Origin of the sequence: Verrucosispora sp. WMMA2044 (assembly GCF_027497155.1) — a bacterium.
Taxonomy (GTDB): Bacteria; Actinomycetota; Actinomycetes; order Mycobacteriales; family Micromonosporaceae; genus Micromonospora; species Micromonospora palythoicola.
Window position 1 is genome coordinate 1318128 of the sequence record NZ_CP114913.1, and the last position, 57671, is coordinate 1375798.

47 protein-coding genes (2 of these 47 cut by a window edge) are annotated in these 57671 nt (G+C 71.7%); 26 read left to right on the plus strand and 21 right to left on the minus strand.

The window, feature by feature from the left end; all coding sequences use genetic code 11:
* On the plus strand, window positions 1-1446 hold the 3' portion of the coding sequence (gene polA / locus O3597_RS06055) for a DNA polymerase I (protein WP_281603470.1). Its footprint begins 1254 nt before the window's first position; 1446 of the gene's 2700 nt are visible here — the last part of the coding sequence; the start codon falls outside the window, past its left edge; it ends in the stop codon at window positions 1444-1446.
* Window positions 1447-1808: 362 nt separating this feature from the next.
* On the opposite strand, the gene O3597_RS06060 is transcribed toward polA, so the two are convergent.
* The 5 genes from O3597_RS06060 to O3597_RS06080 all read right to left on the minus strand — a co-directional run bounded on the left by O3597_RS06060 (window position 1809) and on the right by O3597_RS06080 (window position 5417).
* A complete protein-coding gene (locus O3597_RS06060; protein ID WP_281603471.1) occupies window positions 1809-2246 on the minus strand; it encodes a DUF3140 domain-containing protein in 438 nt (145 codons plus the stop codon).
* Window positions 2233-2451, minus strand: coding sequence for a DUF2945 domain-containing protein (locus tag O3597_RS06065; protein ID WP_164448318.1), 219 nt, complete (start codon window positions 2449-2451; stop codon window positions 2233-2235). Before O3597_RS06065 ends, O3597_RS06060 begins: the two co-directional genes overlap by 14 nt.
* A 93-nt stretch (window positions 2452-2544) precedes the next feature.
* A complete protein-coding gene (locus O3597_RS06070) occupies window positions 2545-3756 on the minus strand; it encodes an esterase-like activity of phytase family protein (protein ID WP_281603472.1) in 1212 nt (403 codons plus the stop codon).
* Window positions 3757-3847: 91 nt separating this feature from the next.
* Entirely contained in the window at window positions 3848-4399 is a 552-nt protein-coding gene (locus O3597_RS06075; RefSeq protein ID WP_281603473.1) for a Uma2 family endonuclease, read from the minus strand.
* A gap of 211 nt (window positions 4400-4610) precedes the next feature.
* Window positions 4611-5417 carry a class I SAM-dependent methyltransferase gene (locus O3597_RS06080; protein ID WP_281603474.1) on the minus strand — a complete coding sequence of 269 codons (807 nt, stop codon included), beginning with the start codon at window positions 5415-5417 and terminating at the stop codon, window positions 4611-4613.
* A 317-nt stretch (window positions 5418-5734) separates the two neighbouring features.
* On the opposite strand from O3597_RS06080, the gene rpsA reads away from it, so the two are divergent.
* On the plus strand, window positions 5735-7228 hold the full coding sequence (gene rpsA / locus O3597_RS06085; RefSeq protein WP_099844791.1) for a 30S ribosomal protein S1: 1494 nt from the start codon (window positions 5735-5737) through the stop codon (window positions 7226-7228).
* Between the two features lie 240 nt (window positions 7229-7468).
* A complete protein-coding gene (gene coaE / locus O3597_RS06090) occupies window positions 7469-8650 on the plus strand; it encodes a dephospho-CoA kinase (RefSeq protein ID WP_281603475.1) in 1182 nt (393 codons plus the stop codon).
* A 46-nt stretch (window positions 8651-8696) separates the two neighbouring features.
* Here coaE and O3597_RS06095 read toward each other — a convergent pair whose 3' ends face one another.
* Window positions 8697-10394: a hypothetical protein gene (locus tag O3597_RS06095; RefSeq protein ID WP_281603476.1), complete on the minus strand. Its 1698-nt coding sequence runs from the start codon at window positions 10392-10394 to the stop codon at window positions 8697-8699.
* Window positions 10395-10706: 312 nt separating this feature from the next.
* On the opposite strand from O3597_RS06095, the gene uvrB reads away from it, so the two are divergent.
* Both uvrB and O3597_RS06105 read left to right on the plus strand, forming a co-directional pair.
* Window positions 10707-12815 (plus strand): excinuclease ABC subunit UvrB, encoded by a 2109-nt coding sequence (uvrB, locus tag O3597_RS06100; RefSeq protein WP_164448311.1) that lies wholly within the window; start codon window positions 10707-10709, stop codon window positions 12813-12815.
* A 109-nt stretch (window positions 12816-12924) separates the two neighbouring features.
* Window positions 12925-13779, plus strand: a complete 855-nt coding sequence (locus O3597_RS06105; RefSeq protein WP_164448310.1) for a helix-turn-helix transcriptional regulator — start codon at window positions 12925-12927, stop codon at window positions 13777-13779.
* A gap of 163 nt (window positions 13780-13942) precedes the next feature.
* Here the strand turns inward: O3597_RS06105 and O3597_RS06110 are convergent, their stop codons facing one another.
* Window positions 13943-14236, minus strand: coding sequence for an antibiotic biosynthesis monooxygenase family protein (locus O3597_RS06110; RefSeq protein ID WP_164448396.1), 294 nt, complete (start codon window positions 14234-14236; stop codon window positions 13943-13945).
* 193 nt (window positions 14237-14429) lie between these two features.
* Here O3597_RS06110 and O3597_RS06115 point away from each other — a divergent pair, with 193 nt between their 5' ends.
* Entirely contained in the window at window positions 14430-15428 is a 999-nt protein-coding gene (locus tag O3597_RS06115; RefSeq protein ID WP_164448309.1) for a TerC family protein, read from the plus strand.
* A 140-nt stretch (window positions 15429-15568) separates the two neighbouring features.
* Window positions 15569-16381, plus strand: coding sequence for a tyrosine-protein phosphatase (locus O3597_RS06120; protein WP_281603477.1), 813 nt, complete (start codon window positions 15569-15571; stop codon window positions 16379-16381).
* Here the strand turns inward: O3597_RS06120 and O3597_RS06125 are convergent.
* Both O3597_RS06125 and typA read right to left on the minus strand, forming a co-directional pair.
* Window positions 16335-17237 (minus strand): serine hydrolase, encoded by a 903-nt coding sequence (locus O3597_RS06125; protein WP_281603478.1) that lies wholly within the window; start codon window positions 17235-17237, stop codon window positions 16335-16337. The genes O3597_RS06120 and O3597_RS06125 overlap by 47 nt on opposite strands.
* A gap of 8 nt (window positions 17238-17245) precedes the next feature.
* A complete protein-coding gene (gene typA, locus O3597_RS06130; protein ID WP_164448306.1) occupies window positions 17246-19114 on the minus strand; it encodes a translational GTPase TypA in 1869 nt (622 codons plus the stop codon).
* Between the two features lie 124 nt (window positions 19115-19238).
* On the opposite strand from typA, the gene O3597_RS06135 reads away from it, so the two are divergent.
* Together O3597_RS06135 and O3597_RS06140 are read left to right on the plus strand one after the other, a co-directional pair.
* The gene (locus tag O3597_RS06135; RefSeq protein ID WP_281603479.1) at window positions 19239-20591 is read left to right on the plus strand and encodes a DedA family protein; all 1353 of its coding nucleotides are present in this window, start codon (window positions 19239-19241) and stop codon (window positions 20589-20591) included.
* A 162-nt stretch (window positions 20592-20753) separates the two neighbouring features.
* Complete coding sequence (locus tag O3597_RS06140; RefSeq protein ID WP_281603480.1) at window positions 20754-21656, plus strand: transglycosylase SLT domain-containing protein; 903 nt, start codon at window positions 20754-20756, stop codon at window positions 21654-21656.
* Here O3597_RS06140 and O3597_RS06145 read toward each other — a convergent pair.
* Window positions 21602-23731, minus strand: a complete 2130-nt coding sequence (locus O3597_RS06145) for an MMPL family transporter (RefSeq protein WP_281603481.1) — start codon at window positions 23729-23731, stop codon at window positions 21602-21604. The genes O3597_RS06140 and O3597_RS06145 overlap by 55 nt on opposite strands.
* Before the next feature lie 164 nt (window positions 23732-23895).
* Here O3597_RS06145 and O3597_RS06150 point away from each other — a divergent pair, with 164 nt between their 5' ends.
* The 3 genes from O3597_RS06150 to O3597_RS06160 all read left to right on the plus strand — a co-directional run bounded on the left by O3597_RS06150 (window position 23896) and on the right by O3597_RS06160 (window position 27151).
* The gene (locus O3597_RS06150; RefSeq protein ID WP_164448395.1) at window positions 23896-24411 is read left to right on the plus strand and encodes a MarR family transcriptional regulator; all 516 of its coding nucleotides are present in this window, start codon (window positions 23896-23898) and stop codon (window positions 24409-24411) included.
* A gap of 3 nt (window positions 24412-24414) precedes the next feature.
* Entirely contained in the window at window positions 24415-26091 is a 1677-nt protein-coding gene (locus O3597_RS06155; RefSeq protein WP_164448303.1) for a CocE/NonD family hydrolase, read from the plus strand.
* 163 nt (window positions 26092-26254) lie between these two features.
* The gene (locus tag O3597_RS06160; protein WP_164448302.1) at window positions 26255-27151 is read left to right on the plus strand and encodes a hypothetical protein; all 897 of its coding nucleotides are present in this window, start codon (window positions 26255-26257) and stop codon (window positions 27149-27151) included.
* A gap of 78 nt (window positions 27152-27229) precedes the next feature.
* Here O3597_RS06160 and O3597_RS06165 read toward each other — a convergent pair whose 3' ends face one another.
* Window positions 27230-27433 carry a cold-shock protein gene (locus O3597_RS06165; RefSeq protein WP_164448301.1) on the minus strand — a complete coding sequence of 68 codons (204 nt, stop codon included), beginning with the start codon at window positions 27431-27433 and terminating at the stop codon, window positions 27230-27232.
* Window positions 27434-27668: 235 nt separating this feature from the next.
* Here O3597_RS06165 and O3597_RS06170 point away from each other — a divergent pair, with 235 nt between their 5' ends.
* The gene (locus O3597_RS06170; RefSeq protein ID WP_281603482.1) at window positions 27669-28277 is read left to right on the plus strand and encodes a VTT domain-containing protein; all 609 of its coding nucleotides are present in this window, start codon (window positions 27669-27671) and stop codon (window positions 28275-28277) included.
* A 135-nt stretch (window positions 28278-28412) separates the two neighbouring features.
* Window positions 28413-28736 carry a nuclear transport factor 2 family protein gene (locus tag O3597_RS06175; RefSeq protein ID WP_164448299.1) on the plus strand — a complete coding sequence of 108 codons (324 nt, stop codon included), beginning with the start codon at window positions 28413-28415 and terminating at the stop codon, window positions 28734-28736.
* Between the two features lie 12 nt (window positions 28737-28748).
* Here the strand turns inward: O3597_RS06175 and O3597_RS06180 are convergent, their stop codons facing one another.
* Together O3597_RS06180 and O3597_RS06185 are read right to left on the minus strand one after the other, a co-directional pair.
* Complete coding sequence (locus tag O3597_RS06180; protein WP_281603483.1) at window positions 28749-29402, minus strand: MBL fold metallo-hydrolase; 654 nt, start codon at window positions 29400-29402, stop codon at window positions 28749-28751.
* A 6-nt stretch (window positions 29403-29408) separates the two neighbouring features.
* Window positions 29409-30125, minus strand: coding sequence for a maleylpyruvate isomerase family mycothiol-dependent enzyme (locus O3597_RS06185; protein WP_281603484.1), 717 nt, complete (start codon window positions 30123-30125; stop codon window positions 29409-29411).
* A gap of 212 nt (window positions 30126-30337) precedes the next feature.
* Between O3597_RS06185 and rsgA the strand changes: the two genes are divergently transcribed.
* The 3 genes from rsgA to O3597_RS06200 all read left to right on the plus strand — a co-directional run bounded on the left by rsgA (window position 30338) and on the right by O3597_RS06200 (window position 35226).
* Complete coding sequence (rsgA, locus tag O3597_RS06190; protein ID WP_281603485.1) at window positions 30338-31381, plus strand: ribosome small subunit-dependent GTPase A; 1044 nt, start codon at window positions 30338-30340, stop codon at window positions 31379-31381.
* A 262-nt stretch (window positions 31382-31643) separates the two neighbouring features.
* The gene (gene uvrA / locus O3597_RS06195; protein WP_164448296.1) at window positions 31644-34586 is read left to right on the plus strand and encodes an excinuclease ABC subunit UvrA; all 2943 of its coding nucleotides are present in this window, start codon (window positions 31644-31646) and stop codon (window positions 34584-34586) included.
* Window positions 34587-34749: 163 nt separating this feature from the next.
* Window positions 34750-35226, plus strand: coding sequence for a Rieske (2Fe-2S) protein (locus tag O3597_RS06200; protein WP_281603486.1), 477 nt, complete (start codon window positions 34750-34752; stop codon window positions 35224-35226).
* A gap of 55 nt (window positions 35227-35281) precedes the next feature.
* On the opposite strand, the gene O3597_RS06205 is transcribed toward O3597_RS06200, so the two are convergent.
* A complete protein-coding gene (locus O3597_RS06205; RefSeq protein ID WP_281603487.1) occupies window positions 35282-38524 on the minus strand; it encodes a penicillin acylase family protein in 3243 nt (1080 codons plus the stop codon).
* A gap of 179 nt (window positions 38525-38703) precedes the next feature.
* On the opposite strand from O3597_RS06205, the gene uvrC reads away from it, so the two are divergent.
* A complete protein-coding gene (gene uvrC / locus O3597_RS06210; RefSeq protein ID WP_164448293.1) occupies window positions 38704-40686 on the plus strand; it encodes an excinuclease ABC subunit UvrC in 1983 nt (660 codons plus the stop codon).
* Between the two features lie 185 nt (window positions 40687-40871).
* On the opposite strand, the gene recQ is transcribed toward uvrC, so the two are convergent.
* Together recQ and O3597_RS06220 are read right to left on the minus strand one after the other, a co-directional pair.
* Complete coding sequence (recQ, locus tag O3597_RS06215) at window positions 40872-42752, minus strand: DNA helicase RecQ (RefSeq protein ID WP_281603488.1); 1881 nt, start codon at window positions 42750-42752, stop codon at window positions 40872-40874.
* Window positions 42753-42859: 107 nt separating this feature from the next.
* The gene (locus O3597_RS06220; RefSeq protein WP_281603489.1) at window positions 42860-43513 is read right to left on the minus strand and encodes a hypothetical protein; all 654 of its coding nucleotides are present in this window, start codon (window positions 43511-43513) and stop codon (window positions 42860-42862) included.
* Window positions 43514-43780: 267 nt separating this feature from the next.
* Between O3597_RS06220 and rapZ the strand changes: the two genes are divergently transcribed.
* From rapZ to O3597_RS06260, 8 genes are all read left to right on the plus strand, one after another.
* Window positions 43781-44629 carry an RNase adapter RapZ gene (gene rapZ / locus O3597_RS06225; protein WP_164448394.1) on the plus strand — a complete coding sequence of 283 codons (849 nt, stop codon included), beginning with the start codon at window positions 43781-43783 and terminating at the stop codon, window positions 44627-44629.
* Window positions 44626-45597 carry a uridine diphosphate-N-acetylglucosamine-binding protein YvcK gene (gene yvcK, locus O3597_RS06230; protein WP_281603490.1) on the plus strand — a complete coding sequence of 324 codons (972 nt, stop codon included), beginning with the start codon at window positions 44626-44628 and terminating at the stop codon, window positions 45595-45597. The genes rapZ and yvcK overlap by 4 nt, the downstream gene beginning before the upstream one ends.
* Before the next feature lie 54 nt (window positions 45598-45651).
* On the plus strand, window positions 45652-46632 hold the full coding sequence (gene whiA / locus O3597_RS06235; protein ID WP_093401454.1) for a DNA-binding protein WhiA: 981 nt from the start codon (window positions 45652-45654) through the stop codon (window positions 46630-46632).
* A 248-nt stretch (window positions 46633-46880) separates the two neighbouring features.
* Entirely contained in the window at window positions 46881-47885 is a 1005-nt protein-coding gene (gap, locus tag O3597_RS06240) for a type I glyceraldehyde-3-phosphate dehydrogenase (RefSeq protein ID WP_093401453.1), read from the plus strand.
* Window positions 47882-49081: a phosphoglycerate kinase gene (locus tag O3597_RS06245; RefSeq protein WP_281603491.1), complete on the plus strand. Its 1200-nt coding sequence runs from the start codon at window positions 47882-47884 to the stop codon at window positions 49079-49081. Before gap ends, O3597_RS06245 begins: the two co-directional genes overlap by 4 nt.
* Window positions 49081-49872, plus strand: a complete 792-nt coding sequence (gene tpiA / locus O3597_RS06250; protein WP_164448290.1) for a triose-phosphate isomerase — start codon at window positions 49081-49083, stop codon at window positions 49870-49872. Before O3597_RS06245 ends, tpiA begins: the two co-directional genes overlap by 1 nt.
* 95 nt (window positions 49873-49967) lie before the next feature.
* On the plus strand, window positions 49968-50228 hold the full coding sequence (secG, locus tag O3597_RS06255) for a preprotein translocase subunit SecG (RefSeq protein ID WP_093401450.1): 261 nt from the start codon (window positions 49968-49970) through the stop codon (window positions 50226-50228).
* Between the two features lie 136 nt (window positions 50229-50364).
* Entirely contained in the window at window positions 50365-50709 is a 345-nt protein-coding gene (locus O3597_RS06260) for an RNA polymerase-binding protein RbpA (protein ID WP_281603492.1), read from the plus strand.
* A gap of 17 nt (window positions 50710-50726) precedes the next feature.
* On the opposite strand, the gene pgl is transcribed toward O3597_RS06260, so the two are convergent.
* The 5 genes from pgl to tkt form a co-directional block, all read right to left on the minus strand.
* The gene (gene pgl / locus O3597_RS06265) at window positions 50727-51491 is read right to left on the minus strand and encodes a 6-phosphogluconolactonase (protein WP_281603493.1); all 765 of its coding nucleotides are present in this window, start codon (window positions 51489-51491) and stop codon (window positions 50727-50729) included.
* A gap of 57 nt (window positions 51492-51548) precedes the next feature.
* A complete protein-coding gene (locus O3597_RS06270) occupies window positions 51549-52565 on the minus strand; it encodes a glucose-6-phosphate dehydrogenase assembly protein OpcA (protein WP_216592185.1) in 1017 nt (338 codons plus the stop codon).
* A 103-nt stretch (window positions 52566-52668) separates the two neighbouring features.
* On the minus strand, window positions 52669-54183 hold the full coding sequence (gene zwf / locus O3597_RS06275; protein ID WP_281603494.1) for a glucose-6-phosphate dehydrogenase: 1515 nt from the start codon (window positions 54181-54183) through the stop codon (window positions 52669-52671).
* 315 nt (window positions 54184-54498) lie between these two features.
* Window positions 54499-55680 carry a transaldolase gene (gene tal, locus O3597_RS06280; protein ID WP_164448288.1) on the minus strand — a complete coding sequence of 394 codons (1182 nt, stop codon included), beginning with the start codon at window positions 55678-55680 and terminating at the stop codon, window positions 54499-54501.
* A gap of 17 nt (window positions 55681-55697) precedes the next feature.
* Window positions 55698-57671: the 3' portion of a transketolase gene (gene tkt / locus O3597_RS06285; RefSeq protein WP_164448287.1), read on the minus strand. 165 nt of this gene lie beyond the right edge of the window; 1974 of the gene's 2139 nt are visible here — the last part of the coding sequence; its start codon lies off the right edge, out of view; the stop codon is at window positions 55698-55700.

Here is a 57671-nt window from a genome sequence, read left to right on the forward strand (position 1 = left end):
TACCTTGCCCGCCCCGACCAGCGCTCCTACGACCTGACCGACCTGGCACTGCGCTACCTGCATCGGGAGCTGCGGGTCGACGCACCGGAGTCCGGCCAGCTGACCCTCGACGGTCTTGGCGGCGACGGCGCGGCCGAGCAGAACCTCATGCTGCACGCCCGCGCCACCCTCGACCTGGCCGACGCGATCGACGCGGAGCTGTCCCGCGACGGGGAGCAGTCGGCCCGGCTGATGGCCGGGGTGGAGCTGCCGCTGATGCGGGTGCTGGCGCAGTTGGAGCGCACCGGCATCGCCGCGGACACCGACTACCTGACGGAGTTGGAGGCGCACTTCGCCGCCGAGGTGAAGGCGGCCGCGCAGGGCGCGTACGAGGCGGTGGGGCGGGAGTTCAACCTCGGCTCGCCCAAGCAGTTGCAGGAGATCCTCTTCGGTGAGCTGAATCTGCCCAAGACCAAGCGGATCAAGACGGGTTACACCACCGACGCCGACGCGTTGCAGTGGCTCTACGCGCAGAACCCGCATCCGGTGCTGGCCCACCTGCTGCGGCACCGCGACGTGGCCAAACTCAAGTCGACGGTGGACGGGCTGCTCAAGTCGGTCTCCGACGACGGGCGCATCCACACCACGTTCAACCAGACGGTGGCCGCCACCGGACGGCTCTCCTCCACCGAGCCCAACCTGCAGAACATCCCCATCCGTACCGAGGAGGGGCGCCGGATCCGCCGCGCCTTCGTGGTTGGTGAGGGCTTCGAGTGCCTGCTGACCGCCGACTACAGCCAGATCGAAATGCGGATCATGGCGCACCTGTCGGCCGACGACGCGTTGATCCAGGCGTTCAACTCCGGCGCCGACTTCCACGCCGCGACGGCCTCGTCGGTCTTCACGGTGCCGCTGGCGGAGGTCACCCCGGACCAGCGGCGCAAGATCAAGGCGATGAACTACGGCCTGGCGTACGGGCTCAGCGCCTTCGGTCTGTCCCAGCAGCTCGGCATCAGCGCCGAGGAGGCGCGCGGGTTGATGGAGAACTACTTCGCCGGGTTCGGCGGCGTGCGGGACTACCTCCAGGAGGTGGTCGCCCGGGCCCGCCAGGACGGCTACACCTCCACCATTCTCGGCCGCCGGCGTTACCTGCCCGACCTGGTCAGCGACAACCGGCAGCGGCGGGAGATGGCCGAGCGGATGGCGCTCAACGCCCCCATCCAGGGTTCCGCGGCGGACATCATCAAGGTCGCCATGCTGCACGTCGACACCGCCCTGCGCGACGCCGGGCTGCGCTCCCGGATGCTGCTGCAGGTGCACGACGAGCTGGTCTTCGAGGTGGCACCCGGCGAACGGGCGGCGCTCGAGGAACTGGTCCGACGTGAGATGGGTGGGGCGTACCCGCTGTCGGTGCCGCTGGAGGTGTCGGTGGGTGACGGCCGCGACTGGAACAGCGCCGACCACTGAGCCGGTCTCGGAGGGGTTTCGGGGCCGCCCTGGAGGGGCTTCGGGGTACCCGTGGAAGGGGTTTCGGGGCAGCCCGACCCGCTCCGGGCGGTCAGGCTTGATCCCTGCGCGGGTCGGGCTGCCCCGAAACCCTGACGTGGTCGCGGAACGCGGGTCGGTCACGGGCATGTGGACGAACCGTGCGTTGATGGCAGGCAGTTTCGGGGAAGTTGCTGTTTCCAGGGCCGGCTGACACATCGACTTCGCCGGAGTTGTCGCCTGCTGGTGCTGGTGCTGGTGCTGGTGCTGGTGCTGGTGCTGGTGCTGGTGCTGGTGCTGGTGCTGGTGTGGTGGTGGGTGGGTGGGGTGCGCGGGTTGTGGGTTCAGCGGGCGGGGCCGCGGCGGGACTTGGGTGGGGTGCCGTGGCGGTCGAGGGCCTTGCGGGAGGGGCCGCCGGGCGGTGGCAGCGGTGCCTTGACCGGGTCGTGGCCCCAGTTCATCAGCGAGTACCGCCACCGGGTGTCGCGCACGTCGCCGCTGGGCCGCTGGGCCATGTGCCGCCGCACGTACCCGACGACCTTGCGCATGTGCTTGTAGTCGGCCTCGGTCAGTTGGCCACGCTTGCGGCGCAACAGGTCGATGATCTTTCGGCCGGACTCGTGGCCGACCGTCTCGCCGCCGCCGCCGCCGCTGCCCTTCCGCCGCCAGCCGACATGCTTGGACTCGTCGGTGTCCAGCCACGTGGACAGCTCGCCGGGCTTCATGTTCACCGCCTCGGTGAACTCCCGGTAGGTCTGGTCGGGGTCGTCACGACTGCTCACGGCGCAACACCTCCGGGCGGTGGGCCACATCCCGGCCCGAGTCGTCGTTGCGGATGCGGTACTGCGGCTGCTCCGGTGTCGCGTTCACGGCGTGCCCGCGTACGTGGGTGCGTTCGGTCAGCTTCTCCTTGACCACACCGTGGGCCCGGCCGCTGTGGCTGGCCCAGGAGACGTGGTCGCCGGTGCGGAACTCCTCGTCGGCCATGCCGCCCGGGTACCCGGGCACCTTCGGGGAAAACGCCGCCGCCCTGCCCCGGCCGTGCCGAAGGCCGGCGGACGGGTAGGGCGGCGGCGCCGGTCACCTCAGGACGCGTCGGTCCGGGTCGAGCGAGCGGGGCAGCGTGATGACGATCCACTCGTTGTCCTCGGCCACCCCGGCGGTACGACCGGTCGAGAACGGGAAGTTGTTGTCGTTGAGCACCGCCACCCGCCGCTTGTCCAGGATCACCACGTTCTCGATGGTCTGGAAGGGGAACGTGAAGGTGGTGTCGAAGCCACCCAGCCGCTTCGGGTTGGCGACGTTCATCAGATCGACGAGCAGGGTCTTGTCCAGCAGGCCGTCCCGGTCCCGGTCGCGGGCGTCGGCGACGTAGAGCCGCTTGACCACTGCGGTGGGGCCCTGACCGCCGTCCCGCTCGATGATCAGGAAGCGGTGCCGGTCGATCGCGATCGCGTCGCCGATCGCGAGGTTCGGCGCTTCGAGTCGGTAGGTGAGACGCTTGCCGGTGTAGCGGCCGGTGCGCCTGTCGAACTCGTTGAGCCGCAACTGGCCGGGAGCGTCACCGGCGACGGTGCCCTCCAGCAGCGCGTAGAGATGGCGGCCGTCGGGGGAGGCGGCCAGGCCCTCGAAGCCCCGGCTGCTGGCGAGGGTGGCGGGGACGCCGGTGCGCGCGGCGGTTTCCGGGGCGACCACACCGTCGAGCGGGATCGGCGCCCGCAGCAGTCGGCCGGCCCGGTCGAAGTGCAGCAGGTACGGTCCGAACTCGTCGCCGATCCAGTAGCTGCCGTCGGCCGCCTTGACGATCGACTCGATGTCGAAGTCGGCGCCGGTGAGCACCCGGTCGGTGCGGGTCAACTGCCACGGTACGTGCCCGTCGGGGTCGGTGAGGTTGATCCCGCCGACCACGTCGACGTCGCCGGTGGCGAACACCGGGGCGAGTCGCTGGATGCGCAGCAGGAAGTCCGCCGAGTTCGACTGGTTGCCGTAGCCGTTGTCGGACAGCACGTCGAAGGTGCCGTCGCCGTTGTCGGCGATACCGGAGAAGCCCTGGATCGGCTGGTCGGCGAAGGGTGTGGGGTAGCCGTTGGTGTTGCCGGTGACGAGGCTGCCGGAGGGCTCGCTGCCGGGTACGAAGGTGGCGGCCGGCAGCGACGCGAAACCCGTGAGTGTCGGCCTGGCGGTCGTCGGCGCACCGGCGAAGGACGCGGTGCCGCCCAGGGTGAGGGCGAGGGTGAGGACGCCGGCACCGGCGAGTGCCCGCCCCAGGCGGGTGGCGGTGATCTGTCTCATGCGCCCGGACGTTAGGGAGCGCGGGTGAACTGGGGGAAACCTGGCGATGGCCATCGTCGGGCGTCCGGTGACCGGTTTGTCCGGCGGTCGGCTATCCGGTGAGGTCGCGGACCGGAAGTTTGATCTCGAACGGTTCGGTCAGCTCGATCAGCTCGGCGCTGTCGGCGACGAGTTCGTACTGTCGCTCCCCGCCCGGCCCGATCCGGTCGCCGAGGCGGTACGCGTACACGTGCACCGGGTTCTGCTCGATGCGCCAGTAGAAGGGGATGCCGGCGGCGGCGTACTCGCCCGGCTTGGCGAACCGGTCGACCCGGCTGGTGCCCGGCGAGACGACCTCGACGGCCAGCACGACGTCCGCCGGCCGCAGCCGGGACCGGTCGGATGGCAGCCCGGCGCGGCAGAGCAGCACGTCCGGTTGCCGGCTGGTGTTGTGGCTGAGCCCGACGCCGACCGCCTGGGCGGCGCGCAGGTGTGCCGGCGCGTGGGCTCGCAACCACGACGTCAGCAGGAATGAGATGTCCTGATGGCCCAGGGTGGGGGAAGGTGTCACGTGGATGACTCCGTCGACGAGTTCGACGCGGGGGGCGTCGTCCGGCAGAGCGAGCAGGTCCTCCAGCGTGTAGTCCGCACGCTGCTGCCGCATCGGGTCCGGACACCAGGGGCCAGGTGATGTCGGGACGGGCTCGGCGCTCATGCCGGCCCTCCGCCGAGCTGCGGGCCGGCATGAGGCACCACGGCACCGCGTCGATGATTCGCTCGCTGGCGCACGCTCATGACGTGAGCGTAACGCCACCCCGGGACGGCGGCGTCGCACTCGCTGTCCGCGACGGCGCCGGACCGGACAGCCGGCAGGCTCACTCGGCCGGTTTCTCGGTGACGAAGATGGCGGTGCCGGGGAAGAGTCGGCCGCGCAGCGGGCTCCACTGCCCCCAGATCCCCTCGTGTCCCTCCGGCCACCGCGGTTCCACCAGGTCCAGCAGCCGGAACCCGGCACCCACCAGCTCGCGGACCCGGTCGCCGAGGGTGCGGTGCTGTTCGACGTAGCTGGCCCGGCCGTGTTCGTCCAGCTCTACGTACGGCCGGGTGTCGAAGTACGAGTGCACCGCGGTCAACCCGCCCTCCCCGGGATCGTCCAGGAAGATCCACCGCATCGGGTGGGTGACCGAGAAGACCCACCGGCCGCCGGGACGCAGCACCCGGTGCACCTGGCCCATCAGCGCCGCCGAGTCCTCGACGAACGGGACCGCGCCGAACGCCGTGCAGGCGATGTCGAAGCTCTGGTCGGCGAAGGGCAACGCGAGCGCGTCGGCCTGCGCCAGCGGTACGCGTACCCCGCTGCGGGTGTTGGCCTGGGCCGCGTGCCGCAACATGCCGGCGGAGAGGTCCACCGCGACCGGCCGGGCGCCCTGGGTGGCGAGCCAGCGGGAGCAGGACGCCGCGCCGCAGCCCACCTCCAGCACCCGTCGCCCGGACACGTCACCGAGCAGTCGGGCGTCTGCCTCGCGCAGGCCCTCCGGGCACCAGACGAAGTCCACGTCCCCCAGGAAGTCGCCGTGTTCTGCCTGGTACGCGTCGGCGTCGGCGTCCCACCAGCGTCGGTTGGCGGTGCGGGCCTCGGCGTCACCCACCCGGCGGCGGGTCACCCGGTCGTCGTCGTTCACCAGGCCACGCTAGGCCCTCACGCTGGGAGGGCGGGCGGCGGGCCGGTGGGGTGTCTGGTCGAAATCTCCGCTTTGGCGGCTGGTGCGCCGACGAGTAGGCGGGAGGGCTTGCACGCTGTGGTAATGCAGCAGGTAGGGTAGACGATGCGCTCGCGGATCGTGTGCCTCGGCAGGGAGCAGGTGCGCGGTCGACGGAGTCACATCAAGATCTCGTTCAGCGATTTCCAGGTGGGCCCGCCGACAAATCCGTTGGCGCGCACAGGTCACCGCGACACCAGCCTGCTGTGACACACCATCCGACCGGAGCAACCGCCCACATGACGAGCAGCATCGAGGCCCCCTCGAGCGCCACCAAGGTCACCGTCGACGATCTCGGCTCAGAGGAGGCTTTCCTCGCCGCGATCGACGAGACCATCAAGTACTTCAACGACGGCGACATTGTCGAAGGCACCGTCGTCAAGGTCGATCGGGACGAGGTCCTGCTCGACATCGGCTACAAGACCGAGGGTGTCATCCCCTCTCGGGAGTTGTCGATCAAGCACGACGTGGACCCGGCAGAGGTCGTCTCGGTGGGTGACCACATCGAGGCCCTTGTCCTTCAGAAGGAGGACAAGGAGGGTCGGCTGATCCTCTCCAAGAAGCGGGCGCAGTACGAGCGGGCCTGGGGCACGATCGAGAAGATCAAGGACGAGGACGGCGTCGTCCGCGGTTCCGTCATCGAGGTGGTCAAGGGTGGCCTCATCCTCGACATCGGGCTGCGTGGCTTCCTGCCGGCCTCCCTGGTCGAGATGCGGCGGGTGCGTGACCTGCAGCCGTACGTCGGCCGCGAGCTCGAAGCCAAGATCATCGAGCTGGACAAGAACCGCAACAACGTGGTGCTGTCCCGCCGGGCCTGGCTGGAGCAGACGCAGTCCGAGGTGCGCACCGAGTTCCTCAACAAGCTCCAGAAGGGGCAGGTCCGCAAGGGCGTCGTCTCCTCGATCGTCAACTTCGGCGCCTTCGTCGACCTGGGCGGCGTGGACGGCCTGGTGCACGTCTCCGAGCTGTCCTGGAAGCACATCGACCACCCGTCCGAGGTCGTCGAGGTGGGCCAGGAGGTCGAGGTCGAGGTCCTGGACGTCGACCTGGACCGTGAGCGGGTCTCGCTGTCGCTGAAGGCGACCCAGGAGGACCCGTGGCGTCAGTTCGCCCGCACCCACGCCATCCAGCAGATCGTGCCGGGTAAGGTCACCAAGCTGGTGCCGTTCGGTGCCTTCGTCCGGGTGGACGACGGCATCGAGGGCCTGGTGCACATCTCCGAGCTGGCCGAGCGTCACGTGGAGATCCCCGAGCAGGTCGTCCAGGTCGGCTCCGAGGTCATGGTCAAGGTCATCGACATCGACCTGGAGCGTCGCCGGATCTCGCTGTCGCTCAAGCAGGCCAACGAGGGCTTTGTCGAGGGCGAGGAGCACTTCGACCCGACCCTCTACGGCATGGCCGCGACCTACGACACCGAGGGCAACTACATCTACCCGGAGGGCTTCGACCCGGAGACGGGCGAGTGGCTCGAGGGGTACGACAAGCAGCGCGAGACCTGGGAGAACCAGTACGCCGAGGCGCGGCAGCGCTGGGAGGCGCACCAGAAGCAGGTGCAGACGTCCCGGGCCGCCGAGGCCGAGGCCGCCGCGAACCCGCAGCCGGCCCCCGCGGCCGGCGGCACCACCACCTCGACCAGCGCGGCGCCGAGCCGGCAGGCCGAGGAGCCGGCGGGCACGCTGGCCACCGACGAGGCGCTCGCCGCACTGCGGGAGAAGCTCGCCGGCGGCAAGTGACCCGATGACACCTTCGGTTCGGCGCGTCTGACGCCCCGCCGAGACCCGAAGCTGTCGGCTGACCACAGAGGGCCCCGCCCCGACCCCGGTACTCCGGGTCGGAGCGGGGCCCTCCTCGTCCCCGTTGATCATGAGGTTGACGGCACTTTGAAGATCAACAATTGCCGTCAACCTCATGATCAACGCAGGGTGGGTGGGGCGGGGTTGGCGGGGGTGGGGTGATCGGGTTGACTGGGTGCCGTGCTGAGGGTGGGGTTGACCGGTGGGATCGGTTCGGGCAAGAGCGCGGTGGCCGGACGGCTGGTCGAGCGGGGTGCGATACTCATCGACGCCGATCAGCTCGCCCGGGAGGTGGTCGCGCCCGGCACCGAGGGTCTCGCCGAGGTCGTCGCCGCCTTCTCCGACCGGGTGCTGGACGCCGACGGGGCCCTGGACCGGGCTGCCCTGGGTGAGTTGGTGTTCGCCGACGAGTCGGCCCGGCGCCGGCTGGAGGCGATCGTCCACGGTCGGGTCCGGGCCCGTACCGTCGAGCTGACCGCCGCCGCCCCGGCGGACGCCGTGGTGGTCAACGATGTCCCGTTGCTGGCCGAGGTGGGGTTGGCGCCCACGTACCACCTGGTGGTCGTGGTGCAGGCGGGGGTGCACATCCGGTTGGCGCGGCTGGCCCGTGATCGGGGGATGAGCCGGGCGGAGGCGCAGCGCCGGATCGCCGCCCAGGCCGACGACGCCCGCCGCGCGGCGGTGGCGGACGTGTTGCTGACCAACGAGGGCACCCTCGACGACCTGCACGCGGCGGTCGACGCGCTCTGGCGTGACCGGCTGGTGCCCTTCGAGGACAACGTGCGTCACCGGCGGGCGGTGCGGGCGGGCCGGGTGACGCTTGTCGAGCCGAACCCGAGTTGGCCCCAGCAGTACGCCCGGCTGGCGGACCGGATCCGGCACGCGATCGCCCCCGCCGACCTGCGGATCGACCACATCGGCTCGACCGCGATGACCGGGTTGGCCGCCAAGGATGTCATCGACATCCAGCTCAGCGTGCCGTCCCTCGCCGACGCCGACGGTGTGTTGGCCGAGCGGCTGGCCGACGCCGGTTTCCCCCGGTTGCCGGGCGACTGGTGGGACAGCCCCCGACCAGCCGGTGGCGACCGGTGGGCGAAGCGGCTGCACGGCAACGCCGACCCGGCCCGACCGGTGCATCTGCACCTGCGGGTGACCGGCTCGCCGGGCTGGCGGTACGCCCTGCTGATGCGCGACCACCTGCGCGCCGACCCCGACCGACGGGCCGCGTACCTGGTGCTCAAGCGGGAGCTGGCGGCGTCCGCGCCGGACAGCGGCGCGTACGCCACGGCGAAGGACCCGTGGTTCGACGAGGAACACCTCCGGGCGGAGGAGTGGGCCGCACGCACCGGTTGGCGCCCCTGAGGGGCGGGTTCGCCGCGGCGACGTGGGTGCGCACCCGGCGGTCGGGTCAGCGTTTCCGCGGCGGCGTCAGCCGTGGTACCCGTCCCGGGGTCAGGTCGAGCTGCGCCCAGGCGCCGGAGCGGGTCGACAGTTCCAGCCGGCGCAGCGTCCCGGACCGGTCGACCCAGTAGCGCAGCGGTCCGCGGCCGGTGTCGACCTGCACCACGTCGACGCTGGTGCCGGCGAGGCTGTCGCCGCGTACCCGGACCGTCCCGCCCCCCGCGTCGGGGTGCTGAGCGGCCCGCAGCGCGGCGGCCACCAGCGGGTCGACGGCCTGCGTGCGATGCGGTCCCGTCCGCCAGCCGGTGGCCGGTGGCGGCAGTGGCGGACGTGCCGACCCGCCGCCGTCGATGCGGGTGACCTGGCGGCGGTGGTGACGGACCAGGGTGCGTCGTTCGTCCGTGTCGAGGTCGGTCACCGCGAGGTACGCGCTGTCCGACGTCCAGCTCAGCCAGCCGCTGCCGCGCAGGTTGGTGGCGGCCGAGACGGGCATGGTCAGGGTGGCCGTCGCCCCGCCGACGGCGCGCAGGCGGGACGGCATCCGGCGCCAGCGGTCTCGTTCCGCGGGGGTCAGGGCGCGGGGCAGGCCCGGGCGACCGCCGAGCGCCTCGACGGGTCGAAGCGTCGGACGGTCGGCCCGGTTCAGGGCCACCGTGACCGGTCCGATCCCGGTCACGTCGGTGAGTACGCGGTGCAGGCGGCCGGCCCGGTCCAGCCAGTAGCGGGTGGGGGCGGCGGTGTCCGGCGTGGCGGCAGCGGGGGTGCGGCTCGCCGGTACGACCGGGTTCGGGGTGGCGACCTCCAGTACGTCGACCGGCTCACCGTTGAGGTGCTCCCGGCCCACCCAGCGACCGGCCCACCGGTCCGCCGGATCGGGCCGGTCGGCGGCGAGCGCGAAGATCAGCCCGAGCAGCGGTGCGAGATCCGGGTCGGCGGGCAGCCGCCAACCGTCGGCCGGTGGCACCAGGGGCGGCATGGCCGGCGTCGGTACGGCCGTCGGGTCGGGTCTGATCACCAGCACGGTGGGGGTGGCCTGGGCAAGACCGCGCGACGCGCCCGCGCCCGGGCCCCCCACGTCGAGGTAGGCCAGCCCCCGGGCCCAGTCGACCCAGCCGAGCAGGTCGGTGCGGGTGGCGCCGGCGCCGGCGGTGACGTGCAACCCGGCCCGCAACTCGCGGTAGTTGGCCACCCGCATGGCCGCCAGGCGTTCCCGTTCGGCCGGGGTCAGGTCCCGTGGCGGCGGGCCGTCCGGCGCCCAGTTGACGAGCGTGGCCACCAGCGTCACGCCGGAGAGCACCGCGGTGAGCGCCAGCCCGGCGAGGGTGAAGCGGCGTCGGCGGTTGGGTACCCGTCGTGGGTCGTCGGCCGTGGCGGCCGTGCCGGCCAGATCTTCCTCCTCGGCCCGGTTCCCGGCGGCCAGGTCGAGCAGGCCGCCGGAGACCACGGCCCGGCGGACGCCCGGCCGTGGCTGCGCCGACGCGGTGCCGGCCAGGTTGAGGACCGCGGGCGGTGCGAGACCGGCCCGGTGGCGGTTGCCCGCGCGGTGCCGGCGGGGGTGCGCACGGGCGTGACCGGTCGGTCCGGCATGTCCACCGCCGCCCGGGCTGCCGCCGCCGGCCGGGGCGCCGGCCCGGGTCGGATCGGTGCGCGGCTCGTCGGGTACGCGGCGACGGCTGTCGGACGGCGGTTGTGAGCTGCTCTCCACGGGAGGATGAACGGTGCGGACCACGCGGGGGTGACGAGCAGGGGCGCCCGCGGCGGCCGGTCAGCGCGCTCCGCGCGACCACGTCCGGTGCGCACGCCAGGCATGCCGGGTGCTGCGACCCTCGGTGCCGGGGGTGGCGTGGCCTGTGCGGCCCGCCACCGGCCCGGTCGGCCGCCGCGAGCGGCCTACGGGAAAAGCGTAGCGGGGTGAGAAGAACCACACAATGCGAATATCGAAGCCGATCAGATGCCGCACGTAGTCGCCGGGGCGGACCGGCTCTGACTGTCGGAGCCCCGGCGTACCGTTGAGGTCATGGCGCTCGACATACCCCGGCTCGACGGCCGTTTCCAGGTCATCAGTGATTTCCAGCCGGCCGGTGACCAGCCGGCGGCGATCGACGACCTGGAGCGGCGGGTGCGTCGCGGCGACCGCCACACGGTGCTGCTCGGCGCGACCGGCACGGGCAAGAGCGCCACCACCGCCTGGCTGATCGAGCGGCTGCAACGTCCCACGCTGGTGCTGGCCCCCAACAAGACGCTCTGCGCGCAGTTGGCGAAGGAGTTCAGCGAGCTGCTGCCGGACAACGCGGTGGAGTACTTCGTCTCGTACTACGACTACTACCAGCCCGAGGCGTACATCCCGCAGACCGACACATACATCGAGAAGGACTCCTCGATCAACGAGGAGGTCGAGCGGCTGCGGCACTCGGCGACGATGTCGCTGCTCACCCGACGCGACGTGGTCGTGGTCGCGACGGTGTCGGCGATCTACGGGCTGGGCACCCCGGAGGAGTACCTCGACCGGGCGGTACGGGTGGCGGTCGGCCAGGAGCTCGACCGGGACCAGCTGCTGCGTCGCCTGGTCGACATCCAGTACACCCGCAACGACATGGCCTTCCAGCGCGGCACCTTCCGGGTCCGCGGCGACACGCTGGAGATCATTCCGGCCTACGAGGAACTCGCCGTGCGCATCGAGCTCTTCGGCGACGAGGTGGAGAAGCTCTACTACCTCAACCCGTTGACCGGTGACGTGGTGCGCGAGGTGGACCATCTGCTGATCTTCCCTGCGACGCACTACGCGGCGGGTCCGGAGCGGATGGAGCGGGCGGTCCGCGACATCGAGACGGAGCTGGGCGAGCGGCTGGCCGAGCTGGAACGGCAGGGCAAGCTGCTGGAGGCGCAGCGGCTGCGGATGCGCACCACGTACGACATCGAGATGATGCGGCAGGTGGGCTTCTGCTCGGGCATCGAGAACTACTCGATGCACATCGACGGCCGGCTGCCCGGCAGCCCGCCGCACTGCCTGCTGGACTACTTCCCCGACGACTTCCTCACCGTGGTCGACGAGTCGCACGTGACGATTCCCCAGATCGGCGGCATGTACGAGGGCGACGCCTCGCGCAAGCGGATGCTCATCGACCACGGATTCCGGCTGCCCAGCGCCGCCGACAACCGACCGCTGCGGTTCGACGAGTTCCTGGAGCGGGTCGGCCAGATGGTCTTCCTGTCGGCGACCCCGGGTCCGTGGGAGCTGGAGCACGCCCAGGGCGAGTTCGTGGAGCAGGTGATCCGCCCGACCGGGCTGGTCGACCCGGAGGTGGTGGTCAAGCCCACCAAGGGGCAGATCGACGACCTGATGCACGAGATCAAGCTGCGTACCGAGCGCGACGAACGGGTGCTGGTCACCACGCTGACCAAGAAGATGGCCGAGGACCTGTCCGACTACCTCCTGGAGAACGGCATCCGGGTGCGATACCTGCACTCCGAGGTCGACACGCTGCGCCGGGTGGAGCTGCTGCGCGAGCTGCGCCGTGGCGACTACGACGTGCTGGTCGGCATCAACCTGCTGCGGGAGGGCCTCGACCTGCCCGAGGTGTCGCTGGTGGCGATCCTGGACGCGGACAAGGAGGGCTTCCTGCGCAGCGGCCGGTCGTTGATCCAGACCATCGGCCGGGCGGCCCGTAACGTCTCCGGCCAGGTGCACATGTACGCCGACAAGGTCACCCCGTCGATGGCGGACGCGATCGAGGAGACGAACCGGCGTCGCGCCAAGCAGATCGCGCACAACGAGGCGCACGGCGTCAGCCCGGAGCCGCTGCGCAAGAAGATCCACGACATCCTCGACGACATCTACCGTGAGGCGGAGGACACCGAGGCGACGCGGGTCGGTGGGGCGGTGCGGCAGCTGTCCCGGGGTAAGGCGCCGGTCAAGGAGACCCGCAGCCGGGCCCGGGGCGGGGCGGCCACCCCGGCGCGCGAGGGCATGGCACGGGCCGAGCTGGCGCAGCTCATCCAGGAGCTCAACGACCAGATGCTGGCCGCCGCGCGGGAGCTGCAGTTCGAGTTGGCCGCCCGGATCCGCGACGAGGTCGCCGACCTCAAGAAGGAGCTGCGCGGCATGGACGCCGCTGGCGTGCGATAGCCGCCGCCGGCTGGACAATCCACTTCCTACGGTGGGGGAATAGCGGAATGCGAGCGTCCTATTGCGCTAAGTGATCGCCGTGCGTACTCTCCCTCGGTGGGAGGCAGGGATGCCGTTGCCAACGAGTCCGGTCATTCGACGTGCGCGACTGGGCGCCGAGCTGCGTCAGCTACGCCGGCGGGAGGCGCTGACGCTGGAACAGGTGTGTGAGCGGCTCGGTTGGGCGTCCACCTCCAAGCTGTCCCGCATCGAGCTGGGGCAGAGCCGCCCCGACCTGGCCGACGTGCTCGATCTGCTCGATGTCTACGAGGTGCCGTCGCGGCAGCGCGACGCCCTGATCGTCATCGCCCGGGACGCCGCGACCAGTCGGGGCTGGTGGAAGTCGCTCGGGGAGATGGGCGAGCGGCAGCGCACGTACGCCGAACTCGAAGCCGGCGCGGCGGGCATCGTGGAGTACCAGCCGGCGATCGTGCCCGGCCTGCTGCAGACCCCGGCGTACGCCCGACTGCGCATCGTCGCCGGTCAGCTCATCGATGCGACGGTGGACGTGGAGGCCGACCTGCGGGCCCGGGCCGCCCGGCAGGCGGTGCTGCGCCGCGTCGAACCGCCCCGCTACACGGCGCTGCTCACCGAGCTGGCCTGTGAACCGGGCGACGACCCGGTGGAGGTGTGGCGCGAGCAGTTGGCGCAGCTGCTCGAACTGGCCGCGCTGCCGCACGTGACGATCCGGCTGCTGCGGGTCGGTGCGGGCCGGCGCCCGTTGCCGCTGACCCCCTTCTCCTGTTACTCCTTCCCGGACCCGGCGGACCCGCGCACGGTGATGCTGGAGGCGCTGACCACGGATGTGCGACTGACCACCGCGACGGACGTCGACAGGTACGAACGGATGACCGACTGCCTGCTGGAGACGGCGTTGCCGGAGGAGGAGACGCTGCGGGCCCTGGCCCGCCGGCTCGACGGGTGACACATCGCCCCGGTCGTGCGCAGCGTCGGCAGGTCACGCACGCAAAGGCGTCGGCACCGGACCCGGCGCCCCCGAAGCCGTCGGGGTCGGTGCCGACGCGAGACGCACGATAGGTGGACGGTGTGACACTTTCTCGACTCGGTGCGTGGTGCTCGGGTGTCGGTCAGGCGGGCACGTCGACGAAGTGCTCGACCCGCGGCGGGGTGGCGAAGTGCGGACCGATCAACTCCCGCCAGCCGACGAAGCGTTCCGTGGCCCGGAAGTTCCGCTCGTGAGCCTCGACGGTGTCCCACTCGACAAGCAGCACGAAGCGGGTGGGGGACTCCAGGCCCCGGGTCATGCGTACCGAGCGGCAGCCGGGCGTGCCGGCGAGCAACGGATGCCCCTGGGCGTAGGCGGCGGCGAACGCCTCCTCGTGGCCGGGGATGACGTCGATGAGCGCAACCTCGAGGACCATGGCGGCAGCCTGCCACACCGCTGCCGGGTCCAGGCCGGGGCCGGTCGGTTGTCCCATCCGCTGGCCGCCCGTGCCGGACCAGCCACCGTAGTAACCCATCCTCCTAGGATGCCTAGCGGGGGTGAGGTGGCCGGCACCGCGCGTAGGGCGTACCGTGTGCCGGTTGCTGGGTGGCGGCCGGAGGAATGAAACTGTGAACGTGTCCGGACTGGTGTGGGCGGCTACGCTCGTGGCGCTGACCACGGTCCTCGTGGTGGACCTGCTCATCATCGGGCGCCGGCCTCACGAGCCGAGCGTGCGGGAGTCGAGTCTCTGGGTCGCCTTCTACGTCGGGTTGGCCCTGCTGTTCGGTGGCGGACTCTGGCTCACCGCCGGCGCGAGCGTGGCGGGGCAGTTCTACACCGGCTGGCTGACCGAGTACAGCCTCTCGGTGGACAACCTCTTCGTCTTCGTGATCATCATGGCCCGCTTCGCGGTTCCCCGGCAGTACCAGCAGAAGGTGCTGCTCATCGGCATCGTCCTCGCGCTCGTCATGCGGGGCGGTTTCATCGCCGCCGGCGCCGCGTTGATCTCGCAGTTCACCTGGGTCTTCTACGTCTTCGGAGCGTTCCTGATCTACACCGCGATCAACCTCGCCCGGCAGGGTGAGTCGAGCGAGGAGGAGTTCACCGAGAACGTCCTCATCCGCTGGAGCCGGCGGGCGCTGCCCATCTCGCGGAGTTACGAGGGTGCCCGGGTCACGGTGCGGGAGAACGGCCGGCGATTGTTCACCCCGATGCTCATCGTCATGATCGCCATCGGTACCACCGACCTGATCTTCGCTCTCGACTCGATTCCGGCGATCTTCGGGATCACCCAGGAGCCGTACCTGGTCTTCACCGCAAACGTCTTCGCGCTGATGGGGCTGCGGCAGCTCTACTTCCTTCTCGGCGGGCTGCTGGACCGGTTGATCTACCTGAGCCACGGCCTCGCGGTGGTGCTCGGTTTCATCGGGGTCAAGCTGATCCTGGAGGCGCTCGCGGACAACAACCTCCCGTTCATCAACAACGGTGAGCACGTCGGGTGGGCACCGCACATCCCGATCTGGCTGTCGCTGCTGGTCATCCTGGGCACTCTGGCGGTGGCCACGGCGGCGAGCCTGGTCAGATCCTCGCGGGACCGGCGACGCGAGCTGGCCTCAGCTCGTCGCTGAGCCCTACCGTCGGCGCGGTGCCGCACCGGGCGCGTCCCGGCCGGACGGCGTCCGTCGGTTGGCACCCGCCGCCGCGTTCGAGCGACGGGCACCTTTCGAAACGATCATCGGGTACGGCACCCTGTACATGAGGGGGCGATATGACCAGTCAGCGAGCGGGCGGTTCGGACTGGACGCTCGTCGGGGCGCCCAACGCGCGGGACCTCGGTGGACTGATCGGCGTGTCCGGCCGGCGGGTGCGGCCCGGCCAGCTGATCCGTACGCCGGCGTTGGGCCGGCTCACCGACGAGGACCTGCCGGTGCTGGCGAAGCTCGAACCGGCCTGCGTGGTGGACCTTCGCGCCGAGTCCGAGGTGTCGGTGGCGCCGCCGGACCGGCTGGTCGGCGAGCCGACCGTGGTGCACCTGCCGGTGCACGACCCGGCGCATCCGGTCTTCACGTACGTCTCGGCCGTGCTGCTCGGCCACGAACTGAGCGAGTACGCGGAGCTGGCGCGGCAGGGGACACCGGCGGCGATGGCGGCCATCTACCGCTGGTTCGTCACCGGAGACTCGGCCCGGCGGGGGTTCGCCGCCGCCGTGCGGTTGGTGGCCGACGAGCGTAACCTGCCGTTGGTCTATCACTGCTCGGCGGGCAAGGACCGCACCGGTTGGCTGACCGTGGTGCTGCTGCACGCCCTGGGGGTGGACGAGGCCGCGATCCGCGCCGACTACCTGGCCCACAACCCGCTGACGGAGAGCCTGCGCGAGGTGCTCGTCGACGCGATGCGGCAGCGCCACCCGGGCCTCGACGAGGCGGCGGTCCGGCCGGTGCTGGAGGTCCGCCCGGAGTACCTCGACGCCGCGTACGCACAGGTGCGGCAGGTGCACGGGTCGTTCGGGGCGTACCTGCGCGACGGTCTGGGGATCACCGAGGAGACGGTGGCGGCGCTGCGGGCGAACCTGCTGGAGTGAGCGTGCCGAGGTCGTGGCGGACCTGCCACACCTCGCGGGAGATGTCGGCCACCAGCTGGTTGGCGTCGACGTCGGCCCGGGCGTCGGTCTGGTCGTCGCCGACGGTGGTGCAGACGACGAGCAGGTAGGCCTCGGCGTCGGCGGGGTAGACCACCGCCGCGCCGTGTCGTACGCCGCGTACCCAGCCGTTCTTGTGGGCGAGTCGGACGCCGGCTGGCACCCCTTCGGCGATGTCCTGACGGATCTGTTGGGCACAGAGCACGTCCAGCATGGCGGTGCAGCCGGCCGGTGAGGCGATCGGACCGGGGCGGGTGGCGCCGGTGGCGACGGCGCCGAGCAGGGCGGCCAGGTCGGCGGCGGTGACCAGGTTGGTGATCTGCGCCTCGCGGGCGGCGAAGTCCTCGATGCCGCGCCCGGTGACGCTGTGCCGGGCGCCGGCGCGTTGCCAGACCTGCGCCACGGCGGGCAGTCCGACGTGTTCGATGACCAGGTTGGTGGCGAGGTTGCTGGACCGGACGATCATCCGTTCGGCGAGCCAGCGCAGCGACGCCTGCTCGCCGAGGCGGTCCCACACGGCCCCGTCGTTGTCGTAGGCGCGACGGCAGGAGTACGGCGGGGCGTCCGGCCGGGCGGAGGTGAACCGGTTGACGACCTCGACCGGGGCGTCCGGGTCGAGGTGGCCGGCCTCCGCGGCGCGGTGCAGCGCGGCGAGCACGGCCAACTTCATCGTGCTCGCCGCGTAGTGGGTGGCCTCGGCCTGCCGGGTCCAGGTGGGTGGGGCGTCGAGCCGCCCCGCGTACACCGAGATCGTGCCGGGCTCCCGGTCCAGCCGCGCGTGGAGATCGGCTGCGGCCATCGGTCGCCTCAGCCGGCGTGCTTGCGGCGGGCGGCGGTGCGGGCCCGCTGGGTCTGGTCGAGCACGACCTTGCGGATGCGCACGGCGGCCGGGGTGACCTCGACGCACTCGTCCTCGCGGCAGAACTCCAGGGCCTGCTCCAGCGACAGCTTGCGCGGCGGGATCAGCTTCTCGGTCTCGTCGGCGGTCGACGAGCGCATGTTCGTGAGCTTCTTCTCCTTGGTGATGTTGACGTCCATGTCGTCGGAACGGGAGTTCTCCCCGACGATCATGCCTTCGTACACCTCGGTGCCGGGCTCGACGAAGAGCTGGCCGCGCTCCTGGAGGTTTGTCATCGCGAACGCGGTGACGCTGCCGGAGCGGTCGGCGACCAGCGAGCCGTTGTTGCGGGTCCGCAGCTCACCGAACCACGGCTCGTACGACTCGAAGACGTGGTGCAGGATGCCGGTGCCCCGGGTCTCGGTGAGGAACTCGGTGCGGAAGCCGATCAGACCGCGGGCCGGCACCAGCCACTCCATCCGGATCCAGCCGGTGCCGTGGTTGACCAGCTGCTCCATCCGGCCCTTGCGGGTGGCCAGCAGCTGGGTGATCGCGCCGAGGTACTCGTCCGGCGCGTCGATGGTGAGTCGCTCCACCGGCTCGCAGGTCCGCCCGTCGATCTCCCGGGTGACGACCTGGGGCTTGCCGACGGTCAGCTCGAACGACTCGCGGCGCATCTGCTCCACCAGGATCGCCAGGGCCAGCTCGCCCCGGCCCTGCACCTCCCAGGCGTCCGGTCGCTCGGTGGGCAGCACCCGCAGCGACACGTTGCCGACGAGTTCCTTGTCCAGGCGGTCCTTGACCATCCGGGCGGTGACCTTGGCGCCCTTGACCCGGCCGACCAGCGGCGAGTTGTTGGTGCCGATGGTCATCGAGATCGCCGGCTCGTCGACGGTGATCAGCGGCAGCGGGATCGGGTTCTCGGCGTCGGCGAGGGTCTCGCCGATCATGATCTCGGGGATGCCGGCGACCGCGATGATGTCGCCCGGGCCGGCACTGTCGGCGGGCTTGCGTTCCAGGCCCTCGGTCATCAGCAGCTCGGAGATGCGGACCCGCTGGGTGCTGCCGTCGGTGCGGCACCAGGCCACCGACTGGCCCTTGGCGATGGTGCCCTGCCGCACCCGGCACAGCGCGAGGCGGCCGAGGAACGGGGAGGCGTCGAGGTTGGTGACGTGCGCCTGCAGCGGGGCGCTCTCGTCGTACGCGGGCGGCGGGATGGTGTCCAGCAGGGTGCGGAACAGCGGCTCCAGGCTGTGGCTGTCGTCCGGCACCGAACCGTCGGCGGGCTGGGTCAGGGAGGCGATGCCGTCGCGAGCGCAGGCGTAGACGATCGGGAAGTCGATCTGCTCCTCGTCGGCGTCGAGGTCGAGGAAGAGTTCGTAGGTGTCGTCGACTACCTCCTTGATCCGGGCGTCCGGGCGGTCCACCTTGTTGATCACGAGGATGATCGGCATCCGGGCCTTGAGCGCCTTGCGCAGCACGAACCGGGTCTGCGGCAGCGGACCTTCGCTGGCGTCGACCAGCAGCACCACCCCGTCGACCATGGTCAGGCCACGCTCGACCTCACCGCCGAAGTCCGCGTGACCCGGGGTGTCGATGATGTTGATGGTGACCGGGTCGGAGCCGTCGGCGGGCAGGTAGCGCACCCCGGTGTTCTTGGCCAGGATGGTGATGCCCTTCTCCCGTTCCAGGTCCATCGAGTCCATCACCCGCTCGGTCACCTCGCCCCGGGCGCCATAGGCGCCGGCCTGCCGCAGCATGGCGTCGACCAGGGTGGTCTTGCCGTGGTCGACGTGGGCGATGATGGCGACGTTGCGGAGGTCCGTGCGAAGCTGCATGGGCTCCATCCTCCCGCCTTGGCGGTAGCGGCGTGGCGTCGGGGTCACCCCGGGTGGTCCCGCTCCCGCGACACCGCACTGTCACACTGGCAAGGCAGTCCTGCCGAGGTGATCCGGGGGCGCCGTGCACGATCTGCTCAGTTCGGTGCAGAGCCTGCCGCCGTGGCTGATCTACGTCGTGGCGGCGCTGATCGTGGCCACCGAGACGGCACTGATCATCGGGCTGGTCGCCCCCGGCGAGGCGACCCTGCTGCTGGTGGGCTTTCTCACGTACACCGGCACGCTGCGGTTCGGTCCGGCGCTGCTGGTGATGATCGCCGCCGCCGCGTTGGGTGACGCGCTGGCGTTTCGGGCCGGCCGGCGCTACGGGCCTCGGCTGCGGGCCAGCAGGTGGGGTGCGCGGGTGGGGCCGCAGCGGTGGGCGCGTGCCGACGCGATGCTCGACCGGATGGGCGGTCGGGGTGTGCTGACCGCGCGCTGGGTGGCGTTCGCCCGCACGCTGGTGCCCCGGCTGGCCGGTGCGTCCGGCATGTCGTACCGCCGGTTCGCGCCGTGGAACCTGGCCGGGGTGAGCACCTGGGTGGGTGCCTCGGTGCTGGTCGGGCATCTGGCCGGGGAGTCGTACGAGACGGTCTCCCGGCTGCTGGGCCGGGCCACCGGAGCGGTGCTGGTGCTGGTCGCCGCATTGGTCGCGGTGGTGCTGGCCGGGCGATGGCTGGGCCGAAACCCCGACCCGGCGCGGGCGCTGCTGACCCGGGCGGCCCGGCTGCCGCCGCTGCGGTGGCTGTCGGCCCGCTACGGGCTGCTGTTCTTCCTGCTGAGCCTGCGTCTCGGGCCGGCGTGGGCGTTGCTGGCGAACCTGGCGGCCGGGGTGCTGCTGCTGTTCGTGGTGGCGCTGGTGATCGCGTGGGTGCTGCGGGTGGTGGTCCGGCACAGCGGCCTGGCCCTGGTCGACGGGGTGATCGCCGGCTGGTTCGCCGCCCGTCGTACGCCCGACGCGGTGGAGGCGACCCAGGCGGCGGTGTCGCTGCTGCGTGGCTGGTCGCTGATCGTGATGGTGGCGGTGGTGGCCCTGGTGCAGGCCTGGCGGCAGCGGCCCTGGCGGGCTGACCTGCTCAGTGTGGTCGGCACGGTCGGTGCCTTCGTGCCGCTGGTGGTGCTCGCGGCCGTGGCGGACCTGGCCGCCGGTGGGCGGGTGGTGCTGTTCTCCACGCAGAACGTGGTGGTGACGGCGAGCCTGTGCACGCTGGCGTGGCTGGTGTCGCGGGGCGCCCGATGGCCGGTGGCGGTGGCCGCGTGGACCGTCGCGGCGGTCGGGGTCGTCACCATCGGCGGTGCCCGGCTGTACCTCGGGCTGAGCACCGCCAGCGGCACCGTCGGCGCGGTGCTGCTCGGCGCCGCCTGGACGGCGGTGTTCATGGTGGCCTGGGCCACCCGGGACCGCGCGGTGTCCGGCCGTGGCTCCGCCGCACGGTGAGGCCGGTGCCGTCGCCGGGGCTGGGTTCGGCGGTCGCGCGGGCTACGCGCGACGGCGGGCAGCGGTGTCCGGGGTGGATTCGGCGACGGTCGCGCGGGGCCACGCGCGACCGACGGTAGCTGTTAGTGTGCGGCGGGTTGGTCACGGCCGGAGGAGGTCGACATGGGGCGCAGCGTCGCACGACGGGGCGTGGCGGTGGTCGCGGCGGTGCTGCTGCTGGCCGGCGCTGGATGCGCCACTGTGGACACTCCGGCGGCGGAGGTGCCGGCCCCGGTCGCGCTGCCGGAGGAGTTGCCGGACGCTTCGGGGGAGCCCAGCGGTTCGGCGGTGCCGGAGGACGCGTCGGCGACACCGTCGGCGGTGGAGTCGATGGGTGCCGCGCCGAAGGCCACCCCCAGCGCCAGCGCGTCGCCGTCGGCGGCGAAGCGGAGCCCGAAGCCGAAGCGCACCACGGCCACCGCTCCCCGAACGGTGCCGAAGCCGCCGACGGAGAAGCAGGTGCCGCCGGACCCGCCGAAGCCGCCCGCGAGCGACTGCGAGCCCAGCTACAAGGGTGACCAGGCCAGCCGTGCGCAGGCAAAGGCGGCGCTGACCGAGGCGGCCGGGCGGACGTACTGGCCGACGTCGGCGCCGGACATCCGCATCCCGGTGAGCCTGATCAAGGCGACGGCATGGCAGGAGAGCGGCTGGCAGTCCAACATCGTGGCCTGCGACAAGGGCATCGGTCTGATGCAGGTGATGCCGGAGACCGCGTCCTGGATGAACCAGCGTTTCGGGCAGAGCTACGACGTGTGGGACTACCGGGACAACGCCTACCTCGGCGGCACCTTTCTAGCCTGGCTGACCAAGTACATCGGCGACATGTACTTCGACGCCGACTACCGGCTCGACGCCGACCTGTGCACCGCCGAGCTGGACTCGTGCCTGCTCAACGCGGTCATCGCCGCGTACAACTACGGGCACGGCGCGGTGGCCCCGGAGGGTAAGCCGCTGAACATCCCCAACGCGAGCTACGTGCGTAACGTCCGGGCGTTGATGACGGAGTGCGTCTGCCTCGGGTTCTGATCCGGGTTGATCCGGCCGGGCCACCAGAAGCGTTCCCCGAGCAGGAACGCCAGGGCCGGGACCACGACCGTGCGGACCAGCAGGGTGTCCAGCAGCACACCGAGGCAGACGATGATCCCGATCTGGGTCAGGGTGATCAGCGGTAGCACGCCGAGGACGGCGAAGACGGCGGCCAGCAGGATGCCGGCGCTGGTGATGACGCCGCCGGTGACTCTTAGTGCGGAGAGCATGCCCTCGCGGGTGCCGGCGGTGCGCGCGTCCTCGCGGGCGCGGGTGACCAGGAAGATGTTGTAGTCCACGCCGAGCGCCACCAGGAAGACGAAGGCGAGCAGCGGCACGGTGGTGTCCAGCGCGGGGAAGCCGAGCACGTGGTCGAAGAGCAGCCAGGCACCACCGAGGCTGGCGAAGTACGAGGCGACGACGGTGACCACGAGCAGCACCGGAGCGAGCAGGCCGCGTAGCAGCAGCACCAGCACGGCGCCGACCAGCAGCAGGATCAGCGGCAGGATGACGCGTAGGTCCTCGGCGTCGGCCTTCGCCGCGTCGTACGTGCCGGCCACGGTGCCGCCGACGATGGCGCCGGTCGGGGTGTCGCCGCCCGCGGCGGCGGGTGGCGCCGAGTCGGGTACGGCGGCGACCGCGTCCCGCAGAGCCGCCAGCGTCCGGTCGGAGGCGGTGGTACCCGGCTCGGCCTCGAGCACCACGTCGACCTGTGCGACGGTGGGGCCGGCGGTGCCGGGGCGGGCGGAGGCCACCCCGGGCACCTCGGCGGCGGCCGCGGTGACCGCCGGCACGGTGTCGGGTCGGGTCATCACCGCCACCGGTTGGGTGGTGCCGGCGGGGAACGCGCCGGCAAGGGTCTCTGCCCCGGCGACCGCCTCGGGCTGCACCCGGAACTGCTCGGTCTCCGACAGTCCGGTGCGCAGGCCGAGATTGCCCAGGGCGAGTGCGGCCAGCAGCAGCGTGGCCAGGGCCGCGACCGGCACCGGGCGGCGGATCACGGCGGCGCCGAGGCGGCCCCAGACCCGGCCTTCCCGGCCTTCGCTGCCGACCCGGGGCACGAACGGCCAGAACAGGCGCCGCCCGAGCAGCACCAGCGCGGCCGGCAGCACGAGCAGAGCCGACGCCATGGCCAGCAGGATGCCGGTGGCGCAGGCGACGGCGAGGGCCCGGTTGAGTTCCCGCTCGCTGAGCAGCAGGGTGAGCACCCCGAGCATGACTGTGCCGCCGCTGGCGAGGATCGGTTCGGCGGTGCGGCGCAGCGCGGCCCGCATGGCCGCGAAGCGGTCCGCTTCCCGGCGTAGTTCCTCCCGGTATCGGGCGATCAGTAGCAGGGCGTAGTTGGTGGCGGCACCGAAGACGAGGACGCTGGCGATGCCGCTGACGGCTCCGCCGGCGTAGTTGATGCCGACGGCGGGGATGACCGTGTCGAGCGCCCGCAGCGCCACCTGTTCGGTGGCCGCCACGACGGCCAGCGGCACCATCCACAGCAGCGGACTGCGGTAGGTGACGAGCAGCAGCAGCGCGACGACCGCGGCGGTGACCGCGAGCAGGGTGGTGTCGGCACCCTCGAAGACCTTGGTGAGGTCGGCGGTGAAGGCCGGCGCGCCGGTCACCTCGACGGTCAGCTCCGCCGGTAGCGCGGCAAGTGCCTCGCGGACCTCGGCCACGGTGGCGGCGACCGCATCCTGACCGCCCTCGGTGCTCAACGGCACGGCGACCAGGGCGACCGAGCCGTCGGGAGACAGTTGCGGCGGAGAGACCTGACCGCCGACGGTGAGCCTGCCGAGGGAGCCGGTGCCGTCGGTGAGGGCGGCGCGGTCGCCGTCGGTCAGCGGCGCGCCGTCGTCACGGGTGACCACCACGATGGCCGGCTGGACGTCGCTGGCCGGCAGTTCCTCCTGCAACCGCTCGACCTGGGTGGACTGCCAGCGGGCGGACAGGCCGGTGGCGGAGACGGGTGCCGGGTTGTCGGGGGTGGGCAACCAGAAGACGGCCGTGCCCACGGCCAGCGCCGCGAGGATGGTGAGCAAGGCGTTCAGGCGACCGCCCGCCACGCGGGTGAACACGGACATCAGGACGACCCCCAGTCGGCAAGTATCTAGACAGTCGAGATTTTCACTCATCAAGAAATTTTCTGCAACCGGTGGAGAATCTCGACGGCCGAGACGCGGCTCCGGCTCGGCTATGCTGCGAACCCGGACCTCGGGAGGAAGCGCGGGACGTGGCAGCTCACGGTATGTACCGCAGGCGCGATACGCGCCGGGACGTGCTGGTCGCCGAGATCACGGCTGAGCTGCGGCGCTACGGGGTGGACGCACAGCATGTCGGGCACGCCTTCGCCGGCCAGCACGGCCTCAACGCCACCGACCTGCAGGCACTGATCGCCGTGATGGACGCCGAGCTGCTCGGCGATCCGATCACGCCGGGCCGGCTCGGCGAACATCTCGACCTCTCCTCCGGCTCGGTCACCGCCCTGATCGACCGGCTCGAACGCGCCGGACACCTGCGCCGGGACCGGGACACCACGGACCGGCGCAAGGTGCTGCTGCGCTACGCCGAACGCGGCGCCGAACTGGCGATGGGCTTCTTCCGGCCACTGGGCGAGCGCACCGACCGGGTGATGGCCGGGTTCGGCGACGACGAGCTGGAGGTGGTGTACCGGTTCATGACGGCGATGGGCGCCTCCCTGCGGGAGCACCGGGACGAGGTCCGTGCCGCCCGCACCGAGCCGCACCGACGCCGGTCGGAGTGAGTCGTGCTGGATCGTCTGGCGGCCGGACTCGCCGCCGCCGCCCTGCGACTGCCACCGGCGCGGACCCGACGGGTCACCGTCACCCGGGACATCGCCCTGCGGGTACGCGACGGTGTGATCCTGCGCACCGACCACTACGCCCCCGACCTGCCCGCCGCGCCCACCGTGCTGATCCGTACCCCGTACGGTCGGGCCGGGCCGATGCGGCTGCTCTGCCGGCTCGCCGCCGAGCAGGGATTCCACGTGGTCATCCAGTCCTGTCGGGGCACCGGCGGCTCGGGTGGTGAGTTCCAGCCGTTCGTGCACGAACGCGACGACGGCCTGGACACGCTCGACTGGCTGCGCCGGCAGCGGTGGTGGACCGGCGCGTTCGGCATGTTCGGCGCCAGCTACCAGGGATTCGTGCAGTGGGCGCTCGCGGCGGACGCCGGCCCGCAACTGCGGGCCATGGTCGCGGTCGCCACCGCCTCGACCACCCGCGACTCCACCTACGCGGGGGAGTCGTTCGCCCTGGACACGGTGCTGACCTGGGCGGAGCTGCTGCAGGCGCAGACCGTGCCGTGGCTGGCCCGCCAGTGGGAGCTCAAGCGCGGCCAGCCGAGACTGGCCGCCGCCCTGGCCCACCTTCCGTTGATCGAGGCCGACCGGGTCGCCACCGGGGTCACCGTGCCGTTCTTTCAGGAGTGGCTGAGGCACCACACCCCGCAGGCCGACTACTGGCGCAGCCGGGTCTTCGACGACCGACTGCACCTGGTCGGCGCGCCGGTGGCGATGGTCAGCGGCTGGCACGACATCTTCCTGCCGGCCCAGCTGCGCGACTACACCGCGCTGCGGGCCACCGGCGCCCGACCGCGCCTGGTGGTCGGGCCGTGGACCCACGGCAGCCCGGGACTGTTCGTCGCCGCTCTGCGCGAGGGTCTGCGCTGGCTCGACACACATCTGTCCGACGAGGGGGCCGGCGAGGCCGCTCACCCGGCCGACGCGGCCGTGCGTCTGCACGTCGGCGGCGCGGGCGGCGGCTGGCGCGATCTGCCCGACTGGCCGCCACCCGCGGACGTCGTCCGGTGGTACCTGCATCCGGCGGCGGCTCTCAGCCCCGCGGACCCGGTGCCGTCGCCGCCGGACGGATTCTGGTACGACCCGGCCGACCCGACGCCGTCGCTCGGCGGCCCACTGCTGGTGGCCCAGCGGGCCGGACCGTTCGACAACCGTCCGGTCGAGGCCCGGCCCGACGTGTTGACCTGGACCAGCGAGCCGTTGACCGCCGCGATCGAGGTGGTCGGGCCGGTACGCGCCGAGATCCATCTGCGCAGTGAGCTGACGTACCTGGACGTTTTCGTCCGGCTGTGCGACGTGGACGCCCGGGGGCGTTCGTGGAACGTCTGCGACGGGTTGGTCCGGCTCGATCCGCAGCGGTTTCCCGCCGACGGCACCGGCGCGGTCGTGGTGCCGGTCGAGATGTGGCCGACCGCCCACCGCTTCGCCCCCGGGCACCGACTGCGGCTCCAGGTCTCCGGCGGGGCTCATCCCCGCTACGCGCGCAACCCCGGCACCGGCGAACCTCTCGGCGCGGCTGTCACACTCCGTCGTGGATTCCGGGAGATCATGCACGACCCGGATCATCCGTCCGCAGTGGTCCTACCGGTCGTCCACTCTGCCTCCCAGGCTTCTCCAAGCTGAATCAGGGCGGCCCTGAGCTGGGCATATACCAAAAGAGCGAGCTATCGTGGTGATACGCCCGGCGCCGTGCACCCGATTGGCCGGGCCCGCCGGTGAGCCTCTCCACCGCGTAAGCGGTGTCACTGTCGTGCCTGGTCCCCGACGAGTAAACGAAGGGGGATCCATGACGCGGGCACCGGCAAATCTTCTCGCCGTTCGTCGTCTGCTGCTTGAGCATCTCAACCGCGATCCCAACCGCAGCCGCGACGCCGACCTCGAACCCAACGAGGTCGGCATCGTCGGCGACGCCAACCACCGAGGGGGCTACCACTGCGGGTCGGACCGGGTCGTCACCAACGACTACTCGGTGGTCGAGTCACCCCGCGACCGCAACGGACTGACCCTCGACGCCGCCGCCCTGGACGTGGGAACGTTTCGGCTCAACTCCGGTGGCCGTACCCACGACCTGTTCACGTTCTCGACCTGGTGCGTGGCGCAGTGCGTCGCCAACGCCCCGGACACCCGCGACATCCGCGAGATCATCTATTCGCCGGACGGCAACGTGGTCCGGCGCTGGGACCGGCTCGGTCGACGCAGCACCGGCGACCGGTCCCACCTGTGGCACACCCACTTCAGCTTCTTCCGGGACTCAATCAAGGCGAACCGCGACCAGCGGCCCCTGTTCCGCCGCTACCTGACCACCATCGGACTGCTGAACCCCGAGGAGGGGGAGAACGAGATGACACCCGAGGAGCACAACTGGCTCAGGACCGTCCACCGCAACCTCACCGTGCTGGACGGACGCAACCCCATCGGGCAGACCTACACCCGGACAACCATGGGCGAGGACCACACGGACCCCGACTTCCGGGTCTCCCACCCGACACTGCGCAGCATCGGCGCCCAGCTCACCGCGCTGCAGAGCACGGTGAACTCACTGATGAACCGGGACTTCACCGACGAGCAGGCGATCGTCACCGGTGTGCTGGCCGGTCTCTCCCCGCAGGAGATCGCGGCGGCGATTCCGCCAACCGTGGCGGAACAGGTCGTCAGTGAGTTGAGTCGGCGGCTGGCGGCCTGAGGCGACGTCCCGACGAGTGGCGGCCGGTACCGGCCGCCACTCACCGCCGTGCGATCAGCCCCGCGGGACCGGTACGAGTCAGAGCGGACGGACGTTGTCCGCCTGCGGGCCCTTCTGCCCCTGGGTCACGTCGAACTCGACCTTCTGGCCCTCACCCAGCTCTCGGTAACCGCTGGACTGGATGGCCGAGTAGTGGACGAAGACGTCGGGCCCTCCGCCGTCCTGCTCGATGAAGCCGAAGCCCTTTTCGGAGTTGAACCACTTCACGGTGCCGGTTGCCATGCGTACTCTCTCCCTGTTCCATGCGGGCGACCGTCGGCTTCCGTGCCGGTGATCGCCCAGTACCTTCCCGACAGTAACCGGTGAATAGCGGATTTGCCGGGCGAAGCGCCTCAGGTGATGCGGCGGATGGCGCCGACCGACGGGCGCGGTCGGGGTTCACCCTCAGGGGCTCCGTCGCGAGATAGGGAAGGAAACCGGATGTCCGCAGTGGCGGACAGGCCCTAGCGTACGGGACATGGTGGACCAGTTGGCCCAGGTCGGAGAGCTTCCCGTGGTGGTGCTGATGGCAGTGCTCGGGGTGGTCATGCTCTTCGACGCGGTGCCGCTGTTCGGGGTCCTGGTGCCCGGTGACGTGGCGGTGCTCGCCGCCGTGGCCGTCGGCACCCCCACCACCGGGCTGGCGACCTTCGTCGCCGTGGTCACCGGTTGCCTCACCGGCTGGTCGCTGAGCTTCCTCGTCGGTCGGTTGTGGGGCGACCGGTTGCGGCACAGCCGCTTCGGCGGATGGGTCGGCGAGACGCGGTGGGCGGCGGCGGAGGGCATCCTGCGCCGCGACGGCGGTCGACTGGTGCTGATCGCGCCCTTCCTGCCGGTGTTCAACGCGCTGCTGCCGCTGGCCGCGGGCGGGCTGCACATGTCGTACCGGCGGTTCCTCGGGTTCGCGGCGCTCGGTGCCACCGGCTGGACCGGCCTCTACCTGGCGGTGGGTACCGCGTCGCGGACACTGGCCGGGCTGCTGCCCGCCGGCGCGAGTCCACTGCTGGTGACCATGGCCGGCGGACTGCTGCTGGCGGCCCTGGTGTTGCTCGGCACCCGGCGACGGTTGCGCACCGTCGCCCGCTGACCCCGCTGGTCAGGGCCGGTCAACGCCGCCAGGCGGTCCTGGAACTGATCGAACCGGGGGTGGTCGTCGCACCCGTGCGGCAGGATCGTGCAGGTCCGCAGAGCTGCACGACGCGCTTCCGTGAGGAGTTCCGCCATGAGCGCCGCACCGCCACTCATCCGTCGCTACTTCGCGCTCGCCGGCGAGGCCGACAGCGACGCCTACTTCGCGCTCTTCGCCCCCGACGCCGTGGTCGAGGACGAGGGCAGGACCTACGCGGGCATCGCCGAGATCCGGGCCTGGCGGCAGGAGGTGCCGCTGGTGTCGTACGAGATCACCGACGTGGCGCAGACGCCGGAGGGGACGGTGGTGACCGCCACCATCACCGGCGACTTCCCCGGCAGTCCCTTCGCCGGCCTGCGGTACCGCTTCGAGGACTACGACGACAACCAGATCCGGCGCCTGCGCATCGCGCCCTGACCGGCGCGGCGGTCACCAGCCACGGGCGCGCCACTCGGCCAGGTGGGGGCGTTCCGCGCCGAGCGTCGAGTCCCGGCCGTGCCCGGGGTAGAACCAGGTCTCGTCGGGCAGCCGGTCGAACAGCTTGTGCTCGACATCGTCGATCAGCGCGGCGAACCGCTGCGGATCCCGGTCGGTGTTGCCGACCCCACCGGGGAAGAGGCTGTCGCCGGTGAACAGGTGCGGCACGCCGGCGGGGTCGCGGTAGAGCAACGCCACCGAGCCCGGGGTGTGGCCCCGGACGTGGATGACCTCCAGGGCACAGTCGCCGACCGGCACCTCGTCGCCGTCGGTGAGGGTCTGCGCCTCGATCGGCAGCCCCTCCGCGTCGTCGGCGTGCACCAACGCACGGGCGCCGGTCTTGGCCACGACCTCCTCCAGACCGACCCAGTGGTCCATGTGCTGATGGGTGGTCACCACCGCGGCGAGGCCTGCGTCGCCGATCAGCTCCAGCAGGCGGGGCGCCTCGTTGGCGGCGTCGATCAGCACCTGCTCACCGGTGCTGCCGCAGCGCAGCAGGTACGCGTTGTTGTCCATCGGACCGACCGACACCTTGGTGATGGTCAGCCGGTCGAGTTCGCGTACCGCCGGCGGACCGCCGGGGGTGACTTCTCCGCTGTAGGTCATGGCTTCCTAGATCCATTCGGGTGGGCGGGGCAGCTGTCCGTCGGGGGTGACGGTCAGGGTCGTGCCGGGGTCGCGACCGGTCAGCCACGCGGCGAGTTCGGCGGCCGAACCCGCGACGACCGGTGCCTGCACCCGATCGCCGAGCACCAGTTCGTGGCCGCTGCCGTCGAAGCGCAGCACCATCGCCGGTACGTCGCTGCGGTCGGCGAAGCCGCTGGTCACCTCGTGCAGCAGTCGGTGACCGAAGTCCGGTGCCCAGTCCGTGTGCCGGTAGCCGGCGGCCAGGTCGACGTGGTGGATCTCCAGCTCCCGCAGCCGGCCCCAGACGAGCAGGGCCGCCGGCCGCGAGCCGTGCCGGGTCTCCACGTTGGCACCCCACGCCGACACCGGCATCGCGGCGACGGCCTCGGCGAACCGGTCCGCGCTGCGTCGCAGGTCGTCCAGGTGCTCCTCCGACGCACGCGCGGCACCCGCCTCGATGTCGGCGGTCCGGGCCGCGGCGCTGGCGTACATCGGGATCGGCGCTCCGGTTCGCGCCGAGGTGAGCAGGTTGACGAAGCCGTCGGCATTGCGACAGACGTGGGTGAGCACGTGTCCTCGACTCCATCCCGGAAGCAGGGACGGGGCCGCGAGGTCGGCGGCGTCGAAGGTGGCCGCCGTCCGCAGCAGACGCGCCGTGGCGTCGTCGACGTCGCCGGTCAGCAGCAGCGGGTCCAGGGTCACGCTGCTGACCCTAGTGGCCCGCGCCCACCGCGTCGCCGGGGAATTCACTTCCGGCGTGGCGCGGCCCGACCTACCGTCTGTGCCAGCGACTCCTCGGCCGGACGACCGGCGGGGGTCGACCAGGTTCGTGCGCGGCGCCGGAGCGGAGGAGGTGGTGGTCATGCCGGTCACCGCACCCGTGTATCACCCGCACCGACACTGAACGAGGAGCCATGACCATCTCGCTGACCGCCCTGGGCTGGGACACCGACCGGGCGGCACATCTGCGACGCATCCGTACCGACAACCGTCCCGGCCGGGTGGCCCGCGTCGACCGGGGCGTTTGCACCGTGCTCACCGAGGACGGGCCGGTGCGCGCCTCGACCGGTGGGGCCCTGCTGGCCGCCGCCGTCGGCGACGCCACCCGGCTGCCCGGCGTGGGCGACTGGGTGCTGTTGTGCGCCTGGCCGGACGGGCGGACGACGGTGCAGGCGGTGCTGCCCCGCCGTACCGCGTTGATCCGGCGCACCGCCGGTAAGGACGCCGGTGGTCAACTGCTGGCGGCCAACCTGGACGTGGTGGCCGTGGTGGAGCCGGTGCACCCGGCACCGGACGCCGCCCGTATCGAGCGGCTGCTCTCGCTGGTCCACGAGTCCGGTGCCCGGCCACTGATGGTGTTGACCAAGACCGACCTGGCGGCCGCCCCGGCGGCGGTGGCGCGTCAACTCGCGGCCCTCGCGCCCGGTGTGCCGGTGCTGCCGGTCAGTGCCGAGCGCGGCACCGGGCTGGCGGCGCTGCGCGCCGAAGTCGGTCCGGGCCGCACCCTCGGGCTGCTCGGTCCCTCCGGTGCCGGCAAGTCGAGCCTGGTCAACGCGCTCGCCTCGGCGGTGGTGATGCCCACCCAGGCGATCCGTCGGGTGGACGGCAAGGGCCGGCACACCACCACCTGGCGGGCGTTGGTGCCGCTGCCGGGCGGGGGTGCCGTGGTGGACACGCCCGGGGTTCGGGCCGTCGGCCTGCTCGACGGCGCGGCCGGGCTCGACCGGGCCTTCGCCGACATCGCCGACCTGGCCGCCGACTGCCGGTACGGCGACTGCGGGCACGAGGCCGAACCCGGCTGCGCGGTGCGTGCCGCACTCGACGACGGTGCGTTGACCGCCCGCCGCTACGAGAACTGGCGCCGGCTGCAACGGGAGATCAACCACGAGACCCGTCGCCGTGCCAGCCGCCCCACCCGCGTGTCCCGCACCACCCGCCGCACCCCCCACCCCCGCTGAGCAGCGACCCCTCGTGGCTCCTTCCGGCCCGCGATCATGCGGTGTCGGCTGTCGGTACGAGGTCTTTTGACCACTTTCGGGACCTGCCGGAACCGCATGGTCGGCGGGCCGGAGGGACGGCGTGGGATGTCGGGGTGAGGGAAGTTGTCGGAGGGCGGGTCTACAGTTGCCGGGGCGCACTCTCCGCGCTGACACAACCGCTGGGTTCACCGCAAAAGCGGACAGATCTTCCTCTACGTTCTCACCCGGGAGTACACGGACCGTGGCCGACCGTTTGATCATCCGTGGCGCACGCGAGCACAACCTGCGTGACGTCAGCCTCGACCTGCCCCGGGACGCCCTCATCGTGTTCACCGGGCTGTCCGGGTCGGGCAAGTCGAGCCTGGCCTTCGACACGATCTTCGCCGAGGGGCAGCGCCGGTACGTCGAGTCGCTGTCGTCGTACGCCCGGCAGTTCCTCGGCCAGATGGACAAGCCGGACGTCGACTTCATCGAGGGCCTGAGCCCGGCCGTCTCCATCGACCAGAAGTCCACCTCGCGCAACCCCCGCTCCACCGTCGGCACGATCACCGAGGTCTACGACTACCTGCGGCTGCTCTTCGCCCGGGTCGGCGAACCGCACTGCCCGGTCTGCGGCGAACGGATCTCCCGGCAGAGCCCGCAGCAGATCGTCGACCGGGTCCTCGCGATGGCCGAGGGCACCCGCTTCATGGTGCTCGCTCCGGTGGTGCGGGGCCGCAAGGGGGAGTACGTCGACCTGTTCGCCGAACTCCAGGCCAAGGGGTACGCCCGGGCCCGGGTCGACGGGGTCGTGCACCAGCTCACCGACCCGCCGAAGCTGAAGAAGCAGGAGAAGCACACCATCGAGGTGGTGATCGACCGGCTCAGCGTCAAGTCCAGCGCCAAGCAGCGGCTGACCGACTCGGTCGAGGCGGCGCTGGGCCTCTCTGGCGGTCTGGTCCTGCTCGACTTCGTCGACCTGGCCGAGGACGACCCCGACCGGGAGCGGCGCTACTCCGAGCACCTGGCCTGCCCCAACGACCACCCCCTGGCGATCGAGGACCTGGAACCCCGGGTCTTCTCCTTCAACGCGCCCTACGGCGCCTGCCCGGAGTGCACCGGCCTCGGCACGAAGAAGGAGGTCGACCCGGAGCTGGTCGTCCCCGACCCGGAGCGCAGCCTACGCGAGGGGGCGATCCAGCCCTGGGCGACCGGGCACAACCTGGAATACTTCCTGCGGCTGCTGGAGGCGCTCGGCGAGGCCGAGCACTTCGACGTCGACACGCCGTGGCGGGCGTTGCCGTCGCGGGCGCAGAAGACGATCCTGCACGGCTCCGACGACCAGGTGCACGTGCGCTACCGCAACAAGTACGGCCGGGAGCGCTCGTACTACACCGGCTTCGAGGGCGTGGTGCAGTGGATCGAGCGCCGGCACTCCGACACCGAGAGCGAGTGGTCGCGGGAGAAGTACGAGGGCTACATGCGCGACGTGCCCTGCGCGGCCTGCGGCGGGGCCCGGCTCAAGCCCGAGGTGCTCGCCGTCACCCTGGCCGGGCGCAGCATCGCCGAGGTGTGCAACCTGTCGGTCGGCGAGTGCGCCGACCTGCTGGCCGGCATCGAGCTGACCGACCGGCAGAAGCTGATCGCCGAGCGGGTGCTCAAGGAGATCAACGCCCGGCTGCGCTTCCTGCTCGACGTCGGGCTGGACTACCTCTCCCTGGACCGCCCGGCCGGCACCCTCTCCGGCGGTGAGGCGCAGCGCATCCGGTTGGCCACCCAGATCGGTTCCGGCCTGGTCGGGGTGCTTTACGTGCTCGACGAGCCGTCGATCGGCCTGCACCAGCGGGACAATCACCGGCTGATCGAGACGCTGGTTCGGCTGCGCGGCCTGGGCAACACCCTGATCGTGGTCGAACACGACGAGGACACCATCCGCACCGCCGACTGGATCGTGGACATCGGTCCCGGCGCGGGCGAGCACGGCGGTCGGATCGTACACAGCGGCTCGGTGCCGGCGCTGCTGGAGAATGCCGAGTCACTGACCGGGGCGTACCTGTCCGGCCGGCGGGAGATCCCGACGCCCCAGGGCCGCCGCCCGCAGACCCCCGGGCGGGAGCTGGTGGTGCACGGGGCCCGCGAGCACAATCTGCGCAACCTGACGGTGAGCTTCCCGCTCGGCCAGCTGATCGCCGTCACCGGGGTCAGCGGCTCGGGCAAGTCGACCCTGGTCAACGACATCCTGTACGCGGTGCTCGCCAACCAGATCAACGGCGCCCGGCTGGTGCCGGGCCGGCACACCCGGGTCTCCGGCCTGGACAACGTCGACAAGGTCGTCGGCGTCGACCAGTCGCCGATCGGCCGCACCCCGCGCTCCAACCCGGCCACCTACACCGGCGTCTGGGACCACGTGCGCAAGCTGTTCGCCGAGACCACCGAGGCCAAGGTCCGTGGGTACGGGCCCGGGCGGTTCTCCTTCAACGTCAAGGGCGGTCGCTGCGAGGCGTGCTCCGGCGACGGCACCATCAAGATCGAGATGAACTTCCTGCCCGACGTGTACGTGCCGTGCGAGGTCTGCAAGGGCGCCCGGTACAACCGGGAGACCCTGGAGGTGCACTACAAGGGCAAGACCGTCTCCGACGTGCTGGAGATGCCGATCGAGGAGGCGGCCGAGTTCTTCTCCGCCATCCCGGCCATCCACCGGCACCTCAAGACGCTCGTCGACGTGGGGTTGGGCTACGTACGGCTGGGGCAGCCCGCGCCGACCCTCTCCGGTGGCGAGGCGCAGCGGGTCAAGCTCGCCTCGGAGTTGCAGAAGCGTTCCACCGGGCGGACGGTCTACGTGCTCGACGAGCCGACCACCGGTCTGCACTTCGAGGACATCCGCAAGCTGCTGCTGGTGCTGGAGGGTCTGGTCGACAAGGGCAACACGGTCATCACGATCGAGCACAACCTGGACGTGATCAAGAGCGCGGACTGGCTCATCGACATGGGTCCCGAGGGCGGCCACCGGGGCGGCACCGTGCTCGCCACCGGCAGCCCGGAGGAGGTCGCCGAGGTCGCCGAGAGCCACACCGGGCAGTTCCTGCGTACCGTCCTCAAGCTCGACGGCGCGGCGAAGGGCGCCGTGGCGGCCACCGCCCGGGCGGCGAAGGCCAACGGTGGCCGGGCTCGGGGCGGCCGCAAGGCCGCCACCGCCGCGCGCTGATCCACCACGGGGTCGGCGGGCGCCTGACGGCCTGGCGCGCCCGGGTGGCCGATCGGGTGAACCGCCGGGCAGAGTGGTGCGTGTAGGGGAGAGTGGCCACAGATCATGCACCGGAGTCACCGACGGAGGGGCGAGGCATGGGCGAGCGCAACGGAGCACTGGCATGAGCGAGGAGCAGGTGCCGGCCGGGCCTGACGTGCGTACCCGCCGAGCCCTGCTCGCGGGGGCGGGGGCGGTCGGCGCGGCGGCGGTGCTGGCCGCCTGCGGCGGTGCGGACGACGACGGCGCGGCACCGAGCCCGGGGCCGCAGATCACCAACACCGGTGACGCCGGCGGCGGGGACCGTGAGGGTGCCCAGTCACTGGCCCGCACGACCGACATCCCGGTCGGCGGCGGTGCGGTCTACGCCGCCCAGGGCGTGGTGATCACCCAACCCACCGCCGGGGAGTTCAAGGGGTTCGACCCGGTCTGCACCCACCAGGGCTGCCCGGTGTCGAACGTCGACGGTGGCACCATCAACTGCACCTGCCACGGCAGCAAGTTCTCCATCGAGGACGGCTCCGTCAAGGCCGGTCCGGCCACCACCCCGCTCCCGGCCAAGAACATCAAGGTCGACGGCGACCAGATCGCGCTGGCCTGAGCCGATCGAAGCGGTCGCGGCCGGGACGGTGTCGTCCCGGCCGCGACCGTCGACCTCACTGGGCGTATACCGACATCTCCCACAGTGAGAAGCCGTAGGAGGTGCCCCGGGTCAGCCCGTACATCCGCACGTACCGGGCCTGCTGGGGAGCGAAACTGACCACGTCGGTCCCGCCGTCGCCGGTGCTGGTCGACCAGGCCGACCGCCAGGTGGCACCGTCGGTGGAGACCTCCACCCGGTACGACCGGGCGTAGGCGGCCTCCCAGGCCAGGGCCACCCGACCGACCTGCCGGACCGATCCGAGGTCCACCCGCAGCCACTGGTTGTCCGACCACGAACTGGCCCACCGGGTGCCCAGGTCGCCGTCCACGGCACGGCCGGCACCGTTGAACAGCTGACTGCTGGAGGCGGCGACCGGGCGGCCGGCGGCCAGGTTCGTCAGGTCGTCGCCGCGCCGGGCGGGAAACGAGACCACCTGCTGGTAGGTGGGACGGTTCTGCCAGGCGATGGTGGCGTGCTTGATGCCGCCCAGCGGCGACTGGACGATGGCGTCGGCGCACCACTGGTCGCCGGCGGCGCAGGTCTCGTCACCCGGATAGGTCTGCGTGGCCGGCGTGGTCGCCGCCGTGCGCAGGGTGTCGAGCAGGATCTGCCGGCAGGCGGCGAGGTCGCCGTCGCCGCAGAAGGTACGCCCCGGCCCGCCGGCCACCGGGTCACCCAGGACGGCCCGCAGGTCCTTGTCGACCCAACCCCACCACCCGTACTGGAAGGCCGAGCCCTTGTGCGTCTGGGCGCTGTTCGCCGACGACGGCAGGTTCGACACGTCGCCCTGTTGGTGGCCGGAGGGTGACTCGTTGACCTGAAGGGTGTTGACCAGGGACTGGTACAGCTCCGCGCCGAGCGGGGCCCGGAACATGCCCCGGACCAGCAGCGGCCACCAGGCGTCGAGGGTCCGGATCGCCTCGGCGTGCTGGTAGACCCTGCTGCCCCTGGCCGTCTCCACGCGTAGCGCGCCGGCCTGCCGCCACGCCTTCAGCCGGGCGATCTCGGTGGCCAGGGCGGCGTCGGTGACCGGTTGGCTCTCCAGTACCCGGAGCAGCTCGCCGAGCACCTCGGCGCCGCGCAGGTCGGTGAGCCCGGCCCGCTGCACCAGCTCGGTGAGCGAGGCCCGGTCGAAGGTGCGACCCGCCGCGAGTGCGGCCTTCACCGGCTTGTCCAGCAGGTCACCGCGGTGCACAGCGCCGAAGCTGAAGTTGCCGTCGGCGGCACCGAAGTCCTTGGCCTGCTTGTTGTTCCAGCTGACGTAGTAGTCCTGGTTCACCGACTGCGGGTGGGCCGACGCCGGCGCGTACCGGGCGGTCCCGGTCTCCGGGTCGAAGTCCTGCCACTCGTACGCCCGCTCGGCCTTCATCGGCAGGCTCGGATTGCTGCCGGACGCCCGTAGCGGGTTGAGTCCGGAGTTGAAGTACGCCGACTCGGTGGAGTTGACGTAGAACCAGTTGAACGCGTACTCGACGTTGTTCGCCGAGGTGCGGAACGCCGCCGCGGAGCCCATCTGGGTCGGGTCGTTGTACATCTGGAAGCCGATCGCGGAGTCGGCCTCCCGCCCGTAGGTGGCGCGCAGCTTCGTGAAGGCGTGCGGCACCCCGCCGACGGTGCCCCGCCACGCCACCAGGCCGAGCTTCGTACGCCAGGCGACGAGCTTGTACGACCCGGCGGCGGTGCCGTCGGCGACGGTCGGGCTCCACCGGTTGACGTGGGACAGCTCCTCCATCGCCAGGCACTGCCCCCGGAACAGGTAGTGGTCGCTGCCCAGCGTCGGCGTGCCACCGCCGGGTACGCAGAGCGGCACCGCGTACGTGTCGGTGATGTCGTGCACGGAGGAGGTGGCGCTCCAGGCGTAGTCCTGGCCCCGGCCGAGCAGGACGTACAGGTTCAACCCGGCGAAGGCGGCGCCTCGGGCGCTGATGCCCGGCCCCTGCAACTCCTGGACCATCAGCAGTTGGGGGGAGAAGTAGCCGGTCTGCGGCCCGAAGACCGCCACCGGATGCCCGCTGGTGGAGTGCTCGGCGGAGATCACCGCCGCGTTGGACATGCCCCGGTGCGCCGGGTCGATGGTCAGCCCGGACAGCGCGGCGGCCAGCTCCGAGGCGCTGTTCGAGCCGGTGGTGGTGGCGGAGCCGGTCGGGTCGGTGACGACCGGCTCGACCCGGGCCGAAGCGGCGTCCGGCAGCACCACGCTCGGCGCGTCGGGGGAGGCGTCGCCGTACGGGAAGCTCTGCCCGTCGTGCAGGGTCAGCACGGTCTCCGGGTCGTTCTGTCCCCGGAAGCCCTGCCACACCCGGTCGCCCTCGACCGGGCCGAACTTGGCCCGGGCGGCGATGCGGACCAGCGCGGACTGCATCTCCGTGCCGCCCCCGCCACCGAACAGGCCACCGACGACGCCGGCGATGGCGACCAGGTCGGTCAGCACGAACGGTTCGGGCCCACCGGCGTTGGTGATCGCGTCGAGGTGCCCGGTGAGCACGTACTCGCCGGGGCAGTTGCGGTTGGCCATGCAGGTCCGGATGTAGGCGTTGATCCCGGCGATGTATTCCTGCACGTCGGTGTAGAGCTGCTCACCGCGCTCACCCTTGCGGCGCAGCGCGGCGACCTGCGCGGTCAGGTCGGCCTCGGTGTACGGGGAGGTGCGCCAGACGCTCTGCTCCAGCGCCCGGTTTCCGGGTGCCCCGCCCGCGAACGGGGTCAGGGTGCCCCGCCCGACGTGCCGCAGCAGGTCCATGGTGAACAGCCGGTCCTCGGCCCCGGCGTAGCCGGCGCCGAACATGGTGCCGGCGCGGGTGGTGCCGGTGATGTGCGGGACACCGGTGGCCCGGTCCCGCAGGATGCGCACGTCCGAGCGGGGCGAGTAGTCGCGTTCCACCTGGCTGGGCGCGACGCCGAAGGAGGCGTCGTGGAAGAAGGTGTCGATCTGGTCCTCGCGCAGCCCGGCGTAGCCGTAGACGAGGTCGGCGTACCTGCCGAGCTGGTCGGCGGAGTGCCGGGGCAGGGTGCCGAAGGCCTGGTTGCCGAGGATCTCGACGAGGGTGGCGTTGCCGTTCTGGCCGGGCGGCAGGATCTCCGAGCATTCACCGAGGCAGTAGTCGTTGGCGGCGTTCGCCGTCAGGGTGCTCACCGTGCTGTCGACGGAAGCGGTGGTCGCGGCGGCGGTGGTCGGGGCGGCGACGAGGAGGGCGGCGACGGCGGTGGCGGTCGCGGCACCGGCGAGCAGCCGGCGGGCGGGGGTGTGACCGGTCATGGCGATCCTCTGTGGACGGGGGCCATCGGACGGGATCATTACATGAAGAACATTCGGTTACTGGATGGTAGGCCGCCGTGCCCGAGATTGGAAGATATCGATCGAGGCGCGTCGGTCGGCACGGTAACGGTCATCCGGGGATGATTCGGACTGTCGGGGGCGGCGACTAGTCTCGGAGTGTGGCTGATCCGTCGACCTACCGTCCCGCGCCGGGCACGATTCCCGAGGCACCGGGGGTCTACCGCTTCTACGACGGCACCGGCCGGGTGATCTACGTGGGCAAGGCGAAGAATCTGCGCAGCCGGCTCAACTCCTACTTCGCCGACCTGTGGGGCCTGCACCAGCGCACCCAGCAGATGGTCACCACCGCCGAGGCGGTGGACTGGGTCACCGTCGGCACCGAGGTCGAGGCGCTCCAGCTCGAATACCTCTGGATCAAGCAGTACGACCCGAGGTTCAACGTCCGGTACCGCGACGACAAGTCCTACCCCTACCTGGCGGTGACCCTCGACGAGGAATACCCACGGCTCCAGGTGATGCGCGGGGCCAAACGCAAGGGGGTTCGCTACTTCGGGCCGTACTCGCACGCCTGGGCCATCCGCGAGACGCTCGACCTGCTGCTGCGCGTCTTCCCGGCCCGCACCTGCTCCGCCGGGGTGTTCAAGCGGGCCGGTCAGGTCGGCCGTCCCTGCCTGCTGGGCTACATCGGCAAGTGCTCGGCCCCCTGCGTCGGCAGCGTCTCCGCCGAGCGGCACCGCGAGATCGTCGACGACTTCTGCGACTTCATGGCCGGGCGCACCGACACCATGGTCCGCAAGCTGGAACGCGAGATGACCGAGGCCAGCGAGCAGTTGGAGTTCGAGCGGGCGGCCCGGCTGCGCGACGACGTCGCCGCGCTGCGCCGGGCGATGGAGAAGCAGACCGTGGTGCTCGGCGACGGCACCGACGCCGACGTGGTGGCCTTCGCCGACGACCCGCTCGAAGCCGCGGTCCAGGTCTTCCACGTCCGCGGCGGCCGGGTGCGCGGCCAGCGCGGTTGGGTGGTCGAGAAGACCGAGGAGCTGACCACCGGCGACCTGGTGCACCACTTCTGCACTCAGGTCTACGGCGGCGAGCACGGCGAGGCCGACGTGCCACGGGAGCTGCTGGTGCCCGAGCTGCCCGCCGACGCCGACGCCCTCGCCGACTGGCTCTCCACCCACCGCGGCGGCCGGGTGACCCTGCGGGTGCCGCAGCGCGGTGACAAGCGGGCCCTGATGGAGACGGTCGAGCGCAACGCGAAGGACGCCCTGGCCCGGCACAAGCTCAAGCGGGCCGGTGACCTCACCACCCGGAGCAAGGCCCTCGACGAGATCACCGAGGCGCTCGGGCTGCGGACCGCGCCGCTGCGCATCGAGTGCTTCGACATCTCGCAGATCCAGGGCACCGACGTGGTGGCGAGCATGGTCGTCTTTGAGGACGGGCTGCCCCGCAAGAGCGAATACCGCCGCTTCATCATCCGGGGCGCCACCGACGACCTCTCGGCGATGTCCGAGGTGCTGCGCCGCCGCTTCGCCCGCTACCTCGACGCCCGCGCCGAGACGGGCGAGGCCGGTGTCGAAGCCGATGCCCTGCCCGCTGAGCTGGACGCGACCGACGGCGGCGACGAACCGCGGATCGGTGCCCTTGTCGACCCGACCACCGGCCGGCCGCGCCGGTTCGCGTACCCGCCGCAGTTGGTGGTGGTCGACGGCGGAGCGCCGCAGGTCGCCGCCGCCGCGCAGGCCCTCGCCGAGTTGGGCGTCGACGACGTGGCGCTGTGCGGGCTGGCCAAGCGGCTGGAGGAGGTCTGGCTGCCCGACGACGACTTCCCGGTCATCCTGCCGCGCGCCTCCGAGGGGCTCTACCTGCTGCAACGGGTACGCGACGAGGCGCACCGCTTCGCCATCACCTTCCACCGGCAGCGCCGCTCCAAGCGGATGACCACCTCGGCGTTGGACAACGTCCCCGGGCTGGGCGAGGTACGCCGTAAGGCACTGCTGCGTCACTTCGGCTCGCTGAAACGCCTCTCGGCCGCCACCGTGGAGGAGATCACCGAGGTGCCCGGTGTCGGCCGGCGCACCGCCGAGGCGATCCTGGCCGCGCTCGGTGCCGGCGGCGAGCAGAAGCAGTCCACCACCTGACCGCCGTCGCAGCGGTGCTGCACCCCCGGCGGTCGGACGGCCGGGCACCGCGGTGGCCGGGGTGCCGGTGTGGGGTGTCGCCCCTGTCGAGCTGAGAGCACGAACGGATCGCCCACGGCGATAGCGTGGACGGGTCAGCTCGACAGCGTCCCCACCTCAACCTGACCGGCCGGCGGTCTGTCACCTCAGTCGACGGCGGCGAGCACCCCGAGGAGCTGCTCGCCGTAGCGGGCCAGCTTGTTCTCGCCCACGCCGCTGATCCGGGACAGCTCGGCCAGCGACGACGGCGCGTCGGCGGCGATCTGGCGCAGCGTCGCGTCGTGGAAGATGACGTACGCGGGTACGCCCTGCTCCTTGGCGGTGGCCGCCCGCCAGGCCCGCAGCCGCTCGAACGTGCCGGCCGCCTCCGCCGGCAACTCGGCGACCACGGTGGCCGCGCCCCGAGGCTTGGCCGCCTTCGCCGGGCGTGCCGCCTCCCGGCGCAGCATCACGGTGCGCCGCCGGCCGAGCACCTCGGCACTGGCGTCGGTGAGCGCCAGCGTGCCGTAGTCGCCCTCGACGGCGAGCAGCCCCTCGGCGAGCAGCTGCCGGACCACGCCACGCCACTCCGCCTCGCTCAGCTCACCACCGATGCCGAACACGGTGAGCGAGTCGTGCCGATGCTGAGTGATCTTGTCGGTGGCGCGACCCAGCAGGATGTCGACGCAGTGCCCGGCGCCGAACCGCTGGTTGCGCTCCCGGTCCAGCCGGAAGACGGTGGAGAGCAGCTTCTGCGCGGCCACCGTGCCGTCCCAGGACTCGGGTGGCTCCAGGCAGGTGTCGCAGTTGCCGCAGCCGCCGGTGGCCGGCTCGCCGAAGTACTCAAGCAACTGTGCCCGGCGGCAGCGGACCGTCTCGCAGAGCGCCAGCATCGCGTCGAGGTGGGCGGCGAGGTTGCGCCGGTGCGCCAGGTCGCCCTCGGAGGTGTCGATCATCTTCCGCTGCTGCACCACGTCCTGGAGCCCGTACGCCAGCCAGGCGGTCGACGGCAACCCGTCACGGCCGGCGCGGCCGGTCTCCTGGTAGTAGCCCTCGACCGACTTGGGCAGGTCGAGGTGGGCGACGAACCGCACGTCGGGCTTGTCGATACCCATCCCGAAGGCGATCGTCGCCACCATCACCACGGCGTCGGCGCGCAGGAAGCGCTGCTGGTTGGCGGCGCGGGTGGCCGCGTCCAGACCGGCGTGGTACGGCAGCGCGTCGATGCCGTTGGCGACCAGGAACTCGGCGGTCTTCTCCACCGAGGCGCGGGACAGGCAGTAGACGATGCCCGCCTCGCCGGGATGTTCGTCGCGCAGCAGGGCGAGCAGCTGCTTGCGCGGCTCCCGCTTCGGCACGATCCGGTACTGGATGTTGGGCCGGTCGAAGCTGGCCACGAAGTGCCGTGCCTCGGTGAGACTGAGCCGGGTGGCGATCTCGGACCGGGTGGCGCTGGTCGCGGTGGCGGTCAGCGCGATGCGGGGTACGCCCGGCCAGCGTTCGTGCAGCATCGACAGGTTCAGGTAGTCCGGCCGGAAGTCGTGGCCCCACTGCGACACACAGTGCGCCTCGTCGATGGCGAACAGGCCGATCCGCCCCCGGTCCAGCAGGTTCAACGTGCCCCGGCTGGCCAGCGCCTCCGGCGCGAGGTAGAGCAGGTCGATCTCGCCGGCCACGAACTCCGCCTCGACCAGCCGGCGGGTGTCCGGGTCGAGGGTCGAGTTGAGGAAACCGGCCCGTACCCCGACCGCGGTCAACGCGTCGACCTGGTCCTGCATCAGCGCGATCAGTGGCGAGATCACCACGGCGACGCCGTCGCGGACCAGCGCGGGGATCTGATAGCACAACGACTTGCCGCCGCCGGTCGGCATCAGCACCAGCGCGTCCCCGCCGGCCACCACGTGGTCGATGACCTCCCGCTGGAAACCCCGGAACGAGTCGTACCCGAAGACCCGCCGCAACACGTCCAGCGCCGCGGTCACCTTCTCCCCGGTCGGGGCGTCGGAGCTGGCCAGGTCGGTGACGCTCACGTCGGCGGGAGAGACCATCCGGGAATTCTACGAGCGGCTGACTTTCCGTTCGATCTGTGGCAGTGCCGGTGCTGTCGGCCCGGCGTGTCGACTACCTACGCTGCCACAGTTCGAAGCGGGGCCGGTTATCGGGAGGGTGGGACGGGAACGCGCTTGGCCCAGCGGACGTCGCCGTCGGGATCGACGTAGCAGAACGCCACCGCCAGGCGCGACGGGTCGGTCAGCGGCAGGGCGCCGGGCACCAGCCGGAAGACGGCGATCAGGCTGCCGTCGGCGACGGCGCGGGTGCCCACCGCGCCGACGTTGGGCCCGGTGGTGAACGTGCCCTCGGGCTCCTCGCGGGTGGCGGTGTCGGCGAGCCAGGGGTAGCGGTCGGCCAGCACGTCGTACGCTCCGGCCCAGTTGGAACCGGTGCCGCCGGCGGCGTCCCAGCCCGCGTAGGGTTGCACCACCCGGGCGGGTTCCACCCGAGAGTCGAGCAGGATGACCTGGTAGTGGCCCTTGCGGGGCGGCCCGGACCAGCGCAGCCGCAACACCACCGACTGCCGGTCGGGGTCGCCGATGACGTTGTCCACCGGCTCGGGCCAGCCGAACGCGACGACCGCGCCCGCCACCCCGTCCGGCTTTGGCAGCACGGCCTCGACGGTCACCGCCACCCGGTCGCCGCCGCGTGCCCACTCGCGTTCCCGGTCGACGTAGCGGTCCACCGTGGCCAGCACGGCGACCGTGACCGACACCAGGGCAACCACCCAGCGCAGCCGCGCCCCGTGCCTGCCCATGGCCGGAGGATAGCCGCGTCGCGCGTCGCGCGCCGTCAGTCAGCCGACACGACGGGTGCGCGCTTCCGATGGCCCTGCGACGCGGCGGCGGTGCGTCCCGCGGAGCCCGACCCCGGCGAGCTAGAGTCGCTGCTTGACCATGCCCGGCCGGATCGGCCGGGGCGGCGCGGTTGGAGGGGCAGACGGGTGGGCGAGGCGCACACGACCGGTCACCGTGCGGGCGTACCCGGTGAGCAGACCGGGGCGACCGCCGAAACGGACACCACACTGGTCGTGGTCACCGGGCTGTCCGGTGGGGGCCGCAGCACCGTGGCCCGGGCACTGGAGAATGTGGGCTTCTACGTCGTCGACAACCTGCCGCAGGCGCTGCTGCTGGACATGGCCGAGCTGGCCGTCAAGGCGGGTGGAGCGGCCCGGCGTACCGCGATGGTGCTGGACGTGCGCTCCCGAGCCTTCTCCACCGATCTGGCCGAGGCGATCCGAGAGCTGAGGGAGCGTGGCTACGCCCCCCGGGTGGTCTTCGTCGACGCGGACGACGAGGTGCTGATCCGCCGGTTCGAGAGCGTGCGCCGCTCGCATCCGTTGCAGGGCGACGGCCGGCTCGCCGACGGCATCGCCGTCGAGCGGGGCCTGCTGGAGGAGGCCCGCGACCAGGCCGACGTGATCATCGACACCAGTCACCTCAACGTGAACCAGTTGCGCCGCCGGGTCGAGGAGCTGTTCGGTGGGGAGGACGCCCGCCGGCTGCGGCTGACGGTGATCTCCTTCGGCTTCAAGTACGGCCTGCCGCCGGACGCCGACTTCGTGATGGACGCCCGGTTCCTGCCCAACCCCTACTGGGTGCCCGAACTGCGCGAGCACACCGGGCGCGAGGAGGCGGTCAGCGCGTACGTGTTGGGACAGGAGGGCGCGGACGCCTTCGTCGACGCGTACGCGGACCTGGTGAACGCCACCACGGCCGGCTTCGAGCGTGAGGGCAAGCGGTACCTGACCGTGGCGGTCGGGTGCACCGGCGGCAAGCACCGCAGCGTGGCGATCGCCGAGGAGCTGGCCGCCCGACTGCGTCGCGCCGGGCTGGCCGCCAACGCCCAACACCGCGACCTGGGGCGGGAATGACGATCCGGGTGGTGGCCTTCGGCGGCGGGCACGGCCTGTCCGCCTCGCTGCGGGCACTGCGCCGGTGCGCACCGGAGCTGGATCTGGACATCACGGCGGTGGTGACCGTCGGCGACGACGGCGGCTCCAGCGGCCGGCTGCGGGCCGAACGCGGTGGGTTGCCCCCCGGTGACCTGCGCCAGGCGCTCGTCGCGCTGTCCGGCGACCATCCCGCGACCCGGCGCAGCGCGGGGCTGTTCCAGCACCGCTTCGCCGAGCTGGCGGCGGATGGCCGGACCGACGGACTGGCCGGGCACGCGGTTGGCAACCTGGTGCTCTGCGGGCTGATGGAGCTGCTCGGCGACCCGGTGGCGGCGCTGGAGCACGCCGGGGCGATGCTCGGCTCGGTCGGCCGGGTGCTGCCGATGTCCCGCCAGCCGGTCGACATCGAGGCCCGGGTACGCGGGGCCGACCCCGCACGACCCGACGAGGTGTGCACCGTACGCGGACAGCACCAGGTCGCGGTCACCACCGGGCGGGTCGAGTCGCTGCGGCTCACCCCGCAGGCGCCGGCGGCGTGCGCGGAGGCGGTCGCCGCGATCGGTGCCGGCGACTGGCTGATCTTCGGGCCGGGCAGCTGGTACACGAGCGTGCTGCCGCACCTGCTGGTGCCGCAGCTGGCCGCCGCGATCCTGGCCAGCCCGGCTCGGCGCCTGGTCACCCTCAACCTCGCCGCCGAGAAGGAGACGCTCGGTCTCTCGGTCGCCGACCACCTGGCGGCGCTGCGCTGGTACCTGCCGGAGCTGACGGTCGACTTCGTGCTCGCCGACGCCAAGGCGGTCGGTGACCCCGAACCGGTCCACGGTGCGGCAGAATCCCTGGGAGCCCGGCTGGTCCTCGCTCCCGTCGCGGTCGACGACGGCACTCCCCGTCATGATCCGGCTGCTCTGGGCGCCGCCCTGGTGCCTGTACTGGGCGCCGATCGTTAGACACGTACGTAATCTCCGGCGACACGCCGGAACCGGTCCGTGAGGGGACGCACAATGGCGATGACCGCGGCGGTCAAGGACGAGCTGAGTCGGGTCGACGTGCCCAAGCCCTGCTGCCGGCGGGCGGAGATGGCGGCGCTGCTGCGGTTCGCCGGTGGGCTGCACATCGTGTCCGGGCGGGTGGTGGTGGAGGCCGAGCTCGACACTGGCGCGGTGGCCCGGCGGTTGCGGCGCGAGATCGCCGAGGTCTACGGCTATCCGAGCGAGATCCACGTGCTCGCCTCCGGTGGGCTGCGCAAGGGCAGCCACTTCATCGTCCGGGTGGTCAAGGACGGCGAGGCCCTGGCCCGGCAGACCGGGCTGCTCGACGTGCGCGGTCGGCCGGTGCGCGGGTTGCCGCCGCACGTGGTCGCGGCCAGCGTCTGCTGCGCGGTGTCCGCCTGGCGGGGCGCGTTCATGGCGCACGGCTCGTTGACCGAACCGGGTCGCTCCAGCGCACTGGAGATCACCTGCCCGGGACCGGAGTCGGCGCTGGCGCTTGTCGGCGCGGCCCGGCGGCTGGGCATCACCGCCAAGAACCGGGAGGTGCGCGGCGTCGACCGGGTGGTGGTCAAGGACGGCGACGCGATCGCCGCGCTGCTCACCCGCATCGGTGCCCACTCCAGCGTGCTGGCGTGGGAGGAGCGCCGGGTCCGGCGCGAGGTGCGGGCGACGGCCAACCGGTTGGCGAACTTCGACGACGCCAACCTGCGCCGTTCGGCCCGGGCGGCGGTCGCCGCCGCGGCCCGGGTGACCCGGGCGTTGGAGATCCTCGCCGACGACGCGCCGGAGCATCTGACCTCGGCCGGCCGGCTGCGGCTGGAGCACCGGCAGGCGTCCCTGGAGGAGCTGGGGGCGCTCGCCGACCCGCCGCTGACCAAGGACGCCATCGCCGGACGGATCCGCCGGTTGCTGGCCCTGGCCGACAAGCGGGCCCGCGACCTCGGCATCCCGGATACCGAAGCGGCCGTCACGCCCGACATGCTCGTGGTCTGATAGGACGGTGGGGCGACCACCCGGCGCAGCGTGGCTCGGCGCGCTCGGATATGGTCGCTGCGTACGGCAAGGGGGCCGGCACCGGTGCTCCCCGCCGTATCCACCGCCTCGACGGCGGTCAGGTCCCTCGGACCGCGGCGAGGTGGCCGGGATGAACCGTCAACGGCCGGCTCCAACGGTCGGCGCACACCACTTCGCCGGCCGAGGGTCTCCACGCCGGCGGACCAGAACGCGAGGAGATGGGACCTGTGACCATCCGGGTTGGCATCAACGGCTTCGGCCGGATCGGCCGTAACTTCTTCCGGGCAGTGCTGGCGTCCGGCGCTGACGTCGAGGTCGTGGCCGTCAACGACCTGACCGACAACGCGACGCTCGCCCACCTGCTCAAGTACGACAGCATCCTGGGCCGCCTCCCGCAGGAGGTCAAGGCCACCGCCGACGAGATCACCGTCGGCGGCAAGTCCATCAAGGCGTACGCCGAGAAGGACCCGGCGGCGCTGCCGTGGGGCGACGTCGGCGCGGACGTGGTCATCGAGTCGACCGGCTTCTTCACCGACGCCACCAAGGCCAAGGCGCACATCGACGGCGGGGCCAAGAAGGTCATCATCTCCGCTCCGGCGAAGAACGAGGACGTCACGGTCGTGATGGGCGTCAACGACGGCCAGTACGACCCGGCGAAGCACAACATCATCTCGAACGCCTCCTGCACCACCAACTGCCTGGCGCCGATGGCGAAGGTCCTGCACGACACGTTCGGCATCCAGCAGGGTCTGATGACCACCATCCACGCGTACACCCAGGACCAGAACCTCCAGGACGCGCCGCACAAGGATCTGCGCCGGGCCCGGGCCGCCGCGCTGAACATCGTGCCGACCTCGACCGGCGCCGCGAAGGCCATCGGCCTGGTGCTGCCGGACCTCAAGGGCAAGCTCGACGGGTACGCGCTGCGGGTGCCGATCCCGACCGGCTCCGCCACCGACCTCACCGTCACCGTCGGTCGGGAGACCTCGGTGGACGAGGTCAACGCCGCGCTGAAGGCCGCCGCCGAGGGCCCGCTGCGGGGCATCCTGACCTACAACGAGGACCCGATCGTCTCCGCCGACATCGTCACCGACCCGGCGTCGTGCATCTTCGACGCGCCGCTGACCAAGGTCATCGGCAACCAGGTGAAGGTCGTCGGCTGGTACGACAACGAGTGGGGCTACTCCAACCGCCTGGTCGACCTGGTGAAGCTGGTTGGTTCGTCGCTGTGAGCATCCGTAACCTCGACGACCTGCTCGCCGAGGGGGTCTCGGGTCGGCGCGTGCTGGTGCGCGCCGACCTGAACGTCCCGCTCGACAAGCAGACCGGCCAGATCACCGACGACGGCCGGATCCGGGCGGTGCTGCCGACCCTCGGCGCGTTGACCGAGGCCGGCGCCAAGGTCGTCGTCTGCTCCCACCTGGGCCGGCCGAAGGGTGCGCCGGACCCGCAGTTCAGTCTCGCCCCGGTCGCCGGACGGCTCGGTGAGCTGCTCGGCACGGCGGTGCACTTCGCCACCGACACGGTCGGCGAGTCGGCCCGGGCGACGGTGGCGGCGCTCGCCGACGGTGAGGTGGCGCTGCTGGAGAACCTCCGCTTCAACAAGGGCGAGACCAGCAAGGACGACGTCGAGCGGGGCGCCTTCGCCGACCAGCTCGCCGCCCTCGGCGACGTGTACGTCGACGACGCGTTCGGCGCGGTGCACCGCAAGCACGCCAGCGTCCACGACGTGCCGGCGCGGCTGCCGCACTTCGCCGGCCGGCTGGTGCTGCGCGAGGTGGAGGTGCTCTCGCAGCTCACCGGCGACCCCGAGCGGCCGTACGTGGTGGTGCTCGGCGGGTCGAAGGTCTCCGACAAGCTCGCGGTGATCGAGGCGCTGCTGCCGAAGGTCGACCGGCTGCTCATCGGCGGTGGCATGTGCTTCACCTTCCTCAAGGCTCAGGGCCACGAGGTCGGCTCCTCCCTGCTGGAGGCGGAGATGGTGGAGACCTGCCGCAACCTGCTGGAGCGCTCCGAGGGCAAGATCATGCTCCCGGTCGACGTGGTGGCCGCCGACGCGTTCGCCCCGGACGCCGCGCACGACACCGTGCCGGCCGACGGCATCCCCAGCAAGCGGGTGGGGCTGGACGTGGGACCGAAGACGGTGACGGGGTTCGCCGCCGCGCTGAAGGGCGCCCGGACGATCTTCTGGAACGGCCCGATGGGCGTGTTCGAGATGCCCGCCTTCGCGCACGGCACCCGCGGGGTGGCCGAGGCGATCGCCGGCGCGGACGCGTTCAGCGTGGTCGGTGGTGGTGACTCGGCCGCCGCGGTGCGGGCCCTGGGGCTGGACGAGAAGTCCTTCGGGCACATCTCCACCGGCGGTGGCGCGTCCCTGGAGTACCTGGAGGGCAAGACCCTCCCCGGCATCGCGGCCCTGGAGAACTGATGGCGAGCGCCCCCCGCCGGCCGCTGATGGCCGGCAACTGGAAGATGAACCTCAACCACCTCGAGGCGAACCTGCTGGTGCAGAAGCTGGCGGCCAGCCTCACCGAGAAGCAGTTGACCGAGGTGGAGACGGTGGTGCTGCCACCCTTCACCGACCTGCGCACGGTGCAGACCGTGGTGGAGGGCGACAAGCTGCTCATCGGCTACGGCGCGCAGGACCTGTCACCGCACGCCTCCGGCGCGTACACCGGGGAGATCTCCGGCGCGATGCTGGCCAAGCTCGGCTGCACGTACGTGGCGGTCGGCCACTCCGAGCGGCGGCAGTACCACCGCGAGGACGACGCGTTGGTGGGCGCCAAGGTGCAGGCGGCGCTGACCCACGGGCTCACCCCGATCCTCTGCGTGGGGGAGGGGCTGGACGTCCGGGAGCAGGGCACCCACGTGGCGCACTGCACCGACCAGCTCGACGCCGCCCTCAAGGGGCTCAGCCCGGAGCAGGTCCTCCGGGTGGTGGTCGCGTACGAGCCGGTCTGGGCGATCGGCACCGGCAAGACGGCCACCCCGGAGGACGCCCAGGAGGTGTGTGGCGCGCTGCGGGCCCGGCTGGCCGAGACCGTGGACCAGGCCACCGCCGACGGGGTGCGGATCCTCTACGGCGGCTCGGTCAAGTCGTCGAACGTCGCCTCGATCATGGCGCAGCCGGACGTGGACGGCGCCCTGGTGGGCGGCGCCAGCCTGGACGCCGAGGAGTTCGCGAAGATCTGCCGGTTCCCGGAGCACATCACCGGCTGATCGCTCGCTATCCTTGACTCCGCCCGTCCGCCGGTCGGTGCCGCCGTGCCCGAACTGCCCGGGCGAGGATCGTAACGAGAGGACTGACCCCCGCCATGCCGATCTGGTTCGCCTACACGTTGATCGTGTTGCTGGTCATCACGAGCGTCCTGCTCACCCTGCTGATCCTGCTGCACCGCGGTAAGGGCGGTGGGATGTCCAGCATGTTCGGCGGTGGCGTCAGCTCCAGCCTGGCCGGCTCGTCGGTGGCCGAGAAGAACCTGGACCGCTACACCGTGCTGGTGGGCATCGTCTGGTTCGCCTGCATCATCGGGCTCGGTCTCTGGCTCCGGCTCGAGGTGGGCACGGGCGTCTGATTCGACCCCCGAGGCGTACAATCTGCGCGCGGTCCGTCACCCGACGGTCCGCGCGCAGTCCGTTTCACCCGCTGCACCGCGTCGCCCGCCGTCCACCCCCCGACGGCGGTCCCCTCCGACGACAGGAGTCAGCGCCGTGCCGAACGGCCACGTCATCCGGGGCGCCCGCGTCGGGTCCGCGCCCCCACGCCCGCCCGAACGCCACCAGCCGGTCCCGTGCCGGTCGGTCAGCTACTGGTGCCGCAACGGGCACCGCACCGACATCCGGATCGTCGCCGACGTGGCGGCCCCGACGGTCTGGGACTGCCCCCGCTGCGGGCTACCCGCTGGTCAGGACGCCCAGGATCCGCCGGGCCGGGCCCGGGCCGAACCGTACAAGACCCATCTGGCGTACGTGAAGGAACGGCGTACCGACGCCGAGGGCGAAGCGATCCTCGCCGAGGCGCTCGCCGCGCTGCGTCAGCGCCGCGGCCGGTCGTAGCTTCGCCGCCGGTCGCGTCAGCGCAGGCTGCGGAAGCGAGCCGGCAGGTCGGCCGCCGCGGCCCGGTCGAGCAGCCAGAGGGTACGCCCGACGCCCTGCACACCGGCCGCCGGCACCTGCACCGGTCCGGCACCGGCCAGCGCCATGCCGACCGCGTGGGCCTTGTCGCCGCCCCCGGCCACCAGCCACACCTCCTCGGCGGTGTTGATCGCCGGGAGGGTGAGGGTGATGCGTACCGGTGGGGGCTTCGGGCTGCCCCGCACCGCGCTCACCGGTCGGCTCTCGTAGTGCACCGGGTGTTCCGGGAAGACCGAGGCGACGTGCCCGTCCTCGCCGACGCCGAGCATCAGCACGTCGAAGTGGGGCAGCACGGCGGTGCCGGGCCGGGCCGCCCGGGCGAGTTCCGCGGCGTACCGGGCGGCGGCCTCCTCCGGGTCGGCGCCATCGTCCGAGGCCGGCATGGCGTGGATCCGGGCCGGATCCACCGGCAGCGCGTCCAGCAGCGCCGCCCGGGCCTGGGTCTCGTTGCGCTCCGGGTCACCGGCGGGCAGGAACCGTTCGTCGCCCCACCAGAAGTCGACCCGGGACCAGTCGACCGCGTCCCGGGCGGGCAGTGCGCCCACCGCCCGGTAGACCGCCGCCGCGATCCGACCGCCGGTGAGCACCACCGACGCCTGGCCGCGGGCCGCCTGGGCGTCGAGCAGCCGCACCACCAGTCGGGCCGCGACCGCCTGCGCCAGCAGGTCGGCGTCGGCGTGGACGGCGACACTCGCCTCACTCATGGTGTCCTTTCGCGACCGCGGGGCGGTCGGTGTCGTGCGTGCCGGAGGGGATGGGGGTCAGGAGCCGGTGTTCGTGGTGGCGTGCGCGGTGGCGCCGGCCTCGGCCCGTCGGGCGGTGGCCGGGTCCTTCCAGACGTGCACCCGCTGGCTGGGCCGCCGCTCCAGGTTGGCCAGCCCGGCGAAGGCGCCCAACGCCTCCGCGTACACCTGGTCGGGGCCGAGCCGGCGCAGTTCCTCGGCCAACTCGTCGCCGAGCGGCCGACGCACCAGCGGCAGGATCCGGTCCTCCTGGCCGGTGCGCCGGAACGTGGCCACGCTGTCCTCCCGGGTCAGCGTCAACTCGTCGCCGTTGCCGCAGCGCAGCTGGACCTCCCGCATCCGAGGAAACTCGCGGGCCCGGTCCCAGCGTGGCTTGATGCCGAGCCGGCTGCGCAGCCAGCCCCGCATCAGCGCGGCGGTCGGGTCGGTCGGCGGCGCGACCACCACGGCCTCGGTGAGCTGCGCGTCCGTGGTGTCGAAGGCGCCGGCCACCAGGGTGCGCCACGGGGTGATCCTGGTCCAGGCGAGGTCGGTGTCGCCGGAGACGTAGTCGCGGGCCCGCTGCCGCAGGGCCGCGATCGGGTCGGCGGCCTGCGCGGAGTCGGTGATCCGCCGGTCGGCGACCACGCCGAGGAAGTCGGTGGCGATCTCCTCCGGCGGCTCACCGTGCCACCAGGTCACCACCGGTACGTCCGGCACCAGCAACGGCATGACCACTGACTCGGCGTGCAGCGCCAGCCGCCCGTACATCCGCATCACCACGGCCTCGCAGGGGCCAAGCCGCCCGCCGACCACGATCTCGGCGTCGAGCCGGTTGCGGTCCCGGTCCACGTCGGAGCGGACCACCACCAGCAGCCGGCACGGGTGCGCGGCCGCGGCGATGGTGGCCGCCGCCTCCGCCTCGCGGACCCGCTTCTCGTCCACCACCACGATCAGGGTCAGCGCCATGCCGCTGGCCACGCCGCCCGCGCTGCGTCGTTCCGCGGCGAGCGCCTTGACCACCTCGTTGCCGGTGGTGTCCCACAGTCCGATCACCGCAGCCTCCTGCTTCGCTCGCTCCGCGCGCCGCGCGCCGCCGCCTCGCTCCGCTCACCGGCGGCGCGCGGCGCGGCGCTGCTGAGCCCGATGGTCCGCCCGGTCACGCCCGCCGCCAGGCCCGGCCCTCGCGGGCCAGCATCTCGTCGGCGGCCCGGGGGCCCCACTCCCCGGACCGGTAGGGCTCGGGCTTGGTGCCCTCCCAGGCGTGCTCCAGCGGGTCCACCACGGCCCAGCTCTGCTCGACCTCGGCGGCGTCCGGGAACAGCGTCCGGTCGCCGATCAGGACGTCCAGCACCAGCCGCTCGTACGCCTCCGGGCTGGACTCGGTGAACGCCTCGCCGTACTGGAAGTCCATCGCGATGTCGCGGACCTCCATGGTGGTGCCGGGCACCTTGGAACCGAACTTGAGCACCACGCCCTCGTCCGGCTGCACCCGGATCACCAGTTGGTTGTTGCCGAGCATCTCCATGTCGGCCGGATTGAACGGCAGGTGCGGCGCCTGCTTGAACATCACCGCGACCTCGGTGACCCGCCGGGGCAGCCGCTTGCCGGCCCGGATGTAGAACGGCACCTCCGCCCACCGGCGGTTCTGGATGCCCAGCCGCACCGCGACGTAGGTCTCGGTGGTCGACGTCGACGGGACGCCGTCCTCCTCCAGGTAGCCCCTGGCCCGTTGCCCGCCGACCCAGCCGGGCAGGTACTGACCGCGCACGGTGCCCTGGGTGACGTCCTTCGGCAGCGTGATGGCCTTGAGCACCTTGAGCTTCTCGGCCCGGATCTCGTCGGCGTCGAAGCTGGTCGGCTCCTCCATCGCCACCAGGGCGAGCAGTTGCAGCAGGTGGTTCTGCAACACGTCGCGGGCGGTGCCGACCGAGTCGTAGAAGCCGGCCCGGCTGCCGATCCCGACGTCCTCGGCCATGGTGATCTGCACCGAGTCGACGTACTGGGAGTTCCACAGCGGCTCGAAGAGGCTGTTGGCGAAGCGCAGGGCGAGGATGTTCTGGACCGTCTCCTTACCGAGGTAGTGGTCGATGCGGAAGACGTCCTGTCGGGTGAAGACGTCGTCGACCAGGTCGTTGAGCGCCTTGGCTGAGGGCAGGTCGTTGCCGAACGGCTTCTCCACCACCACCCGGCGCCAGCCGCCGCACTTCTCGTTGTCGGCCATGCCGGTGCGGGCCAGTTGCTTGAGCACCACCGGGAACGCCGCCGGTGGGATGGAGAAGTAGAAGGCCGCGTTGCCGTGGATGCCGTGGCTGTCGCGCAGCCCTTCCAGGCAGTGTGCGAGGTTGTCGAAGGCGGTGTCGTCGTCGAACGACCCGCCGACGAACTTGATGTTGTGTTCGAGTCGTGACCACACCTCCTCCCGCCACGGTGTGCGGGAGTGGGCCTTGGCCGCCTCACGGGCCAGCGAGGCGAAGTCGCCGTCGGCCCAGTCCCGGCGGGCGAACCCGACGACCACGAAGCCGGGCGGCAGCAGCCCCCGGTTGGCCAGGTCGTAGACCGCGGGTAGCAGTTTCTTCTGGGCCAGGTCACCGGTCACCCCGAAGATCACCAGAGCGCACGGCTCCGGGATCCGGGGCAGTCGCCGGTCCTGCGGGTCGCGCAGCGGGTTCACGCCGCCTCCTCGCTCCGCTCGTCCACGTCGTCCATCGTCATGCCCGTAGCGACCCACCGCGCCGACCGGCCGGACCGGTTCCGCCGACCGCTCGGCCGGCTACTGGTGCGGCAGCGGACGTCGCCGACCGGCCAGGGACGCCGGTCACCGGCGAATCCTCACCTGAGTACGGGTTCCGGGCACCGGTAGATCAACGCCGACCGTACCGGTTGTCTGAAGAAAGCTACCCACCTGCGAACCGTTGCCGTAGCACCACCGACCCACGCCGCCACCCGGTCCAGGTGGCGGCGTGGGTACTGCCGGACGACGGCATCGTCACGCATTTCCGCCGGCGCGCACGGCGGCGTCGGCGTTGCCCCGGGCGGCGTCGCCCGGACTGCCGCTGCCCTGACCGGCGGCGGTCAGCGACTTGCGGACGCCGTCGAGCAGTTCCTGCCAGCTCGCCTCGAACTTCTCCACGCCCTCGCGCTCCAACGTGGCGATCACGTCGGCCAGGTCCACGCCCACCGACTCCAGCGCGGCGAAGACCTCCCGGGCGTCGTCGTACGCGCCGGTGACGGTGTCCGGGTGGGTCTCACCGTGCTCGGCGTAGGCGTGGATGACCGGCTCCGGCATGGTGTTGACCGTGCCGGGCGCGATCAGCTCCTCGACGTAGATGACGTCCCGGTAGTCCGGGTTCTTGGTCGAGGTGGAGGCCCACAACGGACGCTGCGGGTGCGCTCCGGCATCGGCCAGGGCCCGCCACCGGTCGGTGGCGAAGACCTCGCTGTAGCGTTCGAACGCCAACCGGGCGTTGGCCACCGCCGCCTTGCCGCGCAGCGCCTTGGCCTCGGCGGAGCCGATCTTCTCCAGCCGGGCGTCGACCTCGGTGTCGACCCGGGAGACGAAGAACGAGGCCACCGAGCCGATGGTGCTCAGGTCGTGGCCGTTCGCCTTGGCCTGCTCCAGCCCGGCCAGGAACGCCTCCATCACCTGGGAGTAGCGGTCCAGGCCGAAGATGAGCGTGACGTTGACGCTGATCCCCTCGGCCAACGCCGCGGTGATCGCCGGCAGACCGGCCTCGGTCGCCGGGATCTTGATGAACAGGTTCGGTCGGTCGACCAGCCACCACAGCGCCTTGGCCTCGGCGACCGTGCGGTGCGAGTCGTGGGCGAGTCGCGGATCCACCTCGATGGAGACGCGACCGTCGACACCGGCGCTGGCGTCGTACGACGGGCGCATCACGTCACAGGCCCACCGCACGTCGTACGTGGTGAGCATGCGGACGGCCTCTTCCACGTCGACACCCCGGGCGGCCAGGTCGCGGAGCTGCCAGTCGTACTCGTCGGCGTCGCTCAACGCCTTCGCGAAGATCGTCGGGTTGGTGGTGACCCCGACCACGTGCTGGTCCCGGCGCAGCTGGTCCAGCCCGCCGGAGTTCAGACGTACCCGGGAAAGATCGTCGAGCCAGACCGCCACTCCCGCGGCGGTCAGCTCGCCCAGCCTGTCGGTCGTCATGTGCGCCAACGCCTCCCTCAGTTGCCGGTCGTGAAACCGGTGATGTCGCCGATCCGGGTCTGCGCCGCGTGTGCGGCGGCGACGATCCGGTCCGGCGTGAAGCCGAACTGCTCGAAGAGCACCGAGTGCGGAGCACTCGCGCCGTAGTGCTCGATGCTGACGCTCTCGCCGCAGTCGCCGACGATGCCGCGCCAGGACATCGCGATGCCCGCCTCCACGCTCACCCGGGCCTTTACCCCGCGCGGCAGCACCGACTCCCGGTACGCCTCGTCCTGCTCGAAGAACCACTCCTGGCAGGGCATCGAGACGACCCGGGTGGGGGTGCCGTCGGCCTCCAGCCGCTCCCGGGCGGTGAGGCAGAGCTGCACCTCGGAGCCGGTACCGATGATGATCACCTCGGGCTTGCCGTTGGACGCCTCGGCCAGCACGTAGCCGCCCTTGGCGACCCCCTCCGCGCCGGCAAGCTGCGAGCGGTCCAGCGTCGGCAGTGCCTGCCGGCTCAGCGCCAACGCGGTCGGCCGGTCGGTGTGCTCCAGCGCCTGCCGCCACGCCCAGGCGGTCTCGTTGGCGTCGGCCGGGCGGACCACGTCCAGGCCGGGGATGGCCCGCAGCGCGGTCAGGTGCTCCACCGGCTGGTGGGTCGGGCCGTCCTCGCCGAGACCGATGGAGTCGTGCGTCCAGACGTAGACCACCGGCAGCTTCATCAACGCGGCCAACCGGACCGAGGGCCGCATGTAGTCGCTGAACACCAGGAAGGTGCCGCCGTACGGGCGGGTGCCGCCGTGCAGGGCGATGCCGTTCAGGATCGCGCCCATGGCGTGTTCCCGGATGCCGAAGTGCAGCGTCCGGCCGTACTCGTGGCCGGGGAACTCCTTGGTGGCGTACTGGCTGGGGACGAAGGAGGGCTCGCCCTTCATCGTGGTGTTGTTGCTCTCGGCCAGGTCGGCGGAGCCGCCCCACAGTTCGGGCAGCACCGGCGCGAGCGCGGCCAGCACCTTGCCGGAGGCGGCCCGGGTGGCGACACCCTTGGCGTCGGCGGGGAACTCCGGCAGGGCGTCGGTCCAGCCCTCGGGCAGCGTCCGGCCGGCCAGCCGGTCGTAGAGAGCGCGGCGTTCCGGGTTGGCCTGCGACCACTCGTCGAAGGTGGTCGTCCACTCCTGCTGGGCGGCCTCGCCGCGCCGCAGCGCCGAGCGGGTGTGGCCGAGCACCTCCTCGGTGACCTCGAACGAGCCGGCCGGGTCGAAGCCGAGGATCTCCTTGGTGGCGGCCACCTCGTCCGCGCCGAGCGCCGAGCCGTGGATCTTGCCGGTGTTCTGCTTGTTCGGTGCCGGCCAGCCGATGATGGTGCGCAGCGCGATGAACGACGGGCGGTCGGTCTCCGCCTTGGCGGCCAGCAGCGCCTGGTACAACTCCTCGACGTTCTCGTGGTAGTCACCCTTGTCGGCGTCGCCGCGCCGCCAGTCGACGGTCTGCACGTGCCAGCCGTACGCGGTATAGCGGGCCGCGACGTCCTCGCTCAGCGCGATCCGGGTGTCGTCCTCGATCGAGATCTCGTTGTCGTCGTAGATCACGCAGAGGTTGCCCAGCTGCTGGTGCCCGGCCAGGGCGCTGGCCTCGTGGCTGATGCCCTCCTCGATGTCGCCGTCGGAGGCGATGCACCAGATGTGGTGGTCGAAGGCGGACTCGCCGGCCTCGGCCTCCGGGTCGAACAGGCCGCGTTCCCGCCGCGCCGCCATGGCCATTCCGACGGCGTTGCCCAGGCCCTGCCCGAGCGGGCCGGTGGTGGTCTCCACGCCGGGGGTGTGCCCGTGCTCGGGGTGCCCCGGGGTCAGCGAACCCCACTGCCGCAGCGACTTGAGGTCGTCCAGGCTCAGCGGGTAGCCGGCGAGGAAGAGCTGGATGTAGAGCGTCAGGCTGGAGTGCCCGGCGGAGAGCACGAAGCGGTCCCGACCGGGCCAGTTCGGATCGGCCGGGTTGTGTCGCATCACCCG

Bases quoted from the DNA above. Each gene is read 5' to 3' on its own strand.
- O3597_RS06150 (WP_164448395.1), top strand. From the start codon at position 23,896: ATGTACCGCAGGCGCGATACGCGCCGGGACGTGCTGGTCGCCGAGATC.
- O3597_RS06175 (WP_164448299.1), top strand. From the start codon at position 28,413: ATGAGCGCCGCACCGCCACTCATCCGTCGCTACTTCGCGCTCGCCGGC.
- O3597_RS06065 (WP_164448318.1), bottom strand. From the start codon at position 2,451: ATGGCCGACGAGGAGTTCCGCACCGGCGACCACGTCTCCTGGGCCAGC.
- O3597_RS06145 (WP_281603481.1), bottom strand. From the start codon at position 23,731: ATGTCCGTGTTCACCCGCGTGGCGGGCGGTCGCCTGAACGCCTTGCTC.
- O3597_RS06180 (WP_281603483.1), bottom strand. From the start codon at position 29,402: ATGACCTACAGCGGAGAAGTCACCCCCGGCGGTCCGCCGGCGGTACGC.
- pgl (WP_281603493.1), bottom strand. From the start codon at position 51,491: ATGAGTGAGGCGAGTGTCGCCGTCCACGCCGACGCCGACCTGCTGGCG.
- O3597_RS06120 (WP_281603477.1), top strand. From the start codon at position 15,569: ATGACCAGTCAGCGAGCGGGCGGTTCGGACTGGACGCTCGTCGGGGCG.
- secG (WP_093401450.1), top strand. From the start codon at position 49,968: ATGCCGATCTGGTTCGCCTACACGTTGATCGTGTTGCTGGTCATCACG.
- typA (WP_164448306.1), bottom strand. From the start codon at position 19,114: ATGCAGCTTCGCACGGACCTCCGCAACGTCGCCATCATCGCCCACGTC.
- uvrB (WP_164448311.1), top strand. From the start codon at position 10,707: ATGGCGCTCGACATACCCCGGCTCGACGGCCGTTTCCAGGTCATCAGT.
- O3597_RS06170 (WP_281603482.1), top strand. From the start codon at position 27,669: ATGGTGGACCAGTTGGCCCAGGTCGGAGAGCTTCCCGTGGTGGTGCTG.
- rsgA (WP_281603485.1), top strand. From the start codon at position 30,338: ATGACCATCTCGCTGACCGCCCTGGGCTGGGACACCGACCGGGCGGCA.
- tal (WP_164448288.1), bottom strand. From the start codon at position 55,680: ATGACGACCGACAGGCTGGGCGAGCTGACCGCCGCGGGAGTGGCGGTC.
- O3597_RS06105 (WP_164448310.1), top strand. From the start codon at position 12,925: ATGCCGTTGCCAACGAGTCCGGTCATTCGACGTGCGCGACTGGGCGCC.
- tpiA (WP_164448290.1), top strand. From the start codon at position 49,081: ATGGCGAGCGCCCCCCGCCGGCCGCTGATGGCCGGCAACTGGAAGATG.
- O3597_RS06140 (WP_281603480.1), top strand. From the start codon at position 20,754: ATGGGGCGCAGCGTCGCACGACGGGGCGTGGCGGTGGTCGCGGCGGTG.
- O3597_RS06110 (WP_164448396.1), bottom strand. From the start codon at position 14,236: ATGGTCCTCGAGGTTGCGCTCATCGACGTCATCCCCGGCCACGAGGAG.
- O3597_RS06200 (WP_281603486.1), top strand. From the start codon at position 34,750: ATGAGCGAGGAGCAGGTGCCGGCCGGGCCTGACGTGCGTACCCGCCGA.
- O3597_RS06075 (WP_281603473.1), bottom strand. From the start codon at position 4,399: ATGCGGCAGCAGCGTGCGGACTACACGCTGGAGGACCTGCTCGCTCTG.
- yvcK (WP_281603490.1), top strand. From the start codon at position 44,626: ATGACGATCCGGGTGGTGGCCTTCGGCGGCGGGCACGGCCTGTCCGCC.
- whiA (WP_093401454.1), top strand. From the start codon at position 45,652: ATGGCGATGACCGCGGCGGTCAAGGACGAGCTGAGTCGGGTCGACGTG.
- rpsA (WP_099844791.1), top strand. From the start codon at position 5,735: ATGACGAGCAGCATCGAGGCCCCCTCGAGCGCCACCAAGGTCACCGTC.
- O3597_RS06160 (WP_164448302.1), top strand. From the start codon at position 26,255: ATGACGCGGGCACCGGCAAATCTTCTCGCCGTTCGTCGTCTGCTGCTT.
- recQ (WP_281603488.1), bottom strand. From the start codon at position 42,752: ATGGTCTCTCCCGCCGACGTGAGCGTCACCGACCTGGCCAGCTCCGAC.
- O3597_RS06070 (WP_281603472.1), bottom strand. From the start codon at position 3,756: ATGAGACAGATCACCGCCACCCGCCTGGGGCGGGCACTCGCCGGTGCC.
- O3597_RS06125 (WP_281603478.1), bottom strand. From the start codon at position 17,237: ATGGCCGCAGCCGATCTCCACGCGCGGCTGGACCGGGAGCCCGGCACG.
- O3597_RS06205 (WP_281603487.1), bottom strand. From the start codon at position 38,524: ATGACCGGTCACACCCCCGCCCGCCGGCTGCTCGCCGGTGCCGCGACC.
- O3597_RS06165 (WP_164448301.1), bottom strand. From the start codon at position 27,433: ATGGCAACCGGCACCGTGAAGTGGTTCAACTCCGAAAAGGGCTTCGGC.
- O3597_RS06220 (WP_281603489.1), bottom strand. From the start codon at position 43,513: ATGGGCAGGCACGGGGCGCGGCTGCGCTGGGTGGTTGCCCTGGTGTCG.